This is a genomic window from Pseudomonas plecoglossicida NBRC 103162 = DSM 15088 (assembly GCF_000730665.1).
Taxonomy (GTDB): Bacteria; Pseudomonadota; Gammaproteobacteria; order Pseudomonadales; family Pseudomonadaceae; genus Aquipseudomonas; species Aquipseudomonas plecoglossicida.
Window position 1 is genome coordinate 1 of record NZ_BBIV01000038.1, and the last position, 42,524, is coordinate 42,524.

Annotated in this window: 37 protein-coding genes and 1 pseudogene; 20 read left to right on the forward strand and 18 right to left on the reverse strand. The window is 64.0% G+C overall.

What is annotated here, in order from left to right; translation table 11 throughout:
• Nucleotides 1-50: 50 nt before the first annotated feature.
• The gene (locus PPL01S_RS19385) at nucleotides 51-413 is read right to left on the reverse strand and encodes a hypothetical protein (protein ID WP_016394929.1); all 363 of its coding nucleotides are present in this window, start codon (nucleotides 411-413) and stop codon (nucleotides 51-53) included.
• Nucleotides 410-787 (reverse strand): glyoxalase superfamily protein, encoded by a 378-nt coding sequence (locus tag PPL01S_RS19390; protein ID WP_016394928.1) that lies wholly within the window; start codon nucleotides 785-787, stop codon nucleotides 410-412. The genes PPL01S_RS19385 and PPL01S_RS19390 overlap by 4 nt, the downstream gene beginning before the upstream one ends.
• Nucleotides 788-1,058: 271 nt before the next feature.
• Here PPL01S_RS19390 and PPL01S_RS19395 point away from each other — a divergent pair, with 271 nt between their 5' ends.
• From PPL01S_RS19395 to ureG, 8 genes are read left to right on the forward strand one after another with little or no spacing between them, the layout of a single operon-like run.
• Nucleotides 1,059-1,892: an urease accessory protein UreD gene (locus PPL01S_RS19395; protein ID WP_016394927.1), complete on the forward strand. Its 834-nt coding sequence runs from the start codon at nucleotides 1,059-1,061 to the stop codon at nucleotides 1,890-1,892.
• A 9-nt stretch (nucleotides 1,893-1,901) separates the two neighbouring features.
• On the forward strand, nucleotides 1,902-2,204 hold the full coding sequence (locus tag PPL01S_RS19400) for an urease subunit gamma (protein WP_016394926.1): 303 nt from the start codon (nucleotides 1,902-1,904) through the stop codon (nucleotides 2,202-2,204).
• 19 nt (nucleotides 2,205-2,223) lie between these two features.
• Entirely contained in the window at nucleotides 2,224-2,541 is a 318-nt protein-coding gene (locus PPL01S_RS19405) for an urease subunit beta (protein ID WP_016394925.1), read from the forward strand.
• Entirely contained in the window at nucleotides 2,538-4,241 is a 1,704-nt protein-coding gene (gene ureC / locus PPL01S_RS19410; protein ID WP_016394924.1) for an urease subunit alpha, read from the forward strand. The genes PPL01S_RS19405 and ureC overlap by 4 nt, the downstream gene beginning before the upstream one ends.
• 10 nt (nucleotides 4,242-4,251) lie before the next feature.
• Complete coding sequence (ureE, locus tag PPL01S_RS19415) at nucleotides 4,252-4,737, forward strand: urease accessory protein UreE (protein ID WP_016394923.1); 486 nt, start codon at nucleotides 4,252-4,254, stop codon at nucleotides 4,735-4,737.
• A 20-nt stretch (nucleotides 4,738-4,757) separates the two neighbouring features.
• On the forward strand, nucleotides 4,758-5,303 hold the full coding sequence (locus tag PPL01S_RS19420; RefSeq protein ID WP_016394922.1) for a HupE/UreJ family protein: 546 nt from the start codon (nucleotides 4,758-4,760) through the stop codon (nucleotides 5,301-5,303).
• Nucleotides 5,303-5,977, forward strand: a complete 675-nt coding sequence (locus PPL01S_RS19425) for an urease accessory protein UreF (RefSeq protein WP_016394921.1) — start codon at nucleotides 5,303-5,305, stop codon at nucleotides 5,975-5,977. Before PPL01S_RS19420 ends, PPL01S_RS19425 begins: the two co-directional genes overlap by 1 nt.
• A gap of 11 nt (nucleotides 5,978-5,988) precedes the next feature.
• Nucleotides 5,989-6,612 carry an urease accessory protein UreG gene (gene ureG / locus PPL01S_RS19430; protein WP_016394920.1) on the forward strand — a complete coding sequence of 208 codons (624 nt, stop codon included), beginning with the start codon at nucleotides 5,989-5,991 and terminating at the stop codon, nucleotides 6,610-6,612.
• A gap of 5 nt (nucleotides 6,613-6,617) precedes the next feature.
• Here the strand turns inward: ureG and PPL01S_RS19435 are convergent, their stop codons facing one another.
• Nucleotides 6,618-7,346, reverse strand: coding sequence for a DUF899 domain-containing protein (locus PPL01S_RS19435; RefSeq protein ID WP_016394919.1), 729 nt, complete (start codon nucleotides 7,344-7,346; stop codon nucleotides 6,618-6,620).
• 113 nt (nucleotides 7,347-7,459) lie between these two features.
• Entirely contained in the window at nucleotides 7,460-8,119 is a 660-nt protein-coding gene (locus tag PPL01S_RS19440) for an HAD family hydrolase (RefSeq protein WP_028625395.1), read from the reverse strand.
• A 102-nt stretch (nucleotides 8,120-8,221) separates the two neighbouring features.
• On the opposite strand from PPL01S_RS19440, the gene lexA reads away from it, so the two are divergent.
• The 4 genes from lexA to PPL01S_RS19460 are packed head-to-tail and all read left to right on the forward strand — an operon-like array spanning nucleotide 8,222 to nucleotide 13,943.
• Entirely contained in the window at nucleotides 8,222-8,830 is a 609-nt protein-coding gene (gene lexA / locus PPL01S_RS19445; RefSeq protein ID WP_081833302.1) for a transcriptional repressor LexA, read from the forward strand.
• Nucleotides 8,830-9,441: a translesion DNA synthesis-associated protein ImuA gene (imuA, locus tag PPL01S_RS19450; protein WP_016394916.1), complete on the forward strand. Its 612-nt coding sequence runs from the start codon at nucleotides 8,830-8,832 to the stop codon at nucleotides 9,439-9,441. The genes lexA and imuA overlap by 1 nt, the downstream gene beginning before the upstream one ends.
• 6 nt (nucleotides 9,442-9,447) lie before the next feature.
• Nucleotides 9,448-10,866, forward strand: a complete 1,419-nt coding sequence (locus PPL01S_RS19455) for a Y-family DNA polymerase (protein WP_028625393.1) — start codon at nucleotides 9,448-9,450, stop codon at nucleotides 10,864-10,866.
• Nucleotides 10,863-13,943 (forward strand): error-prone DNA polymerase, encoded by a 3,081-nt coding sequence (locus PPL01S_RS19460; RefSeq protein ID WP_016394914.1) that lies wholly within the window; start codon nucleotides 10,863-10,865, stop codon nucleotides 13,941-13,943. The genes PPL01S_RS19455 and PPL01S_RS19460 overlap by 4 nt, the downstream gene beginning before the upstream one ends.
• A 96-nt stretch (nucleotides 13,944-14,039) precedes the next feature.
• Here the strand turns inward: PPL01S_RS19460 and PPL01S_RS19465 are convergent.
• Both PPL01S_RS19465 and PPL01S_RS19470 read right to left on the reverse strand, forming a co-directional pair.
• Nucleotides 14,040-14,631 (reverse strand): annotated as a pseudogene (locus PPL01S_RS19465) (aldo/keto reductase).
• Nucleotides 14,619-15,524: a LysR family transcriptional regulator gene (locus PPL01S_RS19470; protein WP_016394912.1), complete on the reverse strand. Its 906-nt coding sequence runs from the start codon at nucleotides 15,522-15,524 to the stop codon at nucleotides 14,619-14,621. Before PPL01S_RS19470 ends, PPL01S_RS19465 begins: the two are co-directional and overlap by 13 nt.
• A gap of 140 nt (nucleotides 15,525-15,664) precedes the next feature.
• On the opposite strand from PPL01S_RS19470, the gene PPL01S_RS19475 reads away from it, so the two are divergent.
• The 4 genes from PPL01S_RS19475 (at nucleotide 15,665) to PPL01S_RS19490 (ending at nucleotide 20,520) form a co-directional block, all read left to right on the forward strand.
• Nucleotides 15,665-16,363, forward strand: coding sequence for a CoA transferase subunit A (locus tag PPL01S_RS19475; protein WP_028625392.1), 699 nt, complete (start codon nucleotides 15,665-15,667; stop codon nucleotides 16,361-16,363).
• Nucleotides 16,364-16,398: 35 nt separating this feature from the next.
• The gene (locus tag PPL01S_RS19480) at nucleotides 16,399-17,055 is read left to right on the forward strand and encodes a CoA transferase subunit B (protein WP_008093762.1); all 657 of its coding nucleotides are present in this window, start codon (nucleotides 16,399-16,401) and stop codon (nucleotides 17,053-17,055) included.
• Nucleotides 17,056-17,227: 172 nt separating this feature from the next.
• Nucleotides 17,228-18,622 carry a short-chain fatty acid transporter gene (locus PPL01S_RS19485; protein WP_162176849.1) on the forward strand — a complete coding sequence of 465 codons (1,395 nt, stop codon included), beginning with the start codon at nucleotides 17,228-17,230 and terminating at the stop codon, nucleotides 18,620-18,622.
• 326 nt (nucleotides 18,623-18,948) lie between these two features.
• A complete protein-coding gene (locus PPL01S_RS19490; RefSeq protein ID WP_016394909.1) occupies nucleotides 18,949-20,520 on the forward strand; it encodes a TerC family protein in 1,572 nt (523 codons plus the stop codon).
• Here the strand turns inward: PPL01S_RS19490 and rarD are convergent.
• Both rarD and PPL01S_RS19500 read right to left on the reverse strand, forming a co-directional pair.
• Entirely contained in the window at nucleotides 20,483-21,370 is an 888-nt protein-coding gene (rarD, locus tag PPL01S_RS19495) for an EamA family transporter RarD (protein ID WP_016394908.1), read from the reverse strand. The two genes, PPL01S_RS19490 and rarD, sit on opposite strands and share 38 nt — an antisense overlap.
• Before the next feature lie 33 nt (nucleotides 21,371-21,403).
• Nucleotides 21,404-22,990 carry an EAL domain-containing protein gene (locus PPL01S_RS19500; RefSeq protein WP_016394907.1) on the reverse strand — a complete coding sequence of 529 codons (1,587 nt, stop codon included), beginning with the start codon at nucleotides 22,988-22,990 and terminating at the stop codon, nucleotides 21,404-21,406.
• 300 nt (nucleotides 22,991-23,290) lie between these two features.
• Between PPL01S_RS19500 and hppD the strand changes: the two genes are divergently transcribed.
• On the forward strand, nucleotides 23,291-24,367 hold the full coding sequence (gene hppD, locus PPL01S_RS19505; RefSeq protein ID WP_016394906.1) for a 4-hydroxyphenylpyruvate dioxygenase: 1,077 nt from the start codon (nucleotides 23,291-23,293) through the stop codon (nucleotides 24,365-24,367).
• A gap of 16 nt (nucleotides 24,368-24,383) precedes the next feature.
• Here the strand turns inward: hppD and PPL01S_RS19510 are convergent, their stop codons facing one another.
• Nucleotides 24,384-25,169 carry a CSS-motif domain-containing protein gene (locus PPL01S_RS19510; protein ID WP_016394905.1) on the reverse strand — a complete coding sequence of 262 codons (786 nt, stop codon included), beginning with the start codon at nucleotides 25,167-25,169 and terminating at the stop codon, nucleotides 24,384-24,386.
• Nucleotides 25,170-25,316: 147 nt separating this feature from the next.
• On the reverse strand, nucleotides 25,317-26,000 hold the full coding sequence (locus PPL01S_RS19515) for a type 1 glutamine amidotransferase domain-containing protein (RefSeq protein ID WP_028625389.1): 684 nt from the start codon (nucleotides 25,998-26,000) through the stop codon (nucleotides 25,317-25,319).
• A gap of 246 nt (nucleotides 26,001-26,246) precedes the next feature.
• On the opposite strand from PPL01S_RS19515, the gene PPL01S_RS19520 reads away from it, so the two are divergent.
• On the forward strand, nucleotides 26,247-28,313 hold the full coding sequence (locus PPL01S_RS19520; protein WP_028625388.1) for a hybrid sensor histidine kinase/response regulator: 2,067 nt from the start codon (nucleotides 26,247-26,249) through the stop codon (nucleotides 28,311-28,313).
• 6 nt (nucleotides 28,314-28,319) lie between these two features.
• Here the strand turns inward: PPL01S_RS19520 and PPL01S_RS19525 are convergent, their stop codons facing one another.
• The 5 genes from PPL01S_RS19525 to mexE form a co-directional block, all read right to left on the reverse strand.
• Nucleotides 28,320-29,927 carry a response regulator gene (locus tag PPL01S_RS19525; RefSeq protein WP_016394902.1) on the reverse strand — a complete coding sequence of 536 codons (1,608 nt, stop codon included), beginning with the start codon at nucleotides 29,925-29,927 and terminating at the stop codon, nucleotides 28,320-28,322.
• 99 nt (nucleotides 29,928-30,026) lie between these two features.
• Entirely contained in the window at nucleotides 30,027-31,082 is a 1,056-nt protein-coding gene (locus PPL01S_RS19530) for a tetratricopeptide repeat protein (RefSeq protein WP_016394901.1), read from the reverse strand.
• Nucleotides 31,083-31,285: 203 nt separating this feature from the next.
• Nucleotides 31,286-32,701: an efflux transporter outer membrane subunit gene (locus tag PPL01S_RS19535; protein ID WP_016394900.1), complete on the reverse strand. Its 1,416-nt coding sequence runs from the start codon at nucleotides 32,699-32,701 to the stop codon at nucleotides 31,286-31,288.
• On the reverse strand, nucleotides 32,698-35,877 hold the full coding sequence (locus tag PPL01S_RS19540) for an efflux RND transporter permease subunit (protein ID WP_016394899.1): 3,180 nt from the start codon (nucleotides 35,875-35,877) through the stop codon (nucleotides 32,698-32,700). Before PPL01S_RS19540 ends, PPL01S_RS19535 begins: the two co-directional genes overlap by 4 nt.
• 12 nt (nucleotides 35,878-35,889) lie before the next feature.
• A complete protein-coding gene (mexE, locus tag PPL01S_RS19545) occupies nucleotides 35,890-37,131 on the reverse strand; it encodes a multidrug efflux RND transporter periplasmic adaptor subunit MexE (protein WP_016394898.1) in 1,242 nt (413 codons plus the stop codon).
• A gap of 367 nt (nucleotides 37,132-37,498) precedes the next feature.
• On the opposite strand from mexE, the gene PPL01S_RS19550 reads away from it, so the two are divergent.
• Complete coding sequence (locus PPL01S_RS19550) at nucleotides 37,499-40,309, forward strand: amino acid adenylation domain-containing protein (protein WP_028625387.1); 2,811 nt, start codon at nucleotides 37,499-37,501, stop codon at nucleotides 40,307-40,309.
• A 6-nt stretch (nucleotides 40,310-40,315) separates the two neighbouring features.
• Here the strand turns inward: PPL01S_RS19550 and PPL01S_RS19555 are convergent, their stop codons facing one another.
• From PPL01S_RS19555 to PPL01S_RS19565, 3 genes are all read right to left on the reverse strand, one after another.
• The gene (locus tag PPL01S_RS19555) at nucleotides 40,316-40,954 is read right to left on the reverse strand and encodes a TetR family transcriptional regulator C-terminal domain-containing protein (RefSeq protein WP_050483661.1); all 639 of its coding nucleotides are present in this window, start codon (nucleotides 40,952-40,954) and stop codon (nucleotides 40,316-40,318) included.
• Between the two features lie 96 nt (nucleotides 40,955-41,050).
• Nucleotides 41,051-41,326 carry a type 2 periplasmic-binding domain-containing protein gene (locus PPL01S_RS19560; protein WP_016394895.1) on the reverse strand — a complete coding sequence of 92 codons (276 nt, stop codon included), beginning with the start codon at nucleotides 41,324-41,326 and terminating at the stop codon, nucleotides 41,051-41,053.
• A 124-nt stretch (nucleotides 41,327-41,450) separates the two neighbouring features.
• Nucleotides 41,451-41,837 carry a hypothetical protein gene (locus PPL01S_RS19565; RefSeq protein WP_028625386.1) on the reverse strand — a complete coding sequence of 129 codons (387 nt, stop codon included), beginning with the start codon at nucleotides 41,835-41,837 and terminating at the stop codon, nucleotides 41,451-41,453.
• Between the two features lie 192 nt (nucleotides 41,838-42,029).
• Here PPL01S_RS19565 and PPL01S_RS19570 point away from each other — a divergent pair, with 192 nt between their 5' ends.
• On the forward strand, nucleotides 42,030-42,509 hold the full coding sequence (locus tag PPL01S_RS19570) for an isochorismatase family protein (protein ID WP_016394893.1): 480 nt from the start codon (nucleotides 42,030-42,032) through the stop codon (nucleotides 42,507-42,509).
• The last annotated feature ends 15 nt before the right edge of the window (nucleotides 42,510-42,524 follow it).

Genomic DNA, 42,524 nt, shown 5'->3' on the forward strand with positions numbered 1-42,524 from the left:
GCTCGCGATGCGCCGCGCGGGCGGCGCTCGATCTCAAGAGCGCTGCAACTCTACCGGCAGGCCTCAAGCCGCCTGTTCCAGTCCCCCGCATGGCTGCGGGTACAGGCCTCTTCACTGTCGAACCGCACGTGCCATCCTGGGTTATCCAACGCCACGCCAGCCTCGTCCAGAGCCTTGGACGTCAGCTCGATCATGCGTGCTTTAGCATTCCCGGCCAGGGCGGCTGCCTTGTCCGCCTCGCGCTCGAACACCCAGATGATGCGCAGGCTGGCAGGGAAGTCGGCGGGGTCCAGGCGGTGGGTCAGCCAGGTGAACCCGACGATTTCAGCTTTCGCGGTTTCGCAGGCGTCGGTCAGGCAGGCGACCAGTTCGCGCTCAAGGCGCGCCAGTTCGCGTTTGTTCATGGCATTCACTGGGCGGTTTCGTCGTCGATCTGCTGGCAGAAGCGCAGCAGGTTGCCGAACGGATCGTGGATCTGCATCTGCAGCCCCCAGTCAACGGGCTCGGCATGGGGGCGGGAATAACCGTACTGCTTGTCTTGCAGCTCGCGCTCCAGTGCGCGCAGGTCTTCGGTGCGGGCAAACACGGTAGAGCCTGGGCAGGCATCGCCGTGGTGTTCGCTCAGGTGCAGGATCAGCCCGTCACGGTGGATTTGCGCATAAAGCGGCAGGTCCGGGCTGAAGCGGTGCTCCCAGTCCAGGTTGAAGCCGAGAAAGTCCAGGTAGAACTCCTTGGCCTTTTCGACCGAGAAGATGCGCAGCACGGGGATGGCGGGGGCGAGTGACATGGCGGTTCCTTGGCCTTGAGTAATCCACGACTGTAGCGCAGCACCGGAACGGGGCCAAGCCGCGCGCTCGCATTGTGCGACGTGCCGCGTGTATGCCCCATGCCAGAGCCTTCGCATCGCAGATTTCATTTTCATTCACCTGCGCAGTTGGCCCGCTACCTGCTATATCCCAGCCATCGAATTTGATCGAGTGGTCAGGCCAGACACGCTTGTGTGCGTTGGCCGTGATCCTCCAGGCGGCCGCAAGGCCAGGAAAATCGGGGACTGCAGGATGTCGCTCGCCGTACAGGTGGATAACGCTGAAAAGGATGCAGGCTGGAGCGCCCACCTGCAGTTGCGATTCATCGAGCGCAATGGTGTGACCCGCCTTGGTGCGCGCCGTCATTTCGGACCTCTTTTGGTGCAGCGCCCGTTCCACCCGGAAGGCGCGCCGTGCCACGTCTATGTACTGCACCCCCCCGGCGGCATCGTCGCCGGTGACCGGCTGGAGCTGGACATCCACCTGGAGCCCGGCAGCCATGCGCTGCTGACCATGCCCGGGGCCAGCAAGTTCTACCGCAGCATCGGCCCGACCGCCTGCCTGACCCAGCACTTCTACCTGCAGGCCGGCAGCACGCTGGAGTGGTTGCCCCAGGACAGCATCTTCTTCTCCGGTGCCCGTGCCAGCCTGGACAGCCGCTTCACCCTGGAGCCCGGTGCCCGTCTGCTGGCCTGGGAAACCCTGTGTCTGGGCCGCCCAGTGATGAATGAACGCTTCGACCAGGGCGCCCTGGACAGTCGCCTGCGCGTCGAACTGCCCGGCGACCCCGGCCTGCACGAGCGCCTGCGCATCCGCGGCGGGCAGTTGGGCAAGCTGGGCGGACACCCGTTGTCCGCCACCTTCTGTGCAGCACCGGCAGACCCAGCCGTGCTGGAGCAGGTCAGGGCGCTGCTCGACGAGCTGGAAACGCCCGCGGGCGCGACCTTGCTTGGCTCGCTGCTGGTGATCCGCCTGCTCGACCACGACAACCAACACCTGCAACGTACCCTGCAGCGCCTCTGGCACGTCCTGCGGCCGGCCGTTCTCGGCCTGCCTGCGTGCCCGCCGCGCATCTGGGCCACTTGAGAGAGCGCCATGGAGCTGACCCCGAGAGAGAAAGACAAACTGCTGCTGTTCACCGCCGCACTGCTGGCTGAACGGCGCCTGGCCCGTGGCCTGAAGCTCAACTACCCGGAAGCGGTGGCGCTGATCAGCGCCGCTGTGCTCGAAGGCGCCCGCGATGGCCGCACGGTGGCCGAGCTGATGAGCCTGGGCCGCGAAGTGATCGGCCGTGAGCAGGTCATGGATGGCGTTGCCGAGATGCTCCATGACGTGCAGGTCGAGGCCACATTCCCCGACGGCACCAAGCTGGTGACCGTGCATGACCCCATCGTCTGACCTGGCCCAGGAGCCCCGCATGATCCCAGGTGAAATTCAGGTCGCCGACGGCGACATCGAGCTCAACGGCGGCCGTGCCACGGTCAGCGTCAGCGTGGCCAATCACGGCGACCGGCCGGTGCAGGTCGGCTCGCACTACCACTTCTACGAGGTCAATGATGCGCTGGTGTTCGAACGCGAGCCGACGCTCGGTTTCCGCCTCGACATCCCGGCCGGTACCGCCGTGCGTTTCGAACCGGGCCAGTCGCGCACCGTGCAGCTGGTGGCCTATGCCGGCAAGCGTGAGGTCTACGGCTTCCAGGGCAAGGTGATGGGCGCGCTGGAGGGCAGGGCATGAGCCGCATCTCGCGCAGGGCCTACGCCGACATGTTCGGCCCCACGGTCGGCGACCGCGTGCGCCTGGCCGATACCGCGCTGTGGGTGGCAGTCGAGAAGGACTTCACGATCTACGGCGAAGAGGTCAAGTTCGGCGGGGGCAAGGTCATCCGCGACGGCATGGGCCAGGGCCAGATGCGGGCAGCCCAGGCCATGGACCTGGTGCTGACCAATGCCCTGATCATCGACCACTGGGGCATCGTCAAGGCCGACATCGGCGTCAAGCACGGGCGCATCGCGGCCATCGGCAAGGCCGGCAACCCCGACGTGCAGCCGGGGGTGACCGTGCCGGTCGGACCGGGCACCGAAGTGATCGCCGCCGAGGGCAAGATCGTGACTGCCGGCGGCATCGACTCGCACATCCACTTCATCTGCCCGCAGCAAGTGGAAGAAGCGCTGACCAGTGGCGTGACCACCTTCATCGGTGGTGGCACCGGGCCAGCCACTGGTACCAACGCCACCACCTGTACCCCGGGGCCGTGGCACCTGGCGCGCATGCTGCAGGCCGCCGATTGCCTGCCGATCAACATCGGCCTGCTGGGCAAGGGCAATGCCTCGCGTCCCGAGGCCTTGCGCGAGCAGATCGCCGCCGGTGCGGTGGGCCTGAAGCTGCACGAGGACTGGGGGTCGACACCGGCCGCCATCGACTGCTGCCTGGGCGTGGCAGAGGAGATGGACATCCAGGTGGCGATCCACACCGACACCCTCAACGAGTCCGGTTGCATCGAAGACACGCTGGCGGCCATTGGTGATCGCACCATCCATACCTTCCACACCGAAGGTGCGGGCGGTGGCCACGCGCCGGACATCATTCGCGCGGCGGGGCAAGCCAACGTCTTGCCGTCCTCGACCAACCCGACCCTGCCGTACACGGTCAACACGGTCGACGAGCACCTCGACATGCTCATGGTCTGCCACCATCTGGACCCTAGCATCGCCGAGGACGTGGCCTTTGCCGAGTCGCGCATCCGCCGCGAAACCATCGCCGCCGAGGACATCCTGCACGACATGGGTGCCTTTGCCATGACTTCATCCGACTCCCAGGCCATGGGCCGGGTCGGCGAGGTGGTGCTGCGGACCTGGCAGGTGGCGCACCAGATGAAGCTGCGCCGTGGCCCGCTGGCCCCGGACAGCAGCTACAGCGACAACTTCCGGGTCAAGCGCTACATCGCCAAGTACACCCTCAACCCGGCACTGACCCACGGCATCGCCCATGAAGTCGGTTCGGTCGAGGTGGGCAAGCTCGCCGACCTGGTGCTGTGGGGGCCGGCCTTCTTCGCGGTCAAGCCAGCCCTGGTGATCAAGGGCGGGATGATCGCCACCGCCCCCATGGGCGACATCAATGGCTCGATCCCGACGCCGCAGCCGGTGCACTACCGGCCCATGTTCGGTGCGCTCGGCGCGGCCCGCCATGCCACGCGCATGACGTTCCTGCCCCAGGCCGCCATGGACCGTGGCCTGGCCCGGGAACTGGGCCTGCAGAGCCTGATCGGAGTGGCCCACGGCTGCCGTCGGGTGCGCAAGGCCGACATGGTCCACAACACCCTGCAACCGCTGATCGAAGTCGATGCGCAGACCTACCAGGTGCGCGCAGACGGCGAGCTGCTGGTGTGCGAGCCGGCCCGCGAACTGCCGCTGGCACAGCGTTATTTCCTGTTCTGAAGGAGCGAACATGATTGTCCTGACCCGCCGGATAGGCACTGCCGACACGGTTACCGGAACCCTCACCCTGGACGTCGACAGCCGTATCAAGAGCCGGCTGCGCGTGACCCTCGATGACGGCCGCGAAGCTGGCCTGATGCTCGAACGTGGCCACTTGCTGCGTGGCGGCGAGTTGCTGGCCGATGCTGACGGCAGCCAGGTGGTGCGCGTGCTTGCCGCCCCCGAGAGGGTTTCCACAGTGCGCTGCGACGACCTGCATCTGCTGGCCCGTGCCGCCTACCACCTGGGCAACCGCCATGTGCCGTTGCAGATAGAGCCTGGCCTGTTGCGCTACCAGCATGACCATGTGCTGGACGAGATGCTGCGCGGCCTGGGCCTGGCGGTAATCACCGAACAGGCGCCATTCGAGCCGGAAGCCGGTGCCTACCAGAGCGCGCCACACAGCCATGGCCACGGCCACGATCACCCGTTCGTGCGTCTGCCAGCCCATTCCTGACCTGCCTGATGGAGTTACCCATGAAAAAGACTTTCGCCCTTGTTCTGCTGATGGTCGCGCTGCCGGCCTTCGCCCACCCCGGGCACGACAGCAACCCGCTGCAGGATGGCCTGCTGCACCCGCTGACTGGTCTCGACCACTTGCTGATGCTGCTGGGGACCGGTGTGCTGGCCGCGCTGACCCGACGCAACCTGAGCCTGCCCCTGGCGACCCTGGCGGCGATGTTCGCGGGCGCCGCAGGCGGCCACCTGTTCGGTGGCGTGGTGGGCATGGAAACCGTGATCGCCGTGTCCGTGCTGGTGGCCGCCGCCGCCGTGCTGCTGCCCAGCCGCCAGTTGCTGCTGGCCCTGGCGATGCCGGTGTTCGCCTTGTTCCATGGCTGGGCCCATGGCGTCGAGGCCACCCCCAGCGCGTTCTGGCAGTTCAGCGCCGGCTTCGTCACGGTCAGCGGCTTGCTGTTGCTGGTGGGCTTTGCCGTTGGCTGCCTGCTGCGCCGTCACAGTGGCCTGCAGAAGGCGTTCGGCTCTGGCCTGCTGGCCGGTGCCGCGCTGGTGCTGGCCGGTTGATGGGCAGCGACCTGGCGCTGCTGCGCCTGCTGCAGCTGGCCAGCCCAGGCCTGCCGGTGGGTGGCTTCACTTACTCGCAGGGTCTGGAATGGGCCGTGGAAGCGGGCTGGGTGCGCGATGCCGCCAGCTTCAGCGCCTGGCAGGGCGAACAGTTGCACGACACCCTGGCCTGCCTGGACTGGCCTGTGCTGGCGCGGCTTTACCACGCCTGCCAGGCCGACGACCCCGATGCTTTCGGCCGCTGGAGCCGCTTTCTGCTGGCCAACCGTGAAACCGCCGAGTTGCGCCTTGAAGAGCAGCAACGCGGCGCGGCCCTGACCCGGCTGCTCGATGGCTGGCAGTTGGCCCAGGCCCCGGCCTGGCGTGCGAGCCTGGAACTCAGTCAGCTGGGCGGCATGGCCTGGCTGGCCGTGCACTGGTCGATCCCGCTGCGCCAGTTGGCCCTCGGCCATGCCTTCGCCTGGCTGGAGGGTGCAGTCATGGCCGGGGTCAAGCTGGTGCCGTTCGGCCAACAGGCGGCGCAGACCCTGTTGCGTGACCTGGGCGCAGCCTTGCCCGGGCTGCTCGACCATGCCCTGACCCTTGGCGATGACCAGCTGGGCGGCGGCCTGCCGTTGCTGGCGATTGCCTCATCGCGTCACGAAACCCAATACACCCGATTGTTCCGTTCCTGAGGACTGCCTTCATGCAAAGCTATCAGCAACCCCTGCGCGTCGGAGTCGGCGGCCCGGTCGGCTCTGGCAAGACCGCGCTGCTCGAATGCCTGTGCAAGGCCATGCGCGACCACTACCAGATCGCCGTGGTCACCAATGACATCTACACCAAGGAAGACCAGCGCATCCTGACCGAGGCCGGCGCATTGGAGCCCGAGCGGATCGTCGGCGTCGAGACCGGCGGCTGCCCGCACACGGCGATTCGTGAGGATGCCTCGATGAACCTGGCGGCCGTGGAAGCACTGGCGCGCAAGTTCGGCAACCTCGAAGTGATCTTCGTGGAAAGCGGCGGCGACAACCTCAGCGCCACCTTCAGCCCGGAACTGGCCGACCTGACCATTTATGTCATCGACGTGGCCGAGGGCGAGAAGATCCCGCGCAAGGGCGGCCCTGGTATCACCAAGTCCGATTTCCTGGTGATCAACAAGACCGACCTGGCGCCCTATGTCGGCGCCTCGCTGGAAGTGATGGAGCGCGACACCCGGCGCATGCGCCCGGAGCGCCCCTGGACCTTCAGCAACCTGAAGAAGGGCGAGGGCCTGCAGGCCGTGATCGATTTCATCGTCGAGCGCGGCATGCTCGGGGTGAGGGGCTGAGCCCTTCACTCATGGCAGCAGTGCGGCTTGCCCGGTTGCCCCTCGTAGCGATCGTGGTGTCGCACCCAGTCCATGGTCCCGGCCTCGTTGCGCCCCAGGGGCGCGATGTCGAGGAAGTTGTAGGTGTTGACCAGGATGTCCAGCCCGCGGGCGTAGGTCGAGTAGGTGTGATACACCGTGCCGTCCTGGTCGCGGTAGAAGGCGCTCAATCCCGGTAGCTCGGATTCGTTGCCGGTGTACGGTTCATAGTTGTACTGCCGCTCGCCCTGGCTGCCGACACTGACGCCGAACGCTTCGTTGAAGCCGCTGCCCTGGGACGAATACCAGGGGAAACGCCAGCCCATCCGCTGGCGGAATGCCTGGAATTGGGCATACGCCGCACGCGACACCGCGACCAGCGATACATCGTGATGCGCCAGATGCAGGTTGGCGCCATCGAAGTGGTCGGCCAGGAACGAGCAGCCGGGGCAGCCTTCGCTCCAGCCTTCGGCGAACATGAAGTGGTAGACCAGCAATTGGCTGCGCCCGGCGAACAGGTCGGCGAGGCTCAGTTCGCCGTCCGGCCCGTGAAAGCGATAGTCGTGCTCGACCTTGACCCAGGGCAGGGCGCGCCGTGCAGCGGCCAGTTCATCGCGCTGGTGGGTGAAGGCTTTCTCGTGCAGCCAGAGTTGCCGGCGCGCTGCCAGCCATTGGCTGCGTGAGACGACTTCGTGACCTTTATCTGAATGACTCATGGCGGTGACTCCGCGCTGGGGGATTCATTCAATGGTCGAGCGGGTGAGGCCTGTTTCGACAGATTAGGCAGAAGGGCGACGAATGGACGCGGCTCCCACAGGGATCGAACGACTTACGCTTGCATGGCTTGGATCAGCGCCCACAGCCGCGGATCATTGAAATCATCCACCACCAGCTCTGCACCTGCTTCGATGAGTCGCTCCGGCGTCTGCGTAGTCGCCACCCCTACGGTAAAGATCCCGGCATCACTGGCCGCCTTCACCCCCGGCAGCGAGTCCTCGAACGCCAGTGCCTGCCCGGCCGACGCCCGCAGTCGTTCCAGCCCGGTCAGGTAGGGCAGAGGATCAGGCTTGGCCCGCGCCAGCTCCTCGGCCACCAGCACGTGCTCGAAGCGCTCGCCCAGGCCCATCGCCGCCAGCATGTGTTCGGCGTTGAGCCGGGGCGCGTTGGTCACCACGCACATGCCAAGCCCATGGGCCTGGGCATGGTCCAGCAAACGCAACAGGCCCGGCATGGGTTCGAGCGCCGGCGCCAGTTCGCGAAACAGCGCCTCCTTGCGTTCGGCCAGCGCCTGGCACTCTGGCACGCTGGCCTTGGGAAACAGCTCGGCGAACAGCTCGCCGTTGGCCCGGCCACTGACCTGGGCGTCGAACTGCGCCTGGGTCAGTTCACGCCCGTCGTACGCGTGCAGCAACTGGCGAAACGCCTGCAGATGCAGGGTGTCGGTGTCGGTCAGGGTTCCGTCGAGGTCGAACAGCAGGGCGGTCAGCATCAGGTATCCAGAGAGTTGAAAACACAAGCCAGGGGATGATAACGAAAGGTGACGACGAAGGGGGCTGTTCAGTGTACGCCGAAAAGAGTACAAATGTACTCCATGGACAATCTCACTCCCAAACGCCGGGCAATCCTCGAATTCATCCGCGAGCGCATTGCCGACCATGGCCAGCCACCGAGCCTTGCCGACATCGCCAGCCGTTTCGGCTTCGCCTCACGCAGCGTTGCGCGCAAGCACATCACTGCCTTGTGCCAGGCGGGCCATATCGACGTCACGCCGAACCAGGCGCGGGGCATCCGTCTGGCCGAGCCCTTGCGCCGCCCGGAAATCCTCGAGGTGCCAGTGCTGGGCCAGGTCGCGGCAGGCGCCCCCATAGGCCCGGACCTGGATATCCACGAGCAGTTGCTGCTCGACCCCAGCCTGTTCCGCCGAACCCCGGACTACCTGCTCAAGGTGCGTGGCGACTCGATGGTCGACGACGGCATCTTCGACGGCGACCTGGTCGGTATCCGCCAGCAGGGCGATGCCCGTGACGGCCAGATCGTGGTCGCCCGACTCGACGGCGAAGTCACCATCAAGCGCCTGCAACGCCAACCCGGCGGCTATCGGCTGTTGCCACGCAACCCGGCCTACGCGCCGATCGATGTCGGGCCGGAGCGCGAGTTCTTCATCGAAGGCGTGTTCTGTGGCCTGTTGAGGCGTGACTGATGGGCGCGGTGGTCGATCTCGATCGGCTGCTGGACCAGCGTCAGGTCTGGCGCGGACGGCAGGCCCAGGCTCGCCCCAGCGGCTTGCAGCCCACCGGCCACGCCGTGCTCGATGGGCGCCTGCCCGAGGGCGGCTGGCCTGCTGCGGCGCTCAGCGAATTGCTGCTGGCAAGCCCCGGATGCGGTGAATTGCAATTGCTCTGGCCCACGCTGGCACGCTTGACCGGCGAGGGTGGGCGCGTCGTGCTGGTGGCGCCGCCGTTCATCCCTTATGCGCCGGCCTGGCAAGCGGCGGGTGTGGACCTGCAATGGCTGGTGCAGGTCGAGGCCGAGTCGCAGGACGCCCTCTGGGCTGCTGAGCAATGCCTGCGCTCTGGCAGTTGCGCCGCCGTGCTGTGCTGGCCGCAGCGGGCCGACGACCGTGCCCTGCGGCGTTTGCAGGTGGCCGCCGAAACGGGTCAGGCATTGGCATTTGCCTGTCGGCCACAACAGGCGGCGCTCAACCCTTCACCCGCCGCATTGCGCATTGCCATCGACACCCAGCCGGCGCAGTGGCGCGTACTCAAATGCCGCGGTGGCCTGCCGCCGGCCGTGGCCATCCAGCGGGGCTGATGCAACATGCTCTGGGCCTGTATCCTCTTGCCGCAGTTGGCGCTGGATTCGATCCTGCGCGAACGCGACGATGCCCATTCGCCCCTGGTACTGGTCGGCGGGCCGAGCCAGCGCCGCGTGCTGCAGGCCGTCAACCCGGCCGCGGCGGCACTGGGTTTGCGCGCCGGCCAGAACCTGACAGCCGCCCGTGCCCTGGCCGATGGTTTTCAGTGCGTCGAGGCCGATCCCGCACGCATCGAGCAGTTGCAGCAGTTGCTGGCGGCCTGGGCCTACCGCTTCAGTGCTCAGGTCAGCTTGCATTATCCGCGGGCATTGTTGCTCGAGGTGGGTTCCAGCTTGCAGCTGTTCGGGCCCTGGCCGCTGTTCCAGGCACGGCTGCGGGAGGAACTGGCCGCATTGGGGCTGCGTCAGCGTATCGTGCTGGCCAGCAACCCTGTGGCGGCGCGCATGCTCGCCAACGGCCATGATGGCCTGGCCTTGACTTGCCCTGAAGAAACCCGCCGTGCACTGGCGCGCATGCCCATTGCACGCGTCGGTCTGCCCCAGGCGTCTGCCGAAGCCTTCGCCCGCATGGGCCTGCGTCAGCTTGGCCAGGTGCTGGCCTTGCCGCGCGATGCATTGGCCAGACGCTTTCCGGCACAGGTGCAGTTGCACCTGGACCAACTGCTTGGCCTGCGCACCCTGGGGCTGGATTTCTATCAGCCACCTGACCGATTCGAAACGCGGCTGGAACTGAACTTCGACGTCGAATCGCACCAGGCCCTGCTGTTCCCGCTGCGGCGCATGCTCAACGACCTGGCCGCCTTTCTCGCCGGGCGGGATTGCGGTGTGCAACGTTTCAGCCTGTACCTGGAACACGCCGATGGGGCGGACACGCAGTTGCAGGTCGGCCTGCTGGCCGCCGAGCGCGACGCGGCGATGCTGTTCGAGTTGGCACGCGGTCGTCTGGAGCCCCTGCGCATTCCGGCCCCGGTACGCAATTTGCGCCTGGTCGCCACGGACCTGCCGCCGTTCGTGCCCCAGCACCAGGCCCTGTTCGACCTTCGGGCGCAGCAGGCCCAGCCCTGGGAGCAATTGCGCGAGCGCTTGCGCGCCCGGTTGGGCGATGACGCGGTCAAGGGCCTGCGCGCCGAAGCCGATCACCGCCCGGAGTGTGCCTGGCAAGGCGCCGAGCAAGGCGCCCGCGGCAGCCTGGCAGTTGCCCCCGGCAGCCGTCCCGGGTGGTTGTTGCCTAAGCCCCTGGCACTCGACACCCAGGGTCACACCGTGCTGAGCCAGGCCGAGCGCATCGAATCGGGTTGGTGGGACGGTGGCGATGTGCGGCGAGACTATTACCGCATCGAAACCCGTGAAGGGTTGCGTGGCTGGGCGTATCGCGACCTGGCGCAACCCGGCCCGCTGTGGCTGCAAGGTTGGTTCGCATGACAGCCTTGGGTTACGCCGAGCTGCATTGCCTGTCCAACTTCAGCTTTCAGCGCGGGGCCTCGAGCGCCGAAGCGCTTTTCCGTCGAGCCCATGAACAAGGTTACCAGGCCCTGGCCATCACCGATGAGTGCACGCTGGCCGGGATTGTCCGTGCCTGGCAGGCAGCCAAGGAACAGAATGTCCGCTTGATCGTCGGTAGCGAGGTACGCCTGCAGGATGGGCCGAAGCTGGTGCTGCTGGTGCAAGACCTGACTGGCTACCATAACCTCTGCGCCTTGATCACCCGTGGCCGACGGCGGGCGGAGAAGGGCGACTATCAGTTGTTTCGTGATGACCTGCAGCAGCACTGCGCAGGGCTGTTGGCGCTGTGGGTAGCCGAGGACCCGGGGGACCTGGCCACGGGACAGTGGCTGCGCGCACTGTTCGACGAGTGTTTGTGGCTGGCCGTGCACCTGCATCGCGGCAGCGATGATGAAGCCCGTCTGGCCCGTTTGCGCATGCTGGCGGGGCAACTGGACATCCGCGCCGTGGCCTGTGGTGACGTACACATGCACGTGCGCGGTCGCCGTGCCCTGCAAGACTGCATGACCGCCATCCGCCAGCACTGCAGCGTGGCCGAAGCCGGGCGTTTCCTGTACCCCAATGGCGAGCGTCACCTGCGTACCCTGGAGCAAGTGGCCGAGCTGTACCCCGCCGAACTGATAGCCGAAACATTGAACATCGCCGAGCGTTGCCGTTTCGACCTGGGCGAACTGCAGTACCAGTACCCGCGCGAGCTGGTGCCCGAGGGCCAGACCCCCGCCAGCTGGTTGCGCGAACTGTGCGAGCGTGGCTTGCCCATGCGTTGGCCCGCGGGGCCCAGTGCCAAGGTCCGCGAGGTACTGGCAAAAGAGCTCGCGCTGATCGAGGAGCTGGGCTACGAAAGCTATTTCCTCACGGTGCACGACATCGTCGCCTTCGCCCGCAGTCAGCATATCCTCTGCCAGGGGCGTGGTTCGGCGGCCAACTCGGTGGTGTGTTTCGTGCTGGGCATCACCGAACTGGACCCTATGGAGCACCGCCTGCTGTTCGAGCGCTTCCTGTCTCGCGAGCGCAACGAGCCCCCTGATATCGACGTGGATTTCGAGCACGACCGACGCGAGGAAGTGATCCAGTATGTGTTCCGCCGTTACGGCCGACATCGCGCCGCACTCACGGCGGTGGTCAATACCTATCACGCCGCCGGGGCAGTGCGGGATGTCGCCCGGGTGCTGGGCCTGCCTGCCGACCAGGTCGATGCCCTGGCCAAGTGCTGCGGCCGCTGGACCGACCGCATTCCCGATGAACAACGCCTGGCCGAGGCGGGTTTCGAGCCGGCCAGCCCGTCCTTGCAGCGCATCCTGCTGCTGGCCGGGCAGTTGATCGGCTTTCCCCGGCACCTGTCCCAGCACTCCGGAGGCTTCGTGATTTCCGAACAGCCGCTGGATCGACTGGTGCCGGTGGAAAACGCAGCCATGACCGAGCGCACGGTGATCCAGTGGGACAAGGACGACCTGGACATGATGGGCCTGCTCAAGGTGGACGTGCTCGCGCTGGGCATGCTCAGCGCCTTGCGCCGCTGTTTCGACCTGCTGCAGCGCCACCGTGGCCGGAAGTTGAACCTGGCGACCATCCCCAGCGAAGACCCGGCCACCTACGCCATGATCAGCCGCGCCGAGACCATGGGCGTGTTCCAGATCGAATCGCGGGCGCAAATGGCCATGCTGCCGCGGCTCAAGCCCACCACCTTCTATGACCTGGTGATCGAGGTGGCCATCGTGCGTCCTGGTCCGATCCAAGGCGACATGGTGCATCCCTACCTGCGCCGGCGCCTCAAGCAGGAGCCGGTCACCTACCCGTCAGCCAAGCTCAAGGAGGTGTTCCAGCGCACCCTGGGCGTGCCATTGTTCCAGGAGCAGGTCATGGAGCTGGCCATGGTCGCCGCCGACTACAGCCCCGGCGAGGCCGACCAGTTGCGCCGCAGCATGGCTGCCTGGAAGCGCCACGGCGGCCTCGAAGCGCACCGCGAGCGGCTGGTCCAGGGTATGCTGCGCAACGGCTACGAGCTGGCCTTCGCCGAACGCATCTTCGAGCAGATCAAGGGCTTTGGCAGCTACGGCTTCCCCGAATCGCACGCAGCCAGTTTCGCCTTGTTGTGTTATGCCAGCAGTTGGCTCAAGTGCCATGAGCCGGCGATCTTCACCTGTGCACTGGTCAACAGCTGGCCGATGGGTTTCTACAGCCCCGACCAGTTGTTGCAAGAGGCACGGCGACAGGGGGTCGAGGTCAGGCCGGTGGATGTGTTCCATAGCGAGTGGGATTGCACCCTGGAATCGCTCGGCGAGGGTACCCTGGCCATTCGCCTGGGGCTGCGACAGATCCGCGGTTTCGCCGAAGCCGATGCCCGGCGGCTGGAGCAGGCGAGGGCACAGCGGCCCTGGCGGGATGTCGAGGACCTGTGCTTGCGCGTAGGACTCGATGCCCGTGCCCGTGCCCGGCTGGCCGATGCCGGTGCGCTGCGTGCACTGGCCCACAACCGCCATCAGGCACGCTGGCAGGTGGCTGCGGTGCAGCCCCAGTTACCGTTGTTCGCCGACCTTGAGGCTGCACCTGAGGTTGCGGTTGCCTTGCCGGCGCCCACCGTGGGCGAAGACCTGGTAGCCGATTACGACACGCTGGGTACTACCCTCGGACCTCACCCACTGCACCTGCTGCGCCCTCGGCTGCGTGCGCTGGGCTGTCGCAGTTCGGGCGAGCTGGCGGGTGTCGAGCATGGCGATGCGATCGCCGTAGCCGGGCTGGTGGTGGGGCGGCAGCGGCCACAGACAGCCAGTGGGGTGACCTTCGTGACACTGGAGGACGAGTTCGGCATGGTCAATGTGGTGGTCTGGCGGGATCTTGCCGAGCGGCAGCGGCGCGCCTTGGTGGGGTCGCAACTGCTCAAGGTCAGTGGGCGCCTGGAGCAGGAGAACGGGGTGCGTCACCTGATTGCGCGGCGGCTCGAGGATATCAGCCCGTTGTTACGCGGGCTGGATGTACGCAGCCGGGATTTTCATTGAGTTCATGGGGCTCATCGCCGGCAAGCCGGCTCCCACAGGGAGCTCCACAGGTTTCATGTAGGAGCCGGCTTGCCGGCGATGGGGCTGCAAGGCCAATCACACCATTGCCAGATGCTGTTTGCGGGTGGGTGCCGGAAACGCCCGATCGATCGCGCGCATGTCTTCACTGGTCAGGGTCAACGCCCCAGCCGCCGCATTCAACCGCACATGCTCGGGCGCCACGGCCTTGGGAATGGCAATGAGCCCTTCATCGCGCGTTACCCAAGCCAGGCTGACCTGCGCCGGGGTCGCCCCGTGGCGCTCGGCGATTTCGCCCAGCAGCGGATGCCGCAACAGCCGTCCGGCCTGGGCCAAGGGGCAGTAAGCCATGGTCGGCAGGCCGCGTTGCCGACTCCAGGGCAGCAGGTCGAACTCGATGCCGCGCTGCGCCGGGTTGTACAGCACCTGGTTGGTGGCGCAGTCCGGGTTGTGCAGCTCGCGCAGGTCATCGACATCGAAATTGGAAACACCCCAACGGCGAATCTTGCCTTGTTCGCGCAAGCGCTCGAACGCCTCGACGGTTGCCCAGTTCGATGCCTTGCTGCAAGGCGGCCACTTCGGCCGCCCGCCGGGTGGGGTCTTCGCCCATGTACCAGGTACCTTGGCCAATGGCCGGCACGTTGCAACCCGCCAGTTTCACGTAACGCATGTCACCTCCGGAGCTTGGGTGTGGGAAAGCAGCACTTCGAGCAGCGCCTGGGCTGCGGTGGAAAGCTTGTGGTCGCTCAGGGCGATCACACTGATACGCCGTTCTACCACGGGTTCGACCAACGTGACGCAACGCGCGCCAAGCTCCTGCATCTGGTTGATGCACAACGCTGGCACGGCGCTGACACCCAGGCCGCTGGCGACCATGCGCCCGATGGTGGACAACTGGTGACTTTCGAACGCCACCGCCAGTTTGCCGTGCATGGCGGCGACGTTCTGCTCAAGTAGCAGGCGCACTGCAGAAGGGCGTTGCAACGCGATGAAGTCCTCGGCCAGCAAATTTGACCACGTGACCTGGTGTTGGCCGGCAAGCGGCGAATCGGCGGGCACGACCGCGACGAAACGGTCCAGATACAAGGGATGGAAATTCAAGCCCTCGCTGTTGTCGGGTTCGAAGCCGATGCCCAGTTCGACGCGGCGGTGACGCACCAGTTCCAGTACCTGCTCGTTGATCACGTCGTGCACCGTGACATTGACCTTGGGGTAGCGTTGGCGAAATACCTTCAGGCTGCGCGGCAACAGATTGCCGGCAAAGGCTGGAATGGCCGCGACCGAGACCCGGCCCAACTGCAAGGTAAAACGCTGACGCAGCATTTCTTCGGTATCGTCCCAGTCGGCCAGCAGGCGCCGGGCCAGTGGCAGCAACACTTCACCTTCGGCCGTGAGGCTGACGCTGCGGGTAGTGCGAGTGAGGAGGGCGCCGCCAAGGTTGTCTTCCAGCGCCTTGATGGTCAGGCTCAGCGCTGGCTGTGAAACATGCAGGTGTTCCCCCGCCTGGGCAAAGCTCTGGTACTTGGCCACGGCGACGAAGGCGCGCAGTTGCTTGACGTTCATGGCAGACTCACGGTTTGTTTTGGAAATCTTATCAATCGATGACGAAAACAAAATTAACAAATCAGTCGCCAGCGGTGAAGATGCAGTAACTCGCTCACCGACAGCCTCGTCGGTTCAACAACTACAAAAGGCGGATCAGCATGGCCGGATTGGACAAGCGCGTAGCAACTTATGAAGAGGCCCTCGAAGGCCTGACCGACAACATGACGGTATTGTCCGGCGGCTTCGGCCTGTGCGGCATCCCGGAAAACCTGATCAACGAAATCTGCCGCCGTGGCGTCAAGGGCCTGACCGTGGTCTCCAACAACTGCGGCGTTGATGGCTTCGGCCTTGGCGTGCTGCTCAAGGACCGGCAGATCCGCAAGATGATCGCCTCCTACGTGGGCGAGAACGCCGAGTTCGAGCGCCAGTTGCTCAGCGGCGAGCTGGAAGTGGAACTGACTCCGCAAGGCACCCTGGCCGAGAAGATGCGTGCCGGCGGTGCCGGCATTCCGGCGTTCTACACCGCCACCGGCTACGGCACTCCGGTTGCCGATGGCAAGGAAGTGCGCGAGTTCAAGGGCCGCAAGTACATCCTCGAAGAAGCCATCACCGGTGACTTCGCCATCGTCAAGGGCTGGAAGGCCGACCACTACGGCAACGTGGTGTACCGCAACACTGCGCAGAACTTCAACCCGCTGGCCGCCACCGCCGGCAAGATCACCGTGGTCGAAGTGGAAGAGATCGTCGAGCCCGGCGTGCTGCTGCCCAGCGAGATCCACACCCCGGGCATCTATGTCGACCGGGTGATCGTCGGCAGCTTCGAAAAACGCATCGAAAAGCGCACCGTCAAGGCCTGAGCGCCGTCCACCAGAACAACAAAGAGATCCTGACCATGGCATTGACCCGCGAACAGATGGCGCAACGCGTCGCCCGTGAACTGAAGGACGGCTACTACGTCAACCTCGGCATCGGCATCCCGACCCTGGTGGCCAACTATGTACCTGCCGACATGGATGTGATGCTGCAGTCGGAAAACGGCCTGCTCGGCATGGGCGAGTTCCCCACCGAAAGCACCATCGATGCCGACATGATCAACGCCGGCAAGCAGACCGTCACCGCCCGCCGCGGCGCCTCGATCTTCGACTCGGCACAATCCTTCGCCATGATCCGTGGCGGCCACGTCGACCTCACCGTGCTTGGCGCCTTCGAAGTGGATGTGCAGGGCAACATCGCCTCGTGGATGATCCCAGGCAAGCTGGTCAAGGGCATGGGTGGCGCCATGGACCTGGTGGCCGGTGCCGACAACATCATCGTCACCATGACCCATGCGTCCAAGGACGGCGAGTCCAAGTTGCTGTCCCAGTGCAGCCTGCCGCTGACCGGCGCTGGCTGCATCCGCAAGGTGCTGACCGACCTGGCTTACCTGGAAATCGAAGATGGCGCCTTCATCCTGCGCGAGACCGCGCCGGGTGTGAGCGTCGAGGAAATCATCGAGAAAACCGCCGGCAAGCTGATCGTCCCCGACGATGTGAAGGAAATGACTTTCTGATTTCACCCGCTGTGCACTGACCCCTGTTGGAGCGGATTTACCCGCGAATGCGAAGGCCACGAATCCCGAGCATTTGCAGGTAGACCTGTTCCCGCAGGGTTTTTGCGTTGTTTCTGCTGTCCGATAACACCAATAAAAGGAAGTAACCGTGGACGTAACCGTGGCCGCTGAAATGCAAGACAGCCGCTCCGCCCGCTTTGCCTTGCGCTGTTCCAACTGGGCCGAACGCTGGTTTCCCGACTCCTGGGTATTCGCTGCCCTCGCGGTGATGCTGGTATGCATTGGCGCCTTGGCCATGGGCGCCAAGCCTACCGATACCGCCAAAGCCTTCGGCGATGGCTTCTGGAGCTTGATCCCGTTCACCATGCAGATGGCTTTCGTGGTAATCGGTGGCTATGTGGTGGCCAGCTCGCCGCCTGCCGCGCGGCTCATCGACCGCCTCGCGCGGCTGCCGAGCAATGGCCGCTCTGCCGTATGCTGGGTGGCGCTGATCTCGATGCTGGCGTCGCTGCTCAACTGGGGGCTGTCGCTGGTGTTCGCAGGCCTTCTGGTGCGTGCGCTGGCGCGTCGCAGCGAGCTGAAGATGGACTACCGCGCCGCCGGTGCCGCGGCCTATCTGGGCCTTGGCGCTGTCTGGGCCCTGGGCCTGTCGTCCTCTGCGGCGCAGTTGCAGGCGAATCCGGGTAGCCTGCCGCCGTCGATCCTGTCGATCACCGGGGTGATTCCGTTCACCGAAACGATTTTCCTGTGGCAGTCCGGGGTGATGCTGGTGGTGTTGGTCATCGTCTCGCTGGTCATTGCCTATGCCACCGCGCCTGGGCCGAACAGCGCGCGCAGCGCTGAAGCATGCGGCGTCGACCCAAGCTTCACGGCACCGGCTACCCCCAAGCGCACCCGCCCAGGCTACAGCCCGATCCTGATCCTGCTGCTGGTGGCCCTGGCGGGCGGCTGGTTGTACCAGGAATTCGCCACCAAACCGGCGATCACCGCGATTTCCGGGCTCAATACCTACAACCTGCTGTTCATCATGCTCGGCGCCTTGCTGCACTGGCGCCCGCGCAGCTTCCTCGATGCGGTCGCCCGCGCCGTCCCGACCACGACCGGGGTGCTGATCCAGTTCCCGCTGTACGGTTCCATCGCGGCCATTCTTACCACGGTGAAAGGTGTCGACGAGCAGACTCTGGCCCATCACATCTCGCTGTTCTTCACCCAGATCGCCACCCATGACACCTATGCACTGCTGATGGGCGTGTATTCGGCCGTGCTGGGCTTCTTCATCCCTTCGGGCGGTGGCAAGTGGATCATCGAGGCCCCCTACGTGATGATGGTGGCCAACGACCTGCAGTACCACCTGGGGTGGGCGGTGCAGATCTACAACGCCGCCGAGGCGCTGCCGAACCTGATCAACCCGTTCTACATGCTGCCACTGCTGGGCGTGTTGGGGCTCAAGGCGCGTGATCTGATCGGCTTCTCGTTCGTGCAGCTGCTGGTGCACATACCGCTGGTGCTGGTGTTGCTGTGGGCGTTGGGTACGACATTGCAGTACGTGCCGCCGCTGATGCCTTGAAGTGAAACTGAAGCGCTTGCCGTGAACCTGTGGGAGCCGGCTTGCCGGCGATAAGGCCGGTCGAGCCAGCCGCAGACAACCAGGTACCCCGCGCTGATCACCAGCAGTACGCACCTGCCAGGTGTATTGAAGAAAAGTCCCCCGAGGATCTGTTACAGCTTTTGTAATATTTTCGCGCTTTCAGAAAAACCTGCTGACCTTGTAGGATCGACCTCCCTAATTGTTATCAAGGTCCCCATGCGCACCTTCGCGGAGCCCCCCAGTCCCTGGCCATCCCGGCCATCCTTCCCCCGTCTTCGTGAAGCTTCCCTCGTGAGTACCCGCTAATGGAATGGCTTGCCGACCCTACGGCCTGGCTAGGCCTGTTGACGCTTATCATCCTCGAGCTGGTGCTGGGTATCGACAACCTGGTGTTCATCGCCATCCTGGCCGACAAGCTGCCCCCCCATCAGCGCGACCGAGCGCGGGTGATCGGCCTTAGCCTGGCCCTGATCATGCGTCTGGGTCTGCTGGCCAGCATCTCGTGGATGGTCACACTGACTGCGCCGCTGTTCGAGGTGATGGGCAAGAGCTTCTCTGGCCGTGACCTGATCATGCTGTTCGGTGGTGTGTTCCTGTTGTTCAAGGCCACCATGGAGCTGCATGAGCGGCTGGAGGGTCATGTCACCCAGGCCAGTGGCGCGGTACGCCATGCTGCGTTCTGGCCGATCGTGGCGCAGATCGTGGTGCTGGACGCCGTGTTCTCGCTGGATGCGGTCATTACTGCCGTGGGCATGGTCGAACACCTGTCGGTGATGATGATCGCCGTGATCTTCTCGATCGGCATCATGATCGTCGCCAGCAAGCCACTGACCCGCTTCGTCAATGCCCACCCGACGGTGATCATGCTGTGCCTGGGCTTCCTGATGATGATCGGCTTCAGCCTGACCGCCGAAGGCCTGGGCTTCCACATCCCGAAAGGCTACCTGTATGCGGCGATCGGCTTCTCGATCCTCATCGAGCTGTTCAACCAACTGGCCCGTGCCCGCCGCAAGCGCAGCCTGCAGCAGCACCGGCCGCTGCGTGAGCGCACGGCCCATGCGGTGCTGCGTCTGCTGGGCGGGCGCCGGGTCGAGGCCGACGAGGTGGGCGAGGAAATCGCCGACCTGGTGGAAGGCGGTGAAGAGCAGGTGCTGTTCGACCGTCGCGAGCGGGTGATGATCAGCGGCGTGCTGAACCTTGCCGAAAGGCCGATCCGCACCGCGATGACCGCGCGTGCCGAAGTCGATGTACTCGACCTTGCGCAGGATGCCGCGGCTATCACCGAGGCCCTGGCCAACTCGCCATACTCGCGCTTGCCGTTGATCCGCGACGGTCGCATCGACGAGCCGCTGGGCTTCGTGCACAAGAAGGAGCTGCTCAAAGAGTTTCTGTCGGGCAGTGAGCCCGACCTCGAGCGCATGGCGCATGCACCGTTGAACCTGTTGGAGAGCTTCAGCATCCTCAATGCCCTGGAGCAGATGCGCAGCCAATCGACGCACATTGCCTTCGTGGTCAACGAATTTGGCGACTTCACCGGCTTGTTGACCATGACCGACATTCTCGAGTCGATTGCCGGTGAGTTGCCGGACGCCAGCGAGGTGGAAGGCCCGGCGATCATCGAGGAGGAGGGCGGCTTCGTTGTCAGCGGTGCTCTCAACCTGAGCCAGGTGCAGGCACGTACCGGCTTCGCCGCCCGCGCGACCGAAGACTACCAGACCCTGGCGGGCCTGGTGATGAGCCTGCTGGATCGCCTCCCGGTGGTCGGTGACCACCTGGCCTGGAACGGCTGGAACATGACCGTGGTGGCGGTGGAGGAGCGCCGGGTGCGTCAGGTGCGCCTTACACCGAACGCCGACGCTGGCGCAGCAGGTGCTTGAAGCCCTCGAGCACCAGTACCAGCACCGCGGCCCAGATCGGCAGGTAGGTCAACCACTGATCCGGGCCGATGGTCTCGCCCAGTAGCAGCGCAACGCCGACCAGCAGCACAGGTTCCACGTAGCTGAGCAGGCCGAACAGGCTGAACGGCAACAAGCGGCTGGCCAGCACGTAGGCGATCAGTGCCGTGGCGCTGATCGCCCCGAGCAGCGGGATCAGGCCGTAGAGGCCAGGGTGCTCCAGCAGGTCGGTTCGGCTCAGCGGCCCCTGACTGACGAAGTACAGCGCCCAGGGCAGCAACAGGCACATGTCGCACCACAGGCCACCGAGGTGGTCGGTGCGGCAGCGCCGGCGCAGGACGAAGTAGATCGGGTAGCCGATCGTCACCACCAGCGTCTCCCAGGCGAAGCTGCCATTCTGGTACAGCTCATGCCCCACGCCCAGGGCGGCGCAGCTGACTGCCACTTTCTGCAGGCGCGACAGGCGTTCGCCATAGGCCAGGCGACCGGTCAGAACCATCGCCAACGGCAGGAGGAAGTAACCCATCGACACTTCCAGGCTGCGCCCGTGAAGCGGGGCCCAGAGGAACAGCCACAACTGCACGCCCATCAACCACGAAGTGCCGACCATGCCCAGCAGCAGGATGGGCGTCCGGCGCAGGCGCGAGAGCAATTCACCAACCCGCTTCCAGTCCTTGCTCACCAGCATGAACAAGGTCAGGCAAGGGAGGGTGAGCAGGGTGCGCCAGCCGAAGATCTCCTCGCCGTCGAGCGGGGTGAGCAAGGAGGTATAGAAATACATCACGGCGAACAGACAAGACGCCATGACCGAACAGAAGATGCCTTTTGACACGAATGCCTCGAATGGGGGGAGTGAGCGAGCGGATCAGCCGCGCATGATCTCAGGGGGCGCGTCCTGCGGCAACCGCGCGACGCCTGGGCGGTTGGCCAATGCCTGGAGAAACTCGGCGGCCGGCATCGGCCGGCCGAACAGGTAGCCCTGCTGGAAGTCGACCCCGTGATGGGCCAGGTAGTCGCGTTGCACCTCGCTTTCCACGCCTTCGGCGACCAGGCCGAGGCCCAGTTTGGCGGACAGTTCGATGACGCTGTCGAGAATGTGCTGGGACAGCGCATCACTCCCGATCATGGCCACGAAACTCTGGTCGATCTTGAGGTAATCGACCTTGAACTGGCGCAGGTAGTTGAGGCTCGACTGGCCGGTGCCGAAGTCATCGATGGCAATCATCACGCCCATTTCATGCAGTTTTTCGAACAGGTCCAGGGCGATCGGGGTGGCTTCGATCAGCTTGCGTTCTGTCAGCTCCAGGGTCAGCAGCACACGGCCGGGCGGGAAGTGCTGCAAGAAGGTACGGCAATCGTCGAGCAGGCCGTAGTCGCGGCAATGGTCGGCAGTGATGTTGATGCCAATGTGAAAGCCATCTTCCAGCAGCGCAGCGTACGGGGCCAGGCTTTGCGCAGTGTGCAGCATCAGCGCCCGGGTCATGTCGACGATCTGCCCGCTGTGCTCGGCATAAGGGATGAACAGGTCCGGGCGAACCAGGCCTTCTCTGGGGTGGTTCCAGCGCATCAGCACTTCGGCGCCTGCCCAGCGGTAGTCGTCCTTGCGTACCACCGGCTGGAAATACGGCAGGAATTCGTCGGCCTCCAGGGCGCGCTGCAGTTCGGCGCGTGGCGAGTTGGCGCGGCGAATCTGCCAGCGGCACACGGTACCGGCCACCACGCCCAGCAGCAACAGCAGGCTGAGTAGGGCCGGGTAGTGGCTGCGCAGCAACTGGCCAGGGGTTTCGTCGCTGTAGCCGCCGTGCACGCTGAACGGATAGCGCGTCGAGCTTTGTGTCACCTCGGCGACAGGGGCGCTGGGCAATTGGCCCTGGTGCACCAGCCCATCCTTGCCCATCCAGTCATCGCCCACGCGCAGCTGCAATTGCTGGTCGTGGCCGATCAGGCGCAGTGCGGTCGTCAGGTGTTCGCCATCGACGGTGGTAATGGCGCCAGCTTCGCCTTTGCTGGCGCGGTATACCAACAAGGCGTGGCCTGGCGTGACCGAGTTGCCATCCATCAGCCACAAGGTACCGTCGGTGTAGTCGCCAGGATCGACGGGCTCGTTGAAGCTGCCAAACAGCGATGTGCAATAGAGCGCGTTGTGTTCGAACAGGTTGGTCGAACGCACGTAGGCATTGCGGGTGACCTGGGCGCGCAGCGCCAGTTGGGCAGCATCACACGGGGTGCCGGCGAGGGGCAACAAGGTTTGGGCGGTGCTGGAAAGGGTATCGAGGATGCGCTCTATCTGCTCAACCACCTGGCGCACGGTGGCCTGGCTGTCGCTACGCAGTTCGCGCTCGACCTGCCAGTTCATCACGATCAGGCCGAAACCCAGCGGTAACGCGCCTACGAACCACGGGAGCAAAGTGCGCCAACTCCAGCGGGCAGGGCGTTTAACGGTAAGCGGCATGCTGGCCTAATCTTGTGAAAGTGAACCTGCTGATGATAGCCGCTTGCAGGCGTCGACGGAGAACAAAAGCGCGACAAAGGAATTTACGCACTGTAGAATCGGTTTACGATTACAACAATAAGGTCCTTTTTGCCGAAGGATCGATCCCACCGAGAATGGGTCCATATGAGAAACCCAGGCTTCAAGCTGATCATTGGTGACTTCCTCGCCCGCAGCGTGCGCGGTATCCCGTGTTCTCCGCCATTGCCGCTCCACATCCCACGCATTCAATAATCTTTCGCTGCAGATGAGGACACGAACATGGCTGATATCTTTGAAAACCCAATGGGCCTGATGGGCTTCGAATTCATCGAACTGGCTTCGCCGACCCCTGGGGTACTTGAGCCGGTATTCCAGATACTCGGTTTCACCAAGGTGGCCAGCCACCGATCCAAGGATGTGCACCTGTACCGCCAGGGCGGCATCAACCTGATCCTCAACAACGAACCCAAGAGCCTCGCCTCGTACTTTGCCGCAGAGCATGGTCCCTCGGTCTGTGGCATGGCCTTCCGTGTGCGCAACGCCCACGAGGCGTACGCCCGTGCGTTGGAGCTGGGCGCCCAGCCGGTGGAGATCGAAACCGGCCCGATGGAGCTGCGACTGCCGGCGATCAAGGGTATCGGTGGTGCGCCGCTGTACCTGATCGACCGCTTCGAGGAAGGCAGTTCCATCTACGATATCGACTTCAACTTCATTGAAGGCGTTGACCGCAACCCCGTGGGAGCTGGCCTGAAGGTCATCGATCACCTGACCCACAACGTCTACCGTGGGCGCATGACCTACTGGGCCGGGTTCTACGAAAAACTGTTCAATTTCCGCGAGATCCGTTACTTCGACATCAAGGGCGAATACACGGGCCTGACGTCCAGGGCCATGACCGCGCCCGACGGGATGATCCGCATTCCACTGAACGAAGAGTCGTCCAAGGGCGCCGGCCAGATCGAAGAATTCCTGATGCAGTTCAACGGTGAAGGCATTCAGCACGTGGCCTTCCTCACCGATGACCTGCTCAAGACCTGGGACGCCCTGAAGGGCTGCGGTATGCGCTTCATGACCGCGCCACCGCAGACCTACTACGAGATGCTCGAGGAGCGCCTGCCTGGGCACGGTGAACCGGTCGACCAGTTGCAGGCCCGGGGTATTCTGCTTGACGGCGCTTCCGAGGCGGGTGACAAGCGTCTGTTACTGCAGATTTTCTCTGAAACCTTGCTGGGCCCGGTGTTCTTCGAATTCATCCAGCGCAAAGGTGATGATGGCTTCGGTGAAGGCAACTTCAAGGCGCTGTTCGAATCCATCGAGCGTGATCAGGTTCGTCGTGGCGTGCTCAACGTAGAATGAAGGCAAGGTAACGCCGTCAACGTTGCTTGACGGCGTTATCCCTTTGAAAGCCGCGTCGCCACATTGCCCAGAATATGACAAAGCCCGTGACTATTCCGATAAGTACCAGGGAGGGAAGCACCAGGATCATCGACTGACGTGCCTCCTGCGCCGAGTAGCCTTCTGCATAACCCACTTTCACCGTATAGCCATATCGATCCGAAACCGCGTGGTGGAAATACTCGGTTTGCGAGGGCCGGGTCAGGCTGTGGGAATCCCCATTCCAGATATAGGCATCGCCTACTTCGAGCAGCAACGTCAAACCGTCTTGAAAACCCTTGAGTTCAGCACGCAGTTGTTCCGCGTAGGCGGTTGCCACCGCACTGAAGTCATCGCTGCGAAGCTTGTAGGTAAGAAGGGCGCCCCTGGGAGTCAGTTCAGGATCGACAATCAGTTGTAGCGGCGTGTGTGCATCCGCTAAAAGTATTGCGCTGTCAGCTACACCTGGCATTGAACTGCAGTAGACCTCATCGTTTCGAGACAAGACGAGTGAGCGCAAGTATCGGGTCTCAGAGACTTGTTTGATCAGGTTTGGTTTCACCACGCTACAAGGTTGGTCTGCCAGCGCCAGGGCATTGGTGGCAAGAGTATGCAACCTGTCCAGTGAGAGATCGACGGAGTAAATCGCCTCCTGTAATGAAATTCGTGCATTTTCCGCGAGCTTGCGATCTTGTTGATAGACCATCACCGCCAAGCCTGATACGACCGGTATCAAGGCGATAGACAAGATCAACAGCAACTCCAGCATGGAGCGACCGATCATGGTGGTTCTTGACATAGGCCTAGGCCCTCCGCTTGTAGGCTGTCCGGTATGGCAGTCGAACCAAGAGCCTAGGAAAAGTGCGGCGGGTCTACTGTAATCTCCGGCCGTTTTTACCGGATGAAGCAAGACGTCGGTGCGTAGGACGCGTCAGCGGTTGAGCTGAGCCAATACCTTCTCTGCCAACAACGATGTGGATTGTGGGTTTTGCCCAGTGATCAGGCGTTCGTCGGTCACCACGAACGGTGCCCAAGGATCGTCATGCTTGCTGTAGATACCTCCACGAGCGCCCAACTCGTTTTCGGTCAGGAATGGAACAACCTTGTCCAGTTCGGCAAGCTTTTCCTCGGTATTGGAAAAACCCGTGATCTTACGGTCCTTGAGCAACAAGCTGTTGTCGCTGAGCTTGATGTTCAGCAGGCCTGCCACACCGTGACACACCGCAGCGACGATGCCGTTATTTTCGTAGATGCGGCGCGCCAGCTCCTGCAGCGGTTGATCATCAGGGAAGTCATACATCACCCCATGGCCACCGGTGTAGTAAATGGCGCCGTACTCTTCGGCCTTGACCTGGCCCGGAGACAGCGAGGCGCCCAGGCGGTTCATGAACGACTTGTCGTCGTACCATTGCCAGTCCATTTCCGGAGCCATTTGCAGGCTGTGCGGATCGATAGGCACGTAACCGCCGTTGGGGCTTACATAGTCGACGGTACATCCTGCTCGCTGCACTTCGTCAACGAAATGCACGGCCTCACCCAGCCACAGGCCGGTAGCCCGATTCAGCTGAGGGTACTTGGCGGTGTTGGTCAGCACCACGAGAATTTTCTTGCTCATCACCACACTCCGGTCTGTAGTAATACGCAATGCCGCGCCAAGGCACAGGGAAACCTAAACAGCATAGCTGCCGATTGCAGCCGCGCACGTTTTGATGGCACGGTACTCCTATTGATTGAAATCATTCGCTTGTACCGGTCCTGGCATTTGCAAATCTGTTGCATACCCAGTATTACCGGCGCTGTAGCAGGGAACGGCTAATGCTCGAGTCGCATGTCTACTCAGGGCCTCAATGGAATCTCGACAATGGTCGCTAAAGGCAGCCGGGGCAAATCTTCGGTCCCGGGCATTCAATTGATGTCCCAGGTAACCTCTACACCCGAAATGGGCGAGCGCATCGCCGCCCACGACTGGCACCGAACTGCCCTGGGGCCGTTGCCGCTCTGGCAGGCACCTTTGCGCATTGCGGTCGACGCCATGCTCATGTCGCCCTTTCCCAGTGCCGTGGTCTGGGGGCCCGAGTTGACGGTGATTCACAACAGTGCCTACGTGAGATTGCTCGATGGCCTGGCCAATGCGCTGGGCAAGCGCTTCGACGCGTTGTGGGAGAAGAACTGGGATAACGTGGGGCCATGGGTGTTCAAGGCCCTGCAAGGCCAGGCCAGTTTCGTCGAGGACCAGCCGCTGTGGATCGTCTGCGCCAACACCGGCGCCCAGGCCTGGTATGCCTTCAGCTACACACCGATCTGCGACGAGCAGCAGGAGGTAGCAGGGTTCCTGCACACGGTCATCGAGACGACCGCCAGCATCGAGGCACTGGGCAAGTGGCGTGAGCAGGCGCAGGCGTTCGAACAACAGGTCAGACGCTATATGGTCGATCGCGAATCCATCTGGCAATTGTCACGCGATGCCATGATCACCGTCACCCGCGATCTCAGGCTGCAGGCGGCCAACCCGGCCTGGCACCGCATTCTCGGCTGGACCGAAGCCCAGGTCCAGGACATATCGATCCTGAAGCTGGTGCACCCGGCGGATCGGGCCGAAGTGGAAGTGGCGGTGACCGACTTCGTGCGCGACCAAGGCGCCGAATTTCTCGAAACCCGCTTGCGCCACAGCGATGGGCACTACCGCTGGTTCCGCTGGACGGCGAAGTTCGACGGGACGATGCTGATGGCGGTGGGGCGCGACATTACCGATGACCGGGAGGAGGCGATGCGTCAGTCCCGGGCCCTGTTGGGTGAAAACCAGCAGCTGGAGGTGGTGAGCCACCTTGCAGGAGGCATGGCCAACGAGATGAACAATCTGTTGTCGGGCATCAGCGGCAGCCTGGAACTGCTGCAGCGGCGCATGGGCCAAGGGCGCCTGGAGCGGATCGACCATTACGTGGAGCTGGCGCGCGACTCGGTACAGCGTGCCATGATCCTCACCCACCGTCTGCTGGCCTTCTCCCGCCACCAGCCACTGTCACCGACGCCGCTCGATATCAACCGCCGGCTTGCGGTCATGGAACCGTTGTTGCTTCAGATACTGGGGGCGGAAATAGCGCTGCAATGGCACATGGATGTGGCGCCCTGGGCCGTTTCCCTGGATGTCACGCAGCTGGAAAGCACCTTGGTCAATCTGTGCGCCAACGCACGCGATGCTTGTCTGGGGCGGGGCAATGTGACGGTGCGCACGACCAACACTCGCCTTGCCACCGCATTCCCGGACGAGACCGGGCTGCCGCCGGGAGACTATGTGGCCGTGCATGTCACGGACGATGGCCATGGCATGCCGGCGGAAGACCTGGCCAGGGCGTGCGAGCCGTTCTTCACCACCAAGCCCGTGGGGCGCGGCTCGGGACTTGGGTTGGCGATGGTACATGGGTTCGTTGGTCAGTCCGGTGGGTACATGTGGCTGGAGTCTGTCCAGGGGGAGGGGACTACAGTTTCCTTGCTGTTCCCGCGTTGCCTCGAGAGCATCCCTGAAGAGCCTCCCATGCCTGTTCCGACTACGCAGCGGGCCAGTGGTGAGCGCCTGTTGCTGGTGGACGACGAACAGAATCTGCGTTTGCTGATGCGTGAATATCTTCGCGAACAGGGCTTCGAGATTTGTGATGTGAAAGACGCCAATTCGGCGCTCGATCGCTTCCGCCACCATGGTCCCTTCGACCTGGTCATCACCGATATCGGTTTGCCGGGCGGCTTCAGCGGGCGCCAGGTAGCCCAGGCGATGCGCATGATCAATCCGGATCAGAAGATCCTGTTCATCACAGGCTATACGCACCATTCACTGGAGCCCCATCTGCTCGATACACCTGGCACGGCGCTGCTGCGCAAGCCGTTTCCACTGAAGGCCCTGGCCGATCAGGCGTTGCTGATGCTCACCGAATGATACGGGTCAATGGCCATTTCCCAGCATCTGCGCGACCTGCACCTGCAACTGCTGGAGTTCGAACGGTTTGCAGATCAGCTGCATGCCTGGGCCCAGAAACGCTTCGCGAGCTGCCGCGGTTTCGGCGTATCCGGTAATGAACAGTACCGGTAGATGCGGGCGCAAGGTGCGTGCTATCTCGGCCAGTTGCCGGCCGTTCATGCCAGGCAGGCCAACGTCGCTGACCAGCAGGTCGATCGGCTCGGCTGAGCGCAACACCTGCAGCGCTTCATTGGCATCGCGGACACTGTGGCAAGGGAACCCGTCTTCCTGCAGTGTCTGGCGCAGCAGGTTGCGCACATCCGGGTCGTCTTCGACGAGCAGCACGTTACGACCATCGGCTGGTATTGCCGCTGTCGACGCTCGTTTATGCAAAGGCGCCTGGCTGTGGTGGCGTGGCATGAACAAATCCACCCGCGTGCCTTGGCCAATCTGGCTACGCAGCTCCACATGCCCCTGGGATTGCTTGCTGAAGCCATACACCATGGACAGGCCCAGACCGATGCCCTGGCCAACCGGCTTGGTGCTGAAAAACGGTTCAAAAGCATGTTCCAACGTGCTTTGCGACATGCCCTGGCCTTCGTCGATGACGCTCAGGCAAGCGTAATCCCCGACGTTCAGGCCCGCCGCTGGCAGATGTTTTGCCTGGGCGTGAACATTGCTGGCCTCGATGCGCAGCAGGCCTCCGCTGGGCATCGCTTCGCAGGCGTTTTGCAACAAGTTGTCGATGGCTTCCTGCAACTGGCTCTGGTCGGCTTGCACCGCCCACAAGTCAGGTGCCAGTTTCACTTGCAAGGTCACGCCACGGGTCAGCATCGATTCCAGGCGCTCTGTCAGCAGCAATTGCGGCAGGTCGATGCACTGGTTGTGCAATGATTGCCTCGAGGAAAATGCCAACAAGCGATGCGTCAATCGCGCGGCCCGCGACACGGCCTGCCGGCCCATGCGCAGAATGCCTTCCAGGCCGTCGCTACGCCCCTGTTTCAAGCGCCGGTCGAGCAGCTCGAAACTGCCGCCAATACTGGTGAGCAGGTTGTTGAAGTCATGTGCCATACCCCCTGCCAACTGGCCGATCGCATCCATCTTGCGCGTCTGGTGAAGGGCCAGCGCTTCGCCCTGCTGCGCGGCGCTGCGGGCATCCAGGCTCTGCTGCAGATCACGTAACTGGTCACGCGCCAGGTACTGCCGACGACGGCTGCGCAAGGCAGACTGGGCAAGCTGGACAAGCTGTGCCTGCTGATAGGGCGTGACCAGCAAGGTCAGGTTGCCCAATGGGTGACCGACGGGCGTGGAATTGGTAATGGCAGTCGCCGTGAGCATCACGATGGGCAGGTCTGACCAGGAAGGCTGCTGATCGATGAAATCCTTCAGCAGTGAACGAGGGCTCTCGTTGAACGTCTCTTCTGCGATGATTGCCAGCCCCGCACCTTCTGCCAGGCTAGCCCCCAGGTTTGCCATGTCGCGGGCACAAAGGCATTGCACGCCCGCGCTCGACAACAGCTGCGAAGTATTCTTGGCAAGTGGCGCGGGTGCCAGAATCACGGCACGTTCGCCCAGCGACACCGAACTGGCCAATGGGTTTCTCCTTTGACGATGGGCAAAGCCGATGCGAGCCCAACGCCCATGGCTCTGATAACTACGGGACCACGGGTATTGGCCAAGGGTTCAATACAATCACAGGCCCTGTTGCAGGAACGGGTCGTCGGGGTTCTGCCGCTCCAGCTCGGCAAGCAACACCTGCACATTCTGCAACTGGCCGGTTTCTTTCCAGTATTCGATGAGCAAGACCCGCGCCTTGCGATTGGCCGGTTGCCGGCTGAGCAAGGTTTCCAGTTGCTTTTGCGCCGCATCCGTCTGTTCGAGATCGTGCAGGGTCACCGCCAGGGTGTAACGGTAAGCGGCGTTATCCGGCTCCAGCTCGACCGCCCGCGACAAGGCCAGCAGCGCATATTCGCGCTGATCGTGGCGGATCAGCCAGCGCCCCAGCTGGTTTTGCAGAAATGCCGAGTCAGGTCGCAGGGCCAAAGCCTTGGCCAGTACCTGTCGAGACTGGTCATGATGGCCCTGGCGTTCGAGCAGGCGGACCTGGGTCACCAGCGCGTCGGGGCTGTCCGGGGCCACTGCGAGGCCGCGCTGCAAGGCGATGGCTGCCTGGGTGAAGTCGTTCTCGTGCAGGTACAGGCGCGCCAGGTGTACCTGGGCGGTGGCATCGTCGCGCTGTTGCTCCAATACCTGCTGATATTGCTCCAATGCCGTCTGCAGCGGGCCGAAATACAGGCCGATGGCGTCGGGATCGAGGCCGAGCAGGGCTTCGACCACGGCAAAACGCACGCTTTGTTCGTCATCGTCGAGCAACGGCCCCAGGATCAGGCTGCGCTGCGCTGTCGGGACCAGGCGGTGAACAGTGCCGATGGCGGCGCGGCGGACCAGCGGCTCATCATCTTCCAGGCCCGCCCGGGCCAGTTTCAGCGCTTGTGGTGAGGGGTAGTTGGGCAGTTCGGCAAACAGTGCGGCGCGGCGGATGGGGGCCAGGTCGTCGCGTTGCAATTGCTGATACAGCACGCGCGCGGCACCCGGCTGGCCTTCGTGGGCCATGCGCAGGGCCTTGGCATAGCTCTGCGCAGGCAACGTCGGCGGCGCTGGCGGCGTATCCCGGTGCAGGTAGCCGATGGTGACCGATACCAGGATCAGCACAAGCAAGGCGACCAGGTAGCGGTGGCGTGTAGGCATCAGGGGGTCCATGACGGTGGGAACGAAGAGCTTGGGGCAGAATGCCGCGGGCTGCAAGCACCGTGGCGTGTCTGCCCTGGCCTCATCGCCGGCAAGCCGGCGGTGAGGCCAGGGCAGCCAGCATAAAAAAGCCCCGCGGGCCAAGGCCTGCGGGGCAAAGGGTTGGGAGAGACCAACCAAAGGAGTCGTTGCAGAGGGGAGACTCAGCGCACGCTGGCGACCGTCTCAGGCTGCCAGCCACCGCCGAGCGCCTTGTAGATGGAAACGATGCCGCGATACAGCTCGACTTCGCCCACTGCCTGGGCGTCTTCGGCGCTCAACCTTTCGCGTTCGGCATCGAGCAGCACCAGGTAGTCCACCGTGCCTTCGCGATAGCGTACCGAGGCGAGGTCCGCCGCCTTGCGGCTGGCATCGCTCTGGCGCATCAGCGACAGCAGCCGCTGCTGGGTCTTGTCGTAGTCGCTGAAGGCGTTGGCCGATTCTTCCAGTGCCAGCAGCACCTGCTGTTCATAGGTGGCCAAGGCCCCCTCGGCGTCGGCCTTGGCGCCACGCAGGCGGGCCCGCACGCTGCCCAGGTCGAACGCCGCCCAGGTGATGCTTGGCCCGAGCGCCCAGGCATTGGCTGCCGACGAGCCGATCTGCGAGCCACGCGCCGCGGTGAAACCCAGAAAACCGCTGAGACTTACCCGGGGGAACAGGTCGGCGGTGGCCACGCCCACATTGGCGGTGGCTGCGGCCAACTGGCGTTCGGCGCTGCGGATATCCGGGCGACGGCGTAGCAGTTCACCGGGGTCGCCCACCGGCAGGGCCTTGGCGATCGCAGGCAGCGCCTTGGGCGAAAGGTCCACGCTCAAGGCATCCGGGCGCTGGCCGAGCAGGGTGGCGATACGGTGGCGTGCCCGCGCCTGTTCGGCCTGCAGTTGCGGCACGCTGGCCTCGACCCCGGCCAACCGGGCATCGGCTCGGACCACGTCGAGTTCGTTGCCGACCCCGGCGTCGCGCAGGGTCACGGTGATGTTGCGCGACTCCTGCTGGGTCTTGAGGTTGGCCACGGCGATCTTCTCGCGCAGTTGCGCACCCCGCAACTGGCCGTAGGCGTCGACCAGCTCGGCGATCAGGCTGACCTGCAGCTGTTGCAGGTCGGCCTGGGCAGCTGCTGCCTGGGCCTCGCTGGCTTCGATCTGGCGCTGGATGCGGCCGAACAGGTCAAGTTCCCAGGCCATGTCCAGGCCCAGGTCATAGCGCTCGCTGTTGACCCGCTGATCGGTCTGGCCGGGAATCTGACCCTTGCCGATCTCGCTGCTGACGCGGCTGGTAACCACCGGCAGCTGGTCATTGGCGGCGTCATCGCGGATTGCCCGTGCCGACTTGAGCCGGGCGAATGCCACCCGCAGGTCGCGGTTGCCGTCCAGCGATGCCTGTACCAGCTGGTTGAGCACCGGGTCGTCGAACTGCTTCCACCACACGCTCTCGAAGCGGCTGCGGTCAAAGGACTTGGCCTGCAGCGGGGTGTCGACACTTGCAGGTTCCGTGTCCGGCGTCTTGTAGTCCGGGCCCACGGCGCAGGCCGCCAGGGCCAGGGCCAGCAAGCTCGGGGTCAGGGGCTTGAGCAGGTTCATGCGTGGCTCTCCAGCGAGTGAGCGCGTTCGGCCTTGCGGGCTTGGCGACGCTCGACGAAACGGCGGATCAGGAAGAAGAACACCGGGGTCAGGAACAGCCCGAACACGGTCACGCCGATCATCCCGGAGAACACCGCGACGCCCATGGCGTGACGCATTTCAGAGCCCGCGCCGGAGGAAAACACCAGCGGTACCACACCCATGATGAAGGCGATCGAGGTCATCAGGATCGGCCGCAGGCGCAGGCGGCAGGCTTCCAGTACCGCAGCCAGCGGGTCCAGTCCCTTGGCCTGTTCGTCCTTGGCGAACTCGACGATCAGGATCGCGTTCTTGCACGCCAGGCCCACCAGCACGATCAAGCCGATCTGGGTGAAGATGTTGTTGTCGCCACCCGAGACGATCACCCCGGTGATGGCCGACAGCAGGGTCATCGGCACGATCAGGATCACTGCCAGCGGCAGGCTCCAGCTCTCGTATTGGGCCGCCAGCACCAGGAACGCCAGCAGCACGCAGAGCGGGAACACCAGCAACGCGGTATTGCCGGACAGGATCTGCTGGTAGGTCAGGTCGGTCCATTCGAACGTCATGCCGTTGGGCAGCTCCTGCTTGAGCAGCTTCTCGATCGCAGCTTCGGCCTGGCCGGAGCTGTAGCCCGGTGCCGCCGCGCCATTGATCTCTGCGGTGATGAAGCCGTTGTAGTGCATCACCCGGTCGGGCCCGGAGGTGTCGCTGACCTTGAGGAAAGTCGCCAGCGGGATCATCTCGCCAAGGTTGTTGCGCACCTTCAGCTGGCCGATCTGCTCGGCATCGAGGCGGAACTGCTGCTCGGCCTGGACGTTGACCTGGTAGGTGCGGCCAAAACGGTTGAAGTCGTTGGTGTACAGAGAACCCAGGTACACCTGCAGGGTGTCGAAGATATCGGTAATGGCCACGCCGTGGGTCTTGGCCTTTTCCCGGTCGATGGCAGCATCGACCTGGGGCACGTTGACCTGGTAGCTGGTGAACAGGCCCGCCAGTTCCGGCACATTCTGGCTCTTGGCGATGATGTTCTGGGTTTCCTTGTACAGCGCTTCATAGCCCAGGTTGCCGCGGTCTTCGATCTGCAGGCGGAACCCGCCGATGGTGCCCAGGCCCTGTACCGGCGGCGGTGGGAAGATCGCGATATAGGCGTCCTGGATGTCGGCGAACTGGGCATTCAGCGCAGCGGCGATGGCCGCGGCCGACTGGCTCGGGTCCTTGCGTTCGTCGAACGGCTTGAGCGGGGTGAACACGATGCCGCTGTTCGGGCTGTTGGTGAAGCCGTTGATCGACAGGCCAGGGAAAGCTACCGAGTCGGCGACGCCAGGCTGCTTCAGGGCGATTTCGCTCATGCGCTTGATCACTGCCTCGGTGCGGTCGAGGCTGGCAGCGTCAGGCAGTTGGGCAAAGGCCACCAGGTACTGCTTGTCCTGGGCCGGCACGAAACCGGTCGGGGTGGACGAGAAACCCAGGTAGGTCAGGCCCATGAGGCCGGCATAGACGAACAGGGCGATGCCGCTGGAGCGGATGACCCGGCGCACGCCGCCGACATAACCGTGGCTGGCACGTTCGAAGAAACGGTTGAACGGAGCGAACAGCCAGCTGCCCAGCAGTTTTTCCAGGAACCGCGAGAAACGGTCCTTGGGCGCATGGTGGTCCTTGAGCAGCACCGCGGCCAGGGCTGGCGACAGGGTCAGCGAGTTGAACGCCGAAATCACGGTCGAGATGGCGATGGTCAGGGCGAACTGCTTGTAGAACTGCCCGGTAAGGCCGGAGATGAACGCGGCCGGCACGAACACGGCGCACAGCACCAACGCCGTGGCGATGATCGGCCCGGTCACCTCGCTCATGGCCTTTTGCGTGGCCTCCAGCGGTTTCAGCCCCAGCCCGATATTACGCTCGACGTTCTCCACCACCACGATGGCGTCGTCCACCACGATACCGATGGCCAGTACCAGCCCGAACAACGACAAGGCGTTGAGCGAGAAGCCGAACAGGTGCATCACCGCAAAGGTACCGATCAGCGACACCGGCACGGCCAGCAGCGGGATGATCGAGGCACGCCAGGTCTGCAGGAACAGGATCACCACCAGCACCACCAGCACCAGCGCCTCGAACAGAGTGTGCACCACCGCTTCGATGGAGCCACGTACGAAGATGGTCGGGTCGTAGACGATGCTGTAGTCCATGCCTTCGGGGAAGTCTTTCTTCAGCTCGGCCATCTTCGCCCGCACTTCGTCGGAGATCTCGATGGCGTTGGAGCCTGGGCGCTGGAAGATCGGGATGGCCACGGCCGGCTGGTTGTTGAGCAACGAACGCAGGGCGTATTGGCTGGAGCCCAGCTCGACCCGGGCGATGTCCTTCAGGCGCGTGATCTCACCGTCGGCACCTGCGCGAATGATGATGTTCTCGAACTCTTCCTCGTTGACCAGGCGGCCTTGGGTGTTGATCGACAGCTGGAAACTGGTCGAACCGGGGGCGGGCGGGGCGCCCAGCTGGCCGGCAGCGACCTGGCGGTTCTGCTCGCGGATGGCGGCGACCACGTCACTGGCGGTCAGGTTGCGCGAAGCGGTCTTGTTCGGGTCGAGCCATACGCGCAGCGAATAGTCGCCCATGCCGAACAGTTGCACGTCACCGACGCCGCCCAGGCGTGCCAGTTCATCCTTGATGTTGAGGATGGCGTAGTTGGACAGGTAGAGCATGTCGTAGCGGTTGTCCGGCGAGGTCAGGTGCACGACCATGGTCAGGTCGGGCGAGGCCTTGTCGACGGTGATACCGATGCGTGTCACTTCTTCCGGAAGCTTGGGCTGGGTCCGGGTGACGCGGTTCTGCACCTGCACCTGCGCGTTGTCAAGGTCGGTGCCCAGGGCGAAGGTGATGGTCAGGGTCAGCTTGCCGTCGGCGGTAGACTGCGAGGACATGTACAGCATGTTCTCGACGCCGGTGATGGCTTGCTCCAGCGGTGCGGCGACGGTTTCGCCGATGACCTTGGGGTTGGCCCCGGGGAAGTTGGCGCGCACCACCACGGTGGGCGGCACGACTTCCGGGTATTCACTGATCGGCAGCTGGAACAGCGAGATCGAGCCTGCGATCAGCAGCACCAGTGACAGTACGGCGGCGAAGATCGGCCGGGTAATGAAGAATTTCGAAAAGTTCATCGGTGTGATCCCTTAACCGCGTGGCGCCTGGGCGCTGGCGACTTTCTCAGTGGAGCCCGCTACCTTCTGCGCGCTGTTGCTGGCCTCCAGGGCCTGGCGCTGCTGGGCGAGGGCGGCGAGGGTCTGTTCGCTGGCCATCGGCGTTTCCTCCGGGGTCACCGGCGAGCCGGGGCGAACCCGTTGCAGGCCCTTGACCACGATGCGGTCGTCCTTGGCCAGGCCGCTGCGCACGATGCGCAGGCCTTCGAGCTTCGGCCCCAGCTCCACGGCGCGGTAAGTCGCCTTGTTGTCCTTGTCCATGACCAGCACGAACTTCTTGCCAAGGTCGGTGCCGACCGCTTCATCGTTGATCAGCATGGCGTCGTACTGGGCGCTGCCGACCAGCTTCAGGCGCGCATACAGCCCCGGGGTGAACTGGCCGTCGCGGTTGTCGAACACGGCGCGGCCACGGATGGTGCCGGTACGCGGGTTGACCTGGTTGTCGACGAAGTTCATCTGGCCCAGGTGCGGGTTGCCGGTTTCGCTGGTCAGGCCCAGGTAGACGGGGGTGCTCTGGCCACGCTGGCCTTCGCGCGCCAGCTGGGTGTACTTGAGGTACACGCGTTCGTCGGCGTCGAAGTAGGCGTACACCTTGTCGGTGGAGACCACGCTGGTCAGCGGCGTGACATCGGCGCTGACGATATTGCCGGCGGTGAACTGGGCGCGGCTGACGCGGCCGCTGATGGGCGCGGTGACGCGGGTGAAGCTGAGGTTGAGGCGGGCCAGGTCGAGCTGGGCCTGGATCGCGTCGACGCCGGCGCGGGCCTCGGCGGCGGCGCTGCTGCGCGATTCGGCAAGCTCGGCGGAGATCGCGTTGCTGTCGCGCAGGCGCTCGCCACGGCGGGCTTCGTTGGCGCTGCGGATAGCGGTGGCCTTGGCCTGTTGCAACTGCGCTTCGAGGCGGCGCACGTCTGCCTGGAACGGGCGAGGGTCGATCTGGAACAACAGGTCGCCTTTCTTGACCTGGGCGCCTTCGGTGAACGCCACCAGGTCGATCTGGCCAGAGACCCGCGGGCGCACTTCGACGGTTTCCGGGGCTTCAAGGCGGCCGGTGAACTCGTCCCATTCATTGATCGGCTGTTCGATCACCTTGGCCACGCTGACCTTCGGCGCGGCGGGCGCCTGCGCAGCGTCCGGGGTTCGGCCACAAGCGCTGAGCACCACCACTGCCAGGGCAGCGAGGGGGAAGCGCAAGGGTTTGAGTGAGTGGTCCATGGAGAACTCCGCCAAGATATTAGTAGTGGGCGGAGTGTGAGTGCCTTGCGCGTGGCGCACGAATCGAACGCAGCGAAGGTTATTATCACGGGCAATGATATGTCGGGATATTTCATCGATGGCGGGCATGGTAGGGTGCCCTCACTGGCCCCATGTTGCTGGACATCCCAAAGCTTGCGCGCCCCCTGTGGGAGCCGGCTTGCCGGCGATGAGGCCGGAGCAGGCACAACACTGTGGCCTTTGGCTACGGGCTGAGGCTTCCGACCATCCGCATTGGCGCGCGAGCGCCGGGTGCACTAGCGTTTTGTTCAACTCCGCCAGTTGCGTTCATCGCGCTGGACCCGCGAACGCTGACGCGAGACACATCATGCAGGACTTGCGCCCGAACCCGACGCTCCCCCTGGAATACCGTGCCGAACGGCCGATCGTCAGCGACTTTTTGCAGCAGGCGAAGCGCTCGCCCGAGGCGACGGCGATCATTGGCGAGGGCGTGAGCTGCAGCTATCAGCAACTGCAGCGGATCAGCCACGGCATTGCCAGCTTCCTCTTTGAGCACCGCACCGGCGACGCGGACCGTGTGCTGATCGTCTGCAGCCGCGGCGCGGGCCTGGTCTATGCCATGCTCGGTGCATTGCGTGCCGGGTTGCCGTTCAGCGTGGTCGATGTGGCTTACCCGGCAGCTCGCGTCGCGCAGCTGGTCGAAAGCCTGGAGGCGACCTTCATCGTGCTCTGTGGCGAGGCGCAGGTCACGTTAGCGCAGGGCCACTGCCCGGCACGACGGGTCAGGGTGCCGGAAGCCCCCGACCAGGCGTTGCAGCAATTTCCCGAGCAGACGGGGCCGCTGCCTGACATCGACGCGAGCCGACCTGCCTACATCACCTTCACCTCCGGCAGCACCGGCATTCCCAAGGGGGTCGTGACCCATCACGCACCCCTGGTGCATTTCATCGACTGGCACGTGCGCCGCCACGGCTTCACCGAACACGACCGTTTTTCCCTGCTGTCGGGACTGGGTCACGACCCGGTCTATCGGGATATCTTCACGCCCTTGTCGATCGGCGCGGCGGTAGTCTGCCCGGCCCAGTCCACCTTGACCCACCCGGTGCAGCTGGCGACCTGGATACGCCGCCATGGCATCTCGGTGATTCACCTGACACCGCCCCTGGGCAAGCTGATCGCCACCGGTGCAGGTCTGCAGCAGCAGCGGTTCGATCAGTTGCGCTGGCTGTTCTGGGGCGGCGATGCATTGAGCCCCGCGCTTTACCAGACCATGCGCTCGATTGCCCCCCAGGCCACCAGCGTGAATTTCTACGGGACCACGGAAACGCCGCAAGCGATGGTGTTCCATCAGCTCGATGAGCAGCCCGTGCAGGCGACGATCCCGCTGGGCAAGGGGATCGACGACGCGCAGGTGCTGGTGGTGGGTGAGCAGCGACAACTCGTCAGTGAAGGCGAAGTGGGCGAGATTTTCATCCGCAGCTCTTATCTGTCGATGGGGTACTGGCAGGACCCTGCGCTGACCGCGGAGAAGTTCGTGGTCAACCCATTCACCGGTGCGCCGGGCGATACCTGTTATCGCACGGGCGATCTTGGCACCTACCTGGCCGATGGCAGTGTCGCCTTCCTTGGCCGTGCCGACTGCCAGGTGAAGATTCGCGGTCATCGCATCGAGCCTGCGGAAATCGAAAGCGTGATCGCCCGTCAGCCACGGATCGAGCAGTGCGTGGTCGTGGCCAGCAACGACGGTGCGGCGCCAAGGTTGATTGCCTATTGCGTTACGCCCTCGGCAGTCGAGGCTGGGCAATTACGCGAGGTGGTGGCCGCGCAGTTGCCAGACTACATGGTGCCAGCGCTATTCGTGTTCATCGACGCGATACCGCTGACACCCAATGGCAAGATCGACCGGCGGGCATTGCCGCCCCCCCTCGACAGCTCGGAAACCTGCGCCGGCAATGTCGGCGAGGCACTGACACCGGTGACGCGAAAGCTGGCCGATGCCTGGGCGCAGATCCTCCAGGTGCCGCACATCGATGCCAACCTGAGCTTCGTCGAACTGGGCGGCGACTCGTTGTCGTTCGTTCAGGCTTCCATGGTGCTGGAGGACCTGGTCGGGCAACTGCCGGCGCGCTGGGAACTGATGCCGGTGAGGCAATTGGCGGAACTTGCCGGCCAGACCAAGGCGCCCGGTCACGCGATGCGGGCCCTGGAAATGCCGGTGCTGATGCGCATGCTGTCGATCCTGTTGATCGTCATGGGGCATCTGGGTGTGCTCGGCAAAGGGGTGATCACGGGGGAGACCACTGCGCTGTTCCTGGTCTCCGGCATCGGGCTTGCCAGGTTCCAGGTCAATGCGATCCACGAGCGCGGTGATGCACGGGTGCTGCTCAAGTCGGTGCTTGGCATCGCCTTGCCGACCTTGCTCTATACGGTACTGGTGCAGTTTCTGTTCGACACGGTGCATTGGCAATCGCTGCTGCTGATATCCAACTGGTTCCCTGCCTCGCTGGTGGGCCACTTCAGCTACTGGTACATCGAAGTGCTGGTGCAGATGCTGCTGATCGTTGGTCTGCTGCTGTCCATCAGGCCGTTACGCCTGCTGATCATGGCCGACCCGTTCCGCCATCTGTTGCTGGCCGCATGCGTGCTGTTGCTCGCGGACATTGTGCTGGGGCTGTTCGTCTTCGACGCCACGCCGCTGTACAACCGCGTGCCGCAGCACTACCTGGCGGCCATGGTGCTTGGCATGGCCGTGCAGTATGCCGATTCGACACTGCGCAAATGGTTGGCCAGCGCGGTGGCCGTGGTGGTGGTCGGCGAGCTGGAGCTCGTCACCATCGCAGGCTACGGATGGGACGCGTGGTTCAGCGGGCTGCACATCGACGTCGCCTTGCCGGCGGTGCTGGCGCTGATCTGGTTGCGCTCGGTGCCGATGCCTGCAGCTATTGCACGCGGCGGCGCGCTGATCGCCTCGTCGACCTTGTTCATCTACCTGACCCATTACCAGTTCCAGTCCGTGGCCCGGCGCATCAGCGACCAGCCGCTGCTTGCGGTGGCCCTGGCCATCGTCGGCGGTATCGTCGTGGCCTATTGCTGGAATACCGGGCTACGTTTGGCCCTGAAGCGTTGGGCCCGGGCACGCAAGAAGCGCCCGGCGGATACCCTCGAACCCGTCGCTTGAGGCGCGTCAGGGGTTGCCGGGGGCCAGGCCATTGAGCAGCAAACGTATCGACGAAGCCGTTGCGGCGGGGTAGTCGATACGTTGCTGCGAATCTTGCGGCGCGTGCCAGCAGCGGTTGATGCACGCTTGCGCAATTGCCCAGACCGATGGCAGCACATGCTCCGGGTTTACCGCGGCCAATTGCCCGCTGCCGACCCATTGGCGGATGTGGTCGGTGTTTTCCTGCGCCTGGCAGGCCCAGCGTTCGAGAAAGTCGCCCGGAATGCGCCGCCCACCTTCCTTGAGCTCCTGCAGCAGCACCTTCGATGCGAACGGGCGCCCCTCGAACAACCGGATCATCGCACTGACCATACGGCCCAATGCTTCCAGCGGCGCGTCCTCCTGGCGAAAAGGCGCGCACACCTCCAGGTAGCGGGGGGCGATGTCCTCCAGCACATGGCTGTAGAGGTTGGCCTTGGACTTGAAGTAGTAGAGCAAGTTGGACCTGGGCAGGCAGGCCAGTGCGGCGATGGCCGAAAGCTTGGTGGCGGCATAGCCCTGTTGGGCGAACGCTTCGCTTGCGGCATTGAGGATGGTACTGCGCACGGGCTCGGCCAATGGCGCCTCGCACGCCTTGGGCATTTCTCGCGGCAGTTCGAACGGCATGATGTACACGGCGGGGTTCCCTGGAACGGGTAAATACGCAATATACAAAAATATATAGCGTAAGTGTGCAGTCCACTGACAAAAGCCTGTGGCGCATCACGCAATCGCGTTGGCACTGGCCAGTACCAGTCCACGCAGCCACTTGGAGGCCTGCGCGCGATGTTTGCGTGCATGCCACAGTTGGTAGTAGCGCAACGGCCGGGTGGCGGCCGGCAACGGTTCTATGCGCAGCGGCAGCAGCTCGGCGTAGTGCCACGCTGATCGCGGGTTGGCTTTGCCCCAGGCGTTCGGCGGTGCGGGAAACGCTTCGGTGAGTAGCGTGTGCAGCGTGCGCAGGAGCTGGGCATCGCAGTTTGGCGTGGGCTTGGGCACGAAAGCTCTCCAGCGCTGAGAAAAATCAGGACGAATACGTCACCAAGGGCGGCAAATTGGCTTGCTGAAAACCATAGAATCTCCCACAGGGTAGGGATTGCACCCGGTGTACTACCCCTCGGGGTCAGCGGCGGTAGTAGCGGTGATCCGCATCGTAGCGATGCTGCATGGCCCGCTCATGTCGGCGTTCCCAGTCGCGGTGGCGCTCCCAGTCACGGCGCGCCTGCTCCCGGCGCCATTGCTCGCGGCGCCACTCTTCACGGCGCCAGCCGCCACGCCCGTCATGCCGGTAGTGGTCGTGCTCGTACCGCTCATCGTGGGCCAGCAGTGTTTCTGGCTGCTGCGCTGCCACGCTGGCCAGGTCCGGCCACGGGTTTTCGGCCGCCTTCACGGCCGGCGCCTCAATGGTGCGCGCAGGGGTTGAAACCTTCAGGGGTGTTGCAGATGCCGAGCCCATTGCCGCGAACGCGAACAGGCTGACAAGCACCATCCGTGGGACATGGATTTTCATGAGCGAAGACAACCTCTGCTGAGTATTGGGTGTAAGGCAACAGGCCTGTTCACATAGACCACCAACCCGGAAAAAGTTCTAGAAAACCGCAACTTAAATCACCTGGACGGCGCTGCCCGATGCCGGCCGGATGCACGCTCAGGCTGTCGGGAACGCTATACTTCGCGCCTTTCCCAACGCCACGGAGCGCTCATGCGGCAGGTTCTTCTCATCGTCGATGTCCAGTCTACCTTCAGCCCGCCCGAGTGGCTGGTCGATGGCATCCGGGCATTGTCCGCGACGATTCCTACCATCGCCTCGATCGAGCTGCACGATGAGCAGGTCACACCGTTCGACAAGCAACTCGGTTGGCACCCTGCTGCCCAGGACGAGAGCCTGGTCGAGGCCGACCGGGTGTTCGTCAAGCACGGCTACGGGCAGACTGCGCAGACGATCGAGCACCTGCGTCAGATGGGGGTGGAGCGGGTACTGGTGTGCGGGCTGCAGACCGAGACCTGCGTGCTGGCCGCCGGTTTCGCGTTGTTCGATGCGGGGCTGATGCCGACCTTGATCACTGACCTGACGGTGGGCTCCTCGCTGGACCGGTCGGGAAAAATGGGCATCGAGCTGTGGAAGCATCACTTTGGCAATGTCACCACCCGGGCCGAGGTACTGGCCGAACTCAAGGCCTGATCTGTCCCTGTGGGA

Bases quoted from the DNA above. Each gene is read 5' to 3' on its own strand.
- PPL01S_RS19390 (WP_016394928.1), bottom strand. From the start codon at position 787: ATGTCACTCGCCCCCGCCATCCCCGTGCTGCGCATCTTCTCGGTCGAA.
- PPL01S_RS19395 (WP_016394927.1), top strand. From the start codon at position 1,059: ATGTCGCTCGCCGTACAGGTGGATAACGCTGAAAAGGATGCAGGCTGG.
- PPL01S_RS19400 (WP_016394926.1), top strand. From the start codon at position 1,902: ATGGAGCTGACCCCGAGAGAGAAAGACAAACTGCTGCTGTTCACCGCC.
- PPL01S_RS19405 (WP_016394925.1), top strand. From the start codon at position 2,224: ATGATCCCAGGTGAAATTCAGGTCGCCGACGGCGACATCGAGCTCAAC.
- ureC (WP_016394924.1), top strand. From the start codon at position 2,538: ATGAGCCGCATCTCGCGCAGGGCCTACGCCGACATGTTCGGCCCCACG.
- ureE (WP_016394923.1), top strand. From the start codon at position 4,252: ATGATTGTCCTGACCCGCCGGATAGGCACTGCCGACACGGTTACCGGA.
- PPL01S_RS19420 (WP_016394922.1), top strand. From the start codon at position 4,758: ATGAAAAAGACTTTCGCCCTTGTTCTGCTGATGGTCGCGCTGCCGGCC.
- PPL01S_RS19425 (WP_016394921.1), top strand. From the start codon at position 5,303: ATGGGCAGCGACCTGGCGCTGCTGCGCCTGCTGCAGCTGGCCAGCCCA.
- ureG (WP_016394920.1), top strand. From the start codon at position 5,989: ATGCAAAGCTATCAGCAACCCCTGCGCGTCGGAGTCGGCGGCCCGGTC.
- PPL01S_RS19435 (WP_016394919.1), bottom strand. From the start codon at position 7,346: ATGAGTCATTCAGATAAAGGTCACGAAGTCGTCTCACGCAGCCAATGG.
- PPL01S_RS19440 (WP_028625395.1), bottom strand. From the start codon at position 8,119: ATGCTGACCGCCCTGCTGTTCGACCTCGACGGAACCCTGACCGACACC.
- lexA (WP_081833302.1), top strand. From the start codon at position 8,222: ATGGACAATCTCACTCCCAAACGCCGGGCAATCCTCGAATTCATCCGC.
- imuA (WP_016394916.1), top strand. From the start codon at position 8,830: ATGGGCGCGGTGGTCGATCTCGATCGGCTGCTGGACCAGCGTCAGGTC.
- PPL01S_RS19455 (WP_028625393.1), top strand. From the start codon at position 9,448: ATGCTCTGGGCCTGTATCCTCTTGCCGCAGTTGGCGCTGGATTCGATC.
- PPL01S_RS19460 (WP_016394914.1), top strand. From the start codon at position 10,863: ATGACAGCCTTGGGTTACGCCGAGCTGCATTGCCTGTCCAACTTCAGC.
- PPL01S_RS19470 (WP_016394912.1), bottom strand. From the start codon at position 15,524: ATGAACGTCAAGCAACTGCGCGCCTTCGTCGCCGTGGCCAAGTACCAG.
- PPL01S_RS19475 (WP_028625392.1), top strand. From the start codon at position 15,665: ATGGCCGGATTGGACAAGCGCGTAGCAACTTATGAAGAGGCCCTCGAA.
- PPL01S_RS19480 (WP_008093762.1), top strand. From the start codon at position 16,399: ATGGCATTGACCCGCGAACAGATGGCGCAACGCGTCGCCCGTGAACTG.
- PPL01S_RS19485 (WP_162176849.1), top strand. From the start codon at position 17,228: ATGCAAGACAGCCGCTCCGCCCGCTTTGCCTTGCGCTGTTCCAACTGG.
- PPL01S_RS19490 (WP_016394909.1), top strand. From the start codon at position 18,949: ATGGAATGGCTTGCCGACCCTACGGCCTGGCTAGGCCTGTTGACGCTT.
- PPL01S_RS19500 (WP_016394907.1), bottom strand. From the start codon at position 22,990: ATGCCGCTTACCGTTAAACGCCCTGCCCGCTGGAGTTGGCGCACTTTG.
- hppD (WP_016394906.1), top strand. From the start codon at position 23,291: ATGGCTGATATCTTTGAAAACCCAATGGGCCTGATGGGCTTCGAATTC.
- PPL01S_RS19510 (WP_016394905.1), bottom strand. From the start codon at position 25,169: ATGATCGGTCGCTCCATGCTGGAGTTGCTGTTGATCTTGTCTATCGCC.
- PPL01S_RS19515 (WP_028625389.1), bottom strand. From the start codon at position 26,000: ATGAGCAAGAAAATTCTCGTGGTGCTGACCAACACCGCCAAGTACCCT.
- PPL01S_RS19520 (WP_028625388.1), top strand. From the start codon at position 26,247: ATGGTCGCTAAAGGCAGCCGGGGCAAATCTTCGGTCCCGGGCATTCAA.
- PPL01S_RS19530 (WP_016394901.1), bottom strand. From the start codon at position 31,082: ATGCCTACACGCCACCGCTACCTGGTCGCCTTGCTTGTGCTGATCCTG.
- PPL01S_RS19535 (WP_016394900.1), bottom strand. From the start codon at position 32,701: ATGAACCTGCTCAAGCCCCTGACCCCGAGCTTGCTGGCCCTGGCCCTG.
- PPL01S_RS19540 (WP_016394899.1), bottom strand. From the start codon at position 35,877: ATGAACTTTTCGAAATTCTTCATTACCCGGCCGATCTTCGCCGCCGTA.
- mexE (WP_016394898.1), bottom strand. From the start codon at position 37,131: ATGGACCACTCACTCAAACCCTTGCGCTTCCCCCTCGCTGCCCTGGCA.
- PPL01S_RS19550 (WP_028625387.1), top strand. From the start codon at position 37,499: ATGCAGGACTTGCGCCCGAACCCGACGCTCCCCCTGGAATACCGTGCC.
- PPL01S_RS19555 (WP_050483661.1), bottom strand. From the start codon at position 40,954: ATGCCGTTCGAACTGCCGCGAGAAATGCCCAAGGCGTGCGAGGCGCCA.
- PPL01S_RS19565 (WP_028625386.1), bottom strand. From the start codon at position 41,837: ATGAAAATCCATGTCCCACGGATGGTGCTTGTCAGCCTGTTCGCGTTC.
- PPL01S_RS19570 (WP_016394893.1), top strand. From the start codon at position 42,030: ATGCGGCAGGTTCTTCTCATCGTCGATGTCCAGTCTACCTTCAGCCCG.